The 55582-nt window shown below is 74.3% G+C and carries 54 protein-coding genes (2 of these 54 only partly in view); 33 read left to right on the forward strand and 21 right to left on the reverse strand.

Annotated elements, in window-relative coordinates:
* The 3 genes from ACI1MP_RS29445 to ACI1MP_RS29455 all read right to left on the reverse strand — a co-directional run.
* Window positions 1-1224: the 5' portion of a tyrosine-protein kinase family protein gene (locus ACI1MP_RS29445; RefSeq protein ID WP_404869853.1), read on the reverse strand. The gene continues 645 nt to the left of window position 1, outside the view; 1224 of the gene's 1869 nt are visible here — the first part of the coding sequence; it begins with the start codon at window positions 1222-1224; its stop codon lies beyond the left edge, outside the window.
* Between the two features lie 261 nt (window positions 1225-1485).
* Window positions 1486-2619 (reverse strand): glycosyltransferase family 4 protein, encoded by a 1134-nt coding sequence (locus ACI1MP_RS29450; RefSeq protein ID WP_404869854.1) that lies wholly within the window; start codon window positions 2617-2619, stop codon window positions 1486-1488.
* Window positions 2620-2714: 95 nt separating this feature from the next.
* A complete protein-coding gene (locus tag ACI1MP_RS29455) occupies window positions 2715-3302 on the reverse strand; it encodes a TetR/AcrR family transcriptional regulator (RefSeq protein WP_404869855.1) in 588 nt (195 codons plus the stop codon).
* Window positions 3303-3412: 110 nt separating this feature from the next.
* Between ACI1MP_RS29455 and ACI1MP_RS29460 the strand changes: the two genes are divergently transcribed.
* Window positions 3413-4294 (forward strand): NAD(P)H-binding protein, encoded by an 882-nt coding sequence (locus ACI1MP_RS29460; protein WP_404869856.1) that lies wholly within the window; start codon window positions 3413-3415, stop codon window positions 4292-4294.
* A 171-nt stretch (window positions 4295-4465) separates the two neighbouring features.
* The gene (locus tag ACI1MP_RS29465; protein ID WP_404869857.1) at window positions 4466-5560 is read left to right on the forward strand and encodes a glycosyltransferase; all 1095 of its coding nucleotides are present in this window, start codon (window positions 4466-4468) and stop codon (window positions 5558-5560) included.
* An 87-nt stretch (window positions 5561-5647) separates the two neighbouring features.
* Here the strand turns inward: ACI1MP_RS29465 and ACI1MP_RS29470 are convergent, their stop codons facing one another.
* Window positions 5648-6835 carry a copper resistance D family protein gene (locus ACI1MP_RS29470; protein ID WP_404869858.1) on the reverse strand — a complete coding sequence of 396 codons (1188 nt, stop codon included), beginning with the start codon at window positions 6833-6835 and terminating at the stop codon, window positions 5648-5650.
* Window positions 6836-6989: 154 nt separating this feature from the next.
* Here ACI1MP_RS29470 and ACI1MP_RS29475 point away from each other — a divergent pair, with 154 nt between their 5' ends.
* The 6 genes from ACI1MP_RS29475 (at window position 6990) to ACI1MP_RS29500 (ending at window position 12888) form a co-directional block, all read left to right on the forward strand.
* Window positions 6990-7511, forward strand: coding sequence for an SPFH domain-containing protein (locus tag ACI1MP_RS29475; protein ID WP_404869859.1), 522 nt, complete (start codon window positions 6990-6992; stop codon window positions 7509-7511).
* 145 nt (window positions 7512-7656) lie between these two features.
* A complete protein-coding gene (locus tag ACI1MP_RS29480) occupies window positions 7657-8349 on the forward strand; it encodes a hypothetical protein (protein ID WP_404869860.1) in 693 nt (230 codons plus the stop codon).
* A 227-nt stretch (window positions 8350-8576) separates the two neighbouring features.
* On the forward strand, window positions 8577-9386 hold the full coding sequence (locus tag ACI1MP_RS29485; protein WP_404869861.1) for a thiol:disulfide interchange protein DsbA/DsbL: 810 nt from the start codon (window positions 8577-8579) through the stop codon (window positions 9384-9386).
* Between the two features lie 214 nt (window positions 9387-9600).
* Window positions 9601-10500, forward strand: coding sequence for an ABC transporter permease (locus ACI1MP_RS29490; RefSeq protein ID WP_100589301.1), 900 nt, complete (start codon window positions 9601-9603; stop codon window positions 10498-10500).
* Window positions 10490-11686, forward strand: coding sequence for a polysaccharide ABC transporter ATP-binding protein (locus tag ACI1MP_RS29495; RefSeq protein WP_380341394.1), 1197 nt, complete (start codon window positions 10490-10492; stop codon window positions 11684-11686). Before ACI1MP_RS29490 ends, ACI1MP_RS29495 begins: the two co-directional genes overlap by 11 nt.
* 2 nt (window positions 11687-11688) lie before the next feature.
* Window positions 11689-12888, forward strand: a complete 1200-nt coding sequence (locus ACI1MP_RS29500; RefSeq protein ID WP_380341391.1) for a glycosyltransferase family 4 protein — start codon at window positions 11689-11691, stop codon at window positions 12886-12888.
* 43 nt (window positions 12889-12931) lie between these two features.
* On the opposite strand, the gene ACI1MP_RS29505 is transcribed toward ACI1MP_RS29500, so the two are convergent.
* From ACI1MP_RS29505 to ACI1MP_RS29515, 3 genes are all read right to left on the reverse strand, one after another.
* The gene (locus ACI1MP_RS29505; protein WP_404869862.1) at window positions 12932-13672 is read right to left on the reverse strand and encodes an SAM-dependent methyltransferase; all 741 of its coding nucleotides are present in this window, start codon (window positions 13670-13672) and stop codon (window positions 12932-12934) included.
* 7 nt (window positions 13673-13679) lie between these two features.
* A complete protein-coding gene (locus ACI1MP_RS29510) occupies window positions 13680-14861 on the reverse strand; it encodes a glycosyltransferase (RefSeq protein ID WP_404869863.1) in 1182 nt (393 codons plus the stop codon).
* A gap of 377 nt (window positions 14862-15238) precedes the next feature.
* Window positions 15239-15997: an aspartate/glutamate racemase family protein gene (locus tag ACI1MP_RS29515; protein WP_363477848.1), complete on the reverse strand. Its 759-nt coding sequence runs from the start codon at window positions 15995-15997 to the stop codon at window positions 15239-15241.
* A 290-nt stretch (window positions 15998-16287) separates the two neighbouring features.
* Between ACI1MP_RS29515 and ACI1MP_RS29520 the strand changes: the two genes are divergently transcribed.
* The 3 genes from ACI1MP_RS29520 (at window position 16288) to ACI1MP_RS29530 (ending at window position 19057) form a co-directional block, all read left to right on the forward strand.
* Window positions 16288-17094, forward strand: coding sequence for an ArsR/SmtB family transcription factor (locus tag ACI1MP_RS29520; RefSeq protein WP_380341507.1), 807 nt, complete (start codon window positions 16288-16290; stop codon window positions 17092-17094).
* A gap of 106 nt (window positions 17095-17200) precedes the next feature.
* The gene (locus ACI1MP_RS29525; RefSeq protein ID WP_380341381.1) at window positions 17201-17722 is read left to right on the forward strand and encodes a hypothetical protein; all 522 of its coding nucleotides are present in this window, start codon (window positions 17201-17203) and stop codon (window positions 17720-17722) included.
* 120 nt (window positions 17723-17842) lie between these two features.
* The gene (locus ACI1MP_RS29530) at window positions 17843-19057 is read left to right on the forward strand and encodes an MFS transporter (RefSeq protein WP_380341379.1); all 1215 of its coding nucleotides are present in this window, start codon (window positions 17843-17845) and stop codon (window positions 19055-19057) included.
* A gap of 164 nt (window positions 19058-19221) precedes the next feature.
* Here ACI1MP_RS29530 and ACI1MP_RS29535 read toward each other — a convergent pair whose 3' ends face one another.
* A complete protein-coding gene (locus tag ACI1MP_RS29535) occupies window positions 19222-20223 on the reverse strand; it encodes a polysaccharide deacetylase family protein (protein ID WP_380341377.1) in 1002 nt (333 codons plus the stop codon).
* 434 nt (window positions 20224-20657) lie between these two features.
* Here ACI1MP_RS29535 and ACI1MP_RS29540 point away from each other — a divergent pair, with 434 nt between their 5' ends.
* The 6 genes from ACI1MP_RS29540 to ACI1MP_RS29565 all read left to right on the forward strand — a co-directional run bounded on the left by ACI1MP_RS29540 (window position 20658) and on the right by ACI1MP_RS29565 (window position 25356).
* Window positions 20658-20918, forward strand: a complete 261-nt coding sequence (locus tag ACI1MP_RS29540; RefSeq protein WP_100589308.1) for a hypothetical protein — start codon at window positions 20658-20660, stop codon at window positions 20916-20918.
* 378 nt (window positions 20919-21296) lie between these two features.
* Window positions 21297-22124, forward strand: coding sequence for a polysaccharide deacetylase family protein (locus tag ACI1MP_RS29545; RefSeq protein ID WP_404869864.1), 828 nt, complete (start codon window positions 21297-21299; stop codon window positions 22122-22124).
* Window positions 22117-23310, forward strand: coding sequence for a glycosyltransferase family 4 protein (locus ACI1MP_RS29550; RefSeq protein WP_380341371.1), 1194 nt, complete (start codon window positions 22117-22119; stop codon window positions 23308-23310). Before ACI1MP_RS29545 ends, ACI1MP_RS29550 begins: the two co-directional genes overlap by 8 nt.
* A 154-nt stretch (window positions 23311-23464) precedes the next feature.
* The gene (locus ACI1MP_RS29555) at window positions 23465-24136 is read left to right on the forward strand and encodes a sugar transferase (protein WP_380341370.1); all 672 of its coding nucleotides are present in this window, start codon (window positions 23465-23467) and stop codon (window positions 24134-24136) included.
* A 107-nt stretch (window positions 24137-24243) separates the two neighbouring features.
* A complete protein-coding gene (locus tag ACI1MP_RS29560; protein ID WP_380341367.1) occupies window positions 24244-24840 on the forward strand; it encodes a NeuD/PglB/VioB family sugar acetyltransferase in 597 nt (198 codons plus the stop codon).
* Window positions 24841-24876: 36 nt separating this feature from the next.
* Window positions 24877-25356 (forward strand): NUDIX domain-containing protein, encoded by a 480-nt coding sequence (locus ACI1MP_RS29565; RefSeq protein WP_043908993.1) that lies wholly within the window; start codon window positions 24877-24879, stop codon window positions 25354-25356.
* A gap of 48 nt (window positions 25357-25404) precedes the next feature.
* Here the strand turns inward: ACI1MP_RS29565 and ACI1MP_RS29570 are convergent, their stop codons facing one another.
* Both ACI1MP_RS29570 and ACI1MP_RS29575 read right to left on the reverse strand, forming a co-directional pair.
* Window positions 25405-26334 (reverse strand): NAD-dependent epimerase/dehydratase family protein, encoded by a 930-nt coding sequence (locus tag ACI1MP_RS29570; protein ID WP_404869866.1) that lies wholly within the window; start codon window positions 26332-26334, stop codon window positions 25405-25407.
* A gap of 159 nt (window positions 26335-26493) precedes the next feature.
* A complete protein-coding gene (locus tag ACI1MP_RS29575; RefSeq protein WP_369880737.1) occupies window positions 26494-27072 on the reverse strand; it encodes a PTS-dependent dihydroxyacetone kinase phosphotransferase subunit DhaM in 579 nt (192 codons plus the stop codon).
* Window positions 27073-27285: 213 nt separating this feature from the next.
* Between ACI1MP_RS29575 and ACI1MP_RS29580 the strand changes: the two genes are divergently transcribed.
* The 4 genes from ACI1MP_RS29580 (at window position 27286) to ACI1MP_RS29595 (ending at window position 30142) form a co-directional block, all read left to right on the forward strand.
* Window positions 27286-27525 carry a DUF397 domain-containing protein gene (locus ACI1MP_RS29580; RefSeq protein WP_388000683.1) on the forward strand — a complete coding sequence of 80 codons (240 nt, stop codon included), beginning with the start codon at window positions 27286-27288 and terminating at the stop codon, window positions 27523-27525.
* 833 nt (window positions 27526-28358) lie between these two features.
* The gene (locus ACI1MP_RS29585) at window positions 28359-28853 is read left to right on the forward strand and encodes a hypothetical protein (RefSeq protein WP_043908989.1); all 495 of its coding nucleotides are present in this window, start codon (window positions 28359-28361) and stop codon (window positions 28851-28853) included.
* Window positions 28854-28858: 5 nt separating this feature from the next.
* The gene (locus tag ACI1MP_RS29590; RefSeq protein ID WP_363478054.1) at window positions 28859-28939 is read left to right on the forward strand and encodes a putative leader peptide; all 81 of its coding nucleotides are present in this window, start codon (window positions 28859-28861) and stop codon (window positions 28937-28939) included.
* Between the two features lie 57 nt (window positions 28940-28996).
* Entirely contained in the window at window positions 28997-30142 is a 1146-nt protein-coding gene (locus ACI1MP_RS29595; RefSeq protein ID WP_404869867.1) for an acyl-CoA dehydrogenase family protein, read from the forward strand.
* Between the two features lie 16 nt (window positions 30143-30158).
* On the opposite strand, the gene ACI1MP_RS29600 is transcribed toward ACI1MP_RS29595, so the two are convergent.
* Entirely contained in the window at window positions 30159-31319 is a 1161-nt protein-coding gene (locus tag ACI1MP_RS29600) for an aminoglycoside phosphotransferase family protein (protein ID WP_232734278.1), read from the reverse strand.
* 417 nt (window positions 31320-31736) lie between these two features.
* Here ACI1MP_RS29600 and ACI1MP_RS29605 point away from each other — a divergent pair, with 417 nt between their 5' ends.
* The 4 genes from ACI1MP_RS29605 to ACI1MP_RS29620 all read left to right on the forward strand — a co-directional run bounded on the left by ACI1MP_RS29605 (window position 31737) and on the right by ACI1MP_RS29620 (window position 36170).
* Window positions 31737-33206 carry a hypothetical protein gene (locus ACI1MP_RS29605; RefSeq protein WP_404869868.1) on the forward strand — a complete coding sequence of 490 codons (1470 nt, stop codon included), beginning with the start codon at window positions 31737-31739 and terminating at the stop codon, window positions 33204-33206.
* A gap of 271 nt (window positions 33207-33477) precedes the next feature.
* Window positions 33478-34905 (forward strand): hypothetical protein, encoded by a 1428-nt coding sequence (locus ACI1MP_RS29610; protein ID WP_100589318.1) that lies wholly within the window; start codon window positions 33478-33480, stop codon window positions 34903-34905.
* A 10-nt stretch (window positions 34906-34915) separates the two neighbouring features.
* Window positions 34916-35653 carry a DUF1775 domain-containing protein gene (locus ACI1MP_RS29615; protein WP_404869869.1) on the forward strand — a complete coding sequence of 246 codons (738 nt, stop codon included), beginning with the start codon at window positions 34916-34918 and terminating at the stop codon, window positions 35651-35653.
* Window positions 35654-35699: 46 nt separating this feature from the next.
* Window positions 35700-36170, forward strand: a complete 471-nt coding sequence (locus ACI1MP_RS29620; RefSeq protein ID WP_404869870.1) for a DUF1877 family protein — start codon at window positions 35700-35702, stop codon at window positions 36168-36170.
* Between the two features lie 19 nt (window positions 36171-36189).
* On the opposite strand, the gene ACI1MP_RS29625 is transcribed toward ACI1MP_RS29620, so the two are convergent.
* Window positions 36190-37386 (reverse strand): MFS transporter, encoded by a 1197-nt coding sequence (locus ACI1MP_RS29625; RefSeq protein WP_380341350.1) that lies wholly within the window; start codon window positions 37384-37386, stop codon window positions 36190-36192.
* Between the two features lie 87 nt (window positions 37387-37473).
* Between ACI1MP_RS29625 and ACI1MP_RS29630 the strand changes: the two genes are divergently transcribed.
* Window positions 37474-38454, forward strand: coding sequence for an ArsR/SmtB family transcription factor (locus tag ACI1MP_RS29630; RefSeq protein ID WP_404870849.1), 981 nt, complete (start codon window positions 37474-37476; stop codon window positions 38452-38454).
* A gap of 51 nt (window positions 38455-38505) precedes the next feature.
* Here the strand turns inward: ACI1MP_RS29630 and ACI1MP_RS29635 are convergent, their stop codons facing one another.
* Complete coding sequence (locus ACI1MP_RS29635; protein WP_380341347.1) at window positions 38506-38958, reverse strand: VOC family protein; 453 nt, start codon at window positions 38956-38958, stop codon at window positions 38506-38508.
* A 164-nt stretch (window positions 38959-39122) separates the two neighbouring features.
* Window positions 39123-39965: an undecaprenyl-diphosphate phosphatase gene (locus ACI1MP_RS29640; protein ID WP_404870850.1), complete on the reverse strand. Its 843-nt coding sequence runs from the start codon at window positions 39963-39965 to the stop codon at window positions 39123-39125.
* Between the two features lie 298 nt (window positions 39966-40263).
* Here ACI1MP_RS29640 and ACI1MP_RS29645 point away from each other — a divergent pair, with 298 nt between their 5' ends.
* The gene (locus tag ACI1MP_RS29645; protein WP_404869871.1) at window positions 40264-41499 is read left to right on the forward strand and encodes an acyl-CoA thioesterase/bile acid-CoA:amino acid N-acyltransferase family protein; all 1236 of its coding nucleotides are present in this window, start codon (window positions 40264-40266) and stop codon (window positions 41497-41499) included.
* A gap of 46 nt (window positions 41500-41545) precedes the next feature.
* Here ACI1MP_RS29645 and ACI1MP_RS29650 read toward each other — a convergent pair whose 3' ends face one another.
* A complete protein-coding gene (locus ACI1MP_RS29650) occupies window positions 41546-42181 on the reverse strand; it encodes a GNAT family N-acetyltransferase (RefSeq protein WP_404869872.1) in 636 nt (211 codons plus the stop codon).
* 151 nt (window positions 42182-42332) lie between these two features.
* Here ACI1MP_RS29650 and ACI1MP_RS29655 point away from each other — a divergent pair, with 151 nt between their 5' ends.
* Both ACI1MP_RS29655 and ACI1MP_RS29660 read left to right on the forward strand, forming a co-directional pair.
* Complete coding sequence (locus ACI1MP_RS29655) at window positions 42333-43169, forward strand: EamA family transporter (RefSeq protein WP_404869873.1); 837 nt, start codon at window positions 42333-42335, stop codon at window positions 43167-43169.
* Between the two features lie 311 nt (window positions 43170-43480).
* Window positions 43481-44182, forward strand: coding sequence for a B3/4 domain-containing protein (locus ACI1MP_RS29660; RefSeq protein WP_404870851.1), 702 nt, complete (start codon window positions 43481-43483; stop codon window positions 44180-44182).
* 7 nt (window positions 44183-44189) lie between these two features.
* On the opposite strand, the gene ACI1MP_RS29665 is transcribed toward ACI1MP_RS29660, so the two are convergent.
* The 3 genes from ACI1MP_RS29665 to ACI1MP_RS29675 all read right to left on the reverse strand — a co-directional run bounded on the left by ACI1MP_RS29665 (window position 44190) and on the right by ACI1MP_RS29675 (window position 46959).
* Window positions 44190-45227, reverse strand: a complete 1038-nt coding sequence (locus ACI1MP_RS29665) for a DNA gyrase subunit B (RefSeq protein ID WP_404869874.1) — start codon at window positions 45225-45227, stop codon at window positions 44190-44192.
* Between the two features lie 243 nt (window positions 45228-45470).
* Window positions 45471-46235: a LamB/YcsF family protein gene (locus ACI1MP_RS29670; RefSeq protein ID WP_404869876.1), complete on the reverse strand. Its 765-nt coding sequence runs from the start codon at window positions 46233-46235 to the stop codon at window positions 45471-45473.
* 262 nt (window positions 46236-46497) lie between these two features.
* Window positions 46498-46959 (reverse strand): MarR family winged helix-turn-helix transcriptional regulator, encoded by a 462-nt coding sequence (locus ACI1MP_RS29675; protein ID WP_380341336.1) that lies wholly within the window; start codon window positions 46957-46959, stop codon window positions 46498-46500.
* Window positions 46960-47030: 71 nt separating this feature from the next.
* Between ACI1MP_RS29675 and ACI1MP_RS29680 the strand changes: the two genes are divergently transcribed.
* The 4 genes from ACI1MP_RS29680 (at window position 47031) to ACI1MP_RS29695 (ending at window position 51008) form a co-directional block, all read left to right on the forward strand.
* Window positions 47031-48515 (forward strand): MFS transporter, encoded by a 1485-nt coding sequence (locus ACI1MP_RS29680; RefSeq protein WP_404869877.1) that lies wholly within the window; start codon window positions 47031-47033, stop codon window positions 48513-48515.
* Window positions 48516-48630: 115 nt separating this feature from the next.
* The gene (locus tag ACI1MP_RS29685) at window positions 48631-49698 is read left to right on the forward strand and encodes a DUF2804 domain-containing protein (protein ID WP_404869878.1); all 1068 of its coding nucleotides are present in this window, start codon (window positions 48631-48633) and stop codon (window positions 49696-49698) included.
* Window positions 49699-49758: 60 nt separating this feature from the next.
* Entirely contained in the window at window positions 49759-50538 is a 780-nt protein-coding gene (locus tag ACI1MP_RS29690; protein ID WP_380341329.1) for a maleylpyruvate isomerase family mycothiol-dependent enzyme, read from the forward strand.
* Window positions 50520-51008: a hypothetical protein gene (locus ACI1MP_RS29695; protein WP_404869879.1), complete on the forward strand. Its 489-nt coding sequence runs from the start codon at window positions 50520-50522 to the stop codon at window positions 51006-51008. Before ACI1MP_RS29690 ends, ACI1MP_RS29695 begins: the two co-directional genes overlap by 19 nt.
* 7 nt (window positions 51009-51015) lie before the next feature.
* Here the strand turns inward: ACI1MP_RS29695 and ACI1MP_RS29700 are convergent, their stop codons facing one another.
* The 3 genes in view from ACI1MP_RS29700 to ACI1MP_RS29710 are tightly spaced (each overlapping or abutting the next) and all read right to left on the reverse strand, a layout consistent with a single transcriptional unit that may run on beyond the window.
* On the reverse strand, window positions 51016-51966 hold the full coding sequence (locus ACI1MP_RS29700) for an ABC transporter ATP-binding protein (RefSeq protein WP_404869880.1): 951 nt from the start codon (window positions 51964-51966) through the stop codon (window positions 51016-51018).
* Entirely contained in the window at window positions 51963-54701 is a 2739-nt protein-coding gene (locus tag ACI1MP_RS29705; protein ID WP_404869881.1) for a hypothetical protein, read from the reverse strand. Before ACI1MP_RS29705 ends, ACI1MP_RS29700 begins: the two co-directional genes overlap by 4 nt.
* Window positions 54698-55582 carry the 3' portion of an FtsX-like permease family protein gene (locus tag ACI1MP_RS29710; protein ID WP_404869883.1) on the reverse strand. Its footprint extends 2361 nt past the window's final position, so the window shows 885 of its 3246 coding nt (coding positions 2362-3246); its start codon lies off the right edge, out of view; its stop codon occupies window positions 54698-54700. The genes ACI1MP_RS29705 and ACI1MP_RS29710 overlap by 4 nt, the downstream gene beginning before the upstream one ends.

The following is a 55582-nucleotide window of genomic DNA, read 5'->3' on the forward strand; positions in this document are numbered from 1 at the left end:
CAGGTCCACCGGGTCCGGCAGCTGCTCGCCCGACAGCAGCTCCGCCATGCCCGGGCCGTCGCCCACCCCGAGGTGGCCGCGCAGGCCCGGTTGACGGAAGTCGCAGTCCAGCACCAGCACCTGACGGCCCGTCTCGGCGAGCGTCGCCGCCAGGTTCGCCACCGTGGTGGTCCGCCCGTCGCCCGAGCGCCCCGACATCACCAGCACCACCGGCGCCGGCTCGGCGGCCCGCCGGGCCCGCCGGTCGTCCGGGTCCAGGCCGCCCTGGCCGAGCTGCGCCGACAGCGCGCGCGGCCCGGTGAGCAGCAGCGTGGAGCGCAGCGAACGGTACGCCTCGGTCGCCGGGTCCTCCGGGCGGGCCGTCACCAGCGGTTCGCGCAGCCGGCGCAGCCGCCGCGACAGCAGCGGGATCTCGCCGATCACCGGCAGGTTGAACGCCTCCTCGGCGCCGTCGCGGGTGCGCAGCCGGGTGTCCATCCGGGACAGCATCAGCGCCGCCACCACGCCCAGCGCCAGGCCCAGCACCACCGCCAGCGCGAGCCGGACGCTGCGGGTGGGCGAGGTCAGCAGGTTGCCGCCGAGCTCCTTCGCGTCGATCGAGCCCCACTGCTGGATCGCGTCGGTCTGGCTGTAGTTCTGGAGGTCGGCGATGGCGCCGAGGGTCTTGGTCAGCGCCGCCGTCGCGGTGGACAGCTGGGGCTGGAGCTTGGCCTGATCGGTCGTGTTGGCCCGGCTGAACTGCTTCTGGAGGTCGTCGAGTTGCTGCTGCTGGGTGTCGGCCTGGGCGCGCAGCCGCTTGATCGACTCGTCGGCGCTCTTCTTCGACTCCTGGCTGTAGCCGGTGATGGTGGCCTCCGACAGCGCCGCCGCCAGGTCCGCACAGGACTGCTGGGTCGGGCCGGTGGTGGTGAACACCAGCATCTGGGTGGAGGCGGCCGCGACCGTGCGGCGCGCCGACAGGCTCGCGACGTCCGTGATGTGCAGCTTCTGCGCGGCCGCCGTGGTCACCGCCGAGCCCTGCGCGTACGACAGCACCTGGTCGGCCCGGACGGTGTCCGCCGCGCCCGCGACGGGAGTGATCGCCACCTTGCACTGCCACTTGCCGTTGTCCACCGCGTCACCGGCCGGCGTCAGCACGAACCCGACGATCAGCGCGGCGACGGTGCAGCCGGCCAGCAGCCGCCAGTACCGCCGCAGAACGGTGAACAGATTTGCCGGTTCCACCGGTTGGTTCCCCTCGCCTCGTCCCGACGCCCGCGCCGACCCGCCCCACGGACGGTGTTCCACGGCTGCGGCCACGCGCAGTTGGACGGTCCCCCCAGACCACATCCCCGGTGAACGATGCTTCCCGGCCCGGACCTGCGACGCAAGCGCTTTGGCGATTCCGGTACCAAGCTGTGGACGTATTCCGGACGCCTGCACACAATCTGACGAAACGTCATCAACCGGTCCGGTTCGCTCCGTCGGCGAACCGCCCTTGGACCGTCAGGTCAGTGCGCGCTCGTAGAACTCGACCATCCGGGCGGACACCTGCTGGAGGGTGAACCTGGTCAGGAAGCGCGCCCGGGCCGCCTTCGCCCGCACCAGCGCCTCGCCGGGCCCGTCCAGCGCCCGCAGCAGTGCGGCGGCCAACTCCCGGGGCCGCTGCGGCGGTACCAGCAGCGCGTAGTCCTCCGAGCCGACCGTCTCGCGCAGCGCCGGCACGTCCGCGCACACCAGCGGCACGCCGACGCCCATCGCCTCCATCGCGGCGCTGCCCAGCCCCTCCCAGCGCGAGGGCACCGTGCACACGTCCGCCGCCGCCATCAGGTCGAACACGTCGTCCCGCGGCCCGAGGAACCGCACCCCCTCGGTCCGGGCCGCCAACTGCTCCAGCCGGGCCGTCTCCGCGCCCCGGCTGCCGGCCAGCAGCAGCACTGCGTCCGGCCGGGCCGCGTGCACCTCCGGCCAGGCGGACAGCAGCACGTCCAGGCCCTTCTGGTACTGCTGCCGGGCCGCCGCCAGCACCACCGGCACCTCGTCCTCCAGCCCGAGCGCCGCCCGCACCGCCGCTCGCCGCTGCGGGGTCGCGGTGCCGAGCAGCTGCGGGTCGCGGCCGCGCGGCACCACGTCGATCCGGCGGCGCGGCACCAGCAGACGGGCCGCCATCGCGTCCGCGACGTGGTCGGTCAGCGCGTGGAAGCGGCGCACGCCCTGCGCGGTCAGCGCGTCCACGCCCTGCGCGGCCCGCACCTTCCACGGGCTCAGGCCGCGGGCGCGCAGGTGCTCCGGCCCGTACGCGGAGTTGACCAGGCTGGAGACCACCGGCACCCGGGCGGCGAGCGCCGCCGGGCGGCCCAGCACGTCCGACTCGTACAGCGTGGTGTGCACCAGGTCCGGGCGGCGGCGGCGGAACTCGGCGCGCAGCGCCGCCAGTCGGGCCGGGCGCGAGCCGCGCAGCACCGGCACCGGCTCGGCGCCCGCCGCCCGCAGCTCCTCCTGGAACCCGCCCGGCGACTCCTTCAGGAACGCCACCTGCAGCTCCACGCCCGCGCGCACCAGCAGCGGAGCCATCGCCACCAGCCCCTGCTCCGCGCCACCGACCCGGCTCACACTGTCGATCACGTACACCACGCGCACCGCAGCCACCCCCTCGCCCGGGCCACCCCCTGACCGGGGCTCAGCATCCCAGCCCCGGAGGGCCCGCGTCCGCGAAACCCGCCAGCTGATGGGTGCTACCCGCAGGCGGGCGGGGGAGTGGTGGCGAGCATGCCGGCCAGGGCGATGTCGAGCAGCCGGTCGGCCTGCTCGCGGGTGTCGTGCTCGCGGCTCCACGCGGCGGCGTTCATCAGGGTGAACAGGTCGGCGCCGGTGGTGTCGCCGCGCAGCGCGCCGGCCTGCCCGGCCCGGTCGGTGAAGCGGTCGCAGAGCGCGGTCAGTGCGGCGCAGGACTCGCTCAACTCGACGGCTCCTGCCGAGAGTTGCTCGGTCAACCCCTGGTAGGCGGCGGCGTGCCCGACCACCGCGCGGACCCATTCGGCCAGCGCCCGGGCCGGGTCGGGGTCCTCGGCGAGCCGCTCGCCGTGTGCGAACAGTGCCCGGTTGCGCTCCTCCAGCAGGGCGGCGATCAGCGCGGCACGCGTCGGGAAGTGCCCGTACAGGGTGCCGATCGCGACGCCCGCCCGGCGGGCGATGCCCTCCAGCGAGGCGCCGGTGCCCTCCTCCCGGAACGCGGCGTCGGCCTCGGCGAGCAGCCGTTCCCGGTTGCGCAGGGCGTCCGCGCGCGGACGTCGGCGGGTGGGGCCGGTCGGTTGTGCGGGCATGGCAACTCCCTTGGTGCGCTTGCGTTCCCGATTAAGTCGAGGCATCCTCGGGTTATCGGGAAATCGAGGATGCCTCAGTTTAACGGGGCGTCCGGGGGAAGGGGCATGCCATGATCCTGGTGACCGGAGCCACCGGCTCCGTCGGACGCCACCTGGTTCGCCGACTCGCCGACCGCGGCGTCGAGTTCCGCGCACTGGTCCGCGACCGGGCCAAGGGCCGCGGGCTGGGCTGCGACCACGTGATCGGCGACTTCGACGACCCCGCCTCGCTCGCCGCCGCGTTCGAGGGCGTGGACCGCCTGTTCCTCAACGGGCCCGGCGCGCAGGCCGTGGACGGCGAGCAGCCGATGGTGCGTCAACTGAGTGCGGTGATCGACGCGGCGGCCGCCGCCGGAGTCGAACGGGTCGTCAAGATCTCGGTCTGGCACGCCTCGCCCGGCGGAGCCCTCTCCGAAGGCGCGCACTGGGAACTCGACCGCCGCCTCGCCGCCTCCGGCCTGCCCTGGACCGTCCTGCAGCCGTCCGGCTTCCTGCAGAACCTGCTCGGGCCCGGCGCCTTCACCCCCGACGGGCAACTGATCGGCCGCTACGGCGACGGCGCGATCTCGCACATCGACTGCCACGACATCGCCGCCTGCGCCGACGTCCTGCTCACCGGCCCCGCCCGCCCCGGCGAGACCTTCGTCCTCACCGGTCCCGAAGCCCTCACCGACGCCCAACTCGCCGCCCGCGTCGCCGCCGCGCTCGGTCGCCCCGTCGGCCGGGTCGCCCTCGCCCCCGGCGATCTCGCCACCGCCCTCGCCGGCCAGGGCGCCCCGATCGGCTTCGCCCGCGCCCTCGCCGACCTCTTCCGCGGCGCGGCCGCGGGCGCCCTCGCCGACGTCACCACCGCGGTCCCGGACCTGCTCGGCCGCCCGGCGCGGACGGTGGACGAGTTCCTGGCGGACAACCTGCCCGAGCTGCGCAAGTCGGCAGGCCAGCAGGGGAGTTGAGTCACGCCTGCGGGCGTCGCACCGGCGCGGGACGAGCGGCGCCGCCCGGCCGCACGGCGTGTCGCGGGACTGCCGCCGCGCCATCGGGGCACCGTGTCGACCCGTGGCCGGAGGCGGGCAGTCGGCCGAACCCGGCCCGCCGGTCCGCGGCGTCTCGGTAGGGTCGGGCGCATGGCCGAGCCGCGCGTCCTGCACGTGATCACCGACCCGCGGGCCCGAGGCGCGCAGCGCCTCGCCCGCGACCTGCACGGCGAACTGTCGCGCCGTGGGCAGACGTCCGACCTGGTGGCGCTGCATCCGCATCCGGACGCCGATCCCGCCGAGCCGGTGGCCGTGCTGGGGCCCTCGCGCCACCATCTGGACACGTTGCGGGCGCTGCGGCGGGCAGCCCAGCGGGCCGACGTGGTGGTCGCGCACGGGTCGTCCACGCTGCAGGCGTGCGCGCTCGGGCTGCTGGCCGCCCGCACCCCGTTCGTCTACGTGAACATCGGCGACCCCCGGCACTGGACGTCGACTCCCGCCCGGCGCCTGCGGGTCGGCGCGTTCCTGCACCGGGCCGCCGCCGTCGCCGCGATCTCGCCGCACGCCGTGGAGCTGCTGCGCACCCGGTTCCGGCTGCCCGCCCGCCGACTGCACGTGCTGCCCAACGCCCGTCCTGCGGAGCGCTTTTCGCCTCCGGTCGGCCCCGCCGAGAAGGCTGCCGCCCGGGAGGCCCTCGGGCTGCCCGAGGGCGGGCCGCTGATCGCCTGGATCGGTGCGCTCAGCCCGGAGAAGCGCCCCGACCTCGCCCTCGCCGCCCACACCCGCCTGCCCGAGGACGTCCACCTCGCCCTCGCCGGTGAGGGCCCGCTGCGCGAACGCCTCACGGCCGACGCCGGCCCGCGCACCCACCTGCTCGGCCCGCTCGCCGACCCCGCACCGCTCTACCGGGCCGCCGACCTGCTGCTGCTCACCAGCGACTCCGAAGGCGTCCCGGGCGTCCTGATCGAAGCCGCCCTGGCTGCTCTGCCCGCCGTCGCCACCGAGGTCGGCTGGGTCTCCGACGTCGTCCGCCACGGCGAGACCGGACTGCTCACGCCCCCTGACGACCCGTCCGCCGCCGCCGAGGCGCTCCGCACCCTCCTCGCCGCCGATCGCGCCCCCTACGGCGAGGCCGCCCGCGAGCACGCCCTCGCCCACTTCGACCTCGCCGCCGTTGCCACCCGCTGGCAGCACCTGCTGCGCGAAGTCGCCCGCGCCGGACGGCGGGTGGACGCGAGGAACTGACCGTCCGGTCGGCATGCCGGCGGGCGGTGCCCGCGACCCTCGCCCGACCGGATCTCTCCGCTCCTCGCGTGACGCGGTCGCCGAGCCTCAGCCGGCCGTGGTGGGTGCGGCGGCGCCGGGGGCGGGGCGGCGGGACAGGGCGTCGGATGCCTTCGCGGTGGCGTACAGCGAGACCGCGAGGGCGGCCACCAGCGCGGCGCCGGCGGCGAAGACGCTGCCGTCGGAGACGGCCTTCGCGCTGCCGGCCTCGGTGCGGGCGGAGCCGGTGATGAAGGGCAGGACCACCAGGACCGCGACGCCGAGGACGACCTCGCCCCAGACCACCTTCGGGAAGTGCTGCAGGGTGAGGTGCAGCAGCGAGGCGGAGTCGTCGGCGCGGCGGGCCTGCGCGATCCTCGGCATCAGCCAGAACTGGTTGAAGGCGCCGGCCGTGACCAGGCCGAGGACCAGCACGATCTTGATCAGGAGGGCGATGCCGTAGCCGGTGGTCCACAGCTGGGAGACGGCGCCGACGTGCTTCCAGGTGAGCCACAGGCCGGAGACGGTGACCGCGCCGACGCACACCATGGCGACCAGGCTGAAGCGGCGCCAGATGTCGGCCCACAGCAGGCCGGCGCCCTCGCCGAGGCGGCCGCGGGTGCCCGCGAGGGCGACCAGCAGGGCCAGGCCGCCGAGCCACACGGTGCCGGAGACGATGTGGAGCTGGTCGAACACCGGGTCGAGCCAGCGGTCGAGGTTGGCGGGCGCGGTGGCCGGGGTGCCGGCGATCAGGGTGATCGCGAGGGAGGCCGGCAGCGCCGCGAGGACGATGCGGTCGAGGTGGCGGCGCACCGCCGGGACGAACAGCGCGATCAGTGCGGCGGCGGTGGCGAGGAGCACGACGTTCTGCAGCTGGTAGAGCGTGCCCTGCGCGATCCAGGCGTCCTTGGCCGCCGGGGCGTCGAGGAAGTCAGCTATTCGGCCGGGGGCCATGGCGTCGCCGAACGGCATGCCCTTGCCGGCCCTGGCGACGCGCGCCACCAGCTGGAAGTACCCGGTCACCAGCAGGACGACGCCCGCCCAGGCCAGGTAGCCGGCCGACCGTCGGCGCAGTGCGGCGGCGTCCTCGGACGTGGTGCTCGCGGCCCTGAGGGCGGGGCGCACGGAGGTGAGGTACGTGACGGTGGTGCCGATGGTGCCGCTCAGGCCGACGAAGTAGCCGGCCTTGGTGAGGACCCGCCAGGTCGGAGGCGTGGTGTATCCGGCCGCCTCCGCGGCCAGCTGCAGGTATGTCATAAGGTGATCCTAACCTTACTAAGGGCAGCCTCTCCTAACGCGTCTCTCATGTCCGGTCGGCCGTGCTCGCCGCCGGGCCAAGTCGTTCGCAGCCACTGCTGGTTGGCCATGCGCCGCCCATACTGGGTGCAGGTCGAGAGTGGGGGAGGCAGCCATGGCGTGGCTTGTCGCGATGGGGCTCGTGGTGCTGCTGGCGGCGGCGGCGAGCGTGAAGCGGGTGGGGCAGAACGAGCGCGGACTGGTGTTCCGCACCGGCCGACTGCGGGAACGCGTGCTGCGGCCAGGGACGGTCGTGCTGGTGCCGTTCGTCGATCGGCTGGAGTGCGTCGACGTGTCCGAGACCGTTGTCGAGGTGCCGTTCACCGGCCCCGCCATGGACGGCCGACGGGCGCGCGTCGAGGCCGTGCTGACGTTCTGGGTGGTGGATCCGGTGGTGGCGGCCACCGCGGTGCAGAACCACCGGACGGCGATCTGTCAGCTCGCGCTGGTGGTGATGCGCACCGAGGCCGAGCAGCGGACGTTCGGGGAACTGACCACCGCACGCGAGGAGCTGAGGCGCGCGCTGCTGCGCGAGGTGGCGCCCGCCGCGGCCGGCTGGGGAGTCCGACTGGACCGGGTCGAGGTGCGGAGTGTCACGGCCGCCGAGCCGTCGGGACCCGAACCGAACCGGCCCTGACCGGAGTTCGGCCCCGCGGTCCGTCCCGGACGTGTAACAGCGGCGTACCGGACGGAAGGTCGAGGAACCGTCCGACAACCGGACGCGTGGTGACGCATGCCCGCCGCTCGGCGGACCGCACACCTCGCCCCCGCAGGAGCCTTCGATGAACCTCCGCAAGCCCGTCGCCCTTGCCCTGTTGGCCTGCTCCGTCCTCGCCCTGACGGCCTGTGACCCCGACAGCTCCACCAACGCCGCGCCCGCGAAGAGCACCGCCGCGAGCACCCCGGCGGCCCCGCCGGCCGCCTCCGACGGCGCGTCCGGCGGCTCCTCGTCCGCCGCCCCCGGCGGCGGCAAGCCCGCCGCCGACGTCCGGATCTGCGGCAACTCCGAGAAGGAGAGCGACGTCAAGGCCGAGCTGACCCTCGACCGGAGCGCCGAGCCGCGGATCACCGGCATCATCAAGCTCACCAACACCACGTCCACCGAGTGCGTCGTCTACGGCAAGCCCGACCTGCGCACCGACCACACCGCGCAGTTCCAGAAGCTCGTCAGCGGCGTCCTCGGCTCCGGCACCTTCGCCACCGACAAGGCCCACGGCACCGTGCTGCACCCCAACGTGCCGGTCTACCAGGCCGTCACCTGGCTCTCCGCGCCGCCCGTCGCGCCCAACGCCTCCTGCACCACCGGCTCGCTGCTGGTGCTGGTCCGCAACGAGGACGTCCTCTCCCTCCCCATGCAGGTCAAGGACGCCCGGTACTGCCCGATCAAGGAGGAGGGCTCCGCCCAGGTCCAGATCGGCGTCCCGCAGGCCTCCGAGGCCGAGGCCAAGGCCCAGCTGCGCGGCCTCGGCAAGTAGTCGAGGAACGACGTGACCGGGTTCCGGTGGGCGAGTGTGCGGGGGCGCCGCCCGCCCGCCGGGGACCCGACGACCGGGCGGCGTTCCACTGCCCGCCCGGGCGAACGCCCGGGCGAACATCCGGGCGCCAGACGTCCGTTCGAGCGGTGCTGCTCCGTTCCGGGGAACTTCGCCGACCGGCTCCGGATCGCCTGGCCCGCGCCGGGGCGGGCTGCCACGCTGCCCTCGTGAAGCCGCTGCTGAGAACCACAGTCCTGATCGCCGTCGCCGGGGGCCTGGTCGCCGCCCCGGCCGCCGCCGCCGCCGTCTCCGCCCGTCCGAGCGCGTCGCACGGCCTGACCGGGAAGCAGCTGCTGACGCCGGGTCAGTACCTCGCCGCCGCGCAGCAGCCCGGTCCCGCCAAGCAGCACGGATCGGCCCCCGACACCCGGCCGGTCGACGTCGGTTCGCAGGCCCCGGCCGCCGCACCGCAGAGCCCGCCCGCCGGTACGCAGGCCGCCGGGCCGCAGGCCACCCGCCTGCACGAGGCCGTCGAGTTCTTCTGGTACAACTGCACGCACTCCGCCGCGCTCGAAGCGCCGCTCACCCGCTGGGCCGCCCAGCACCGGTCGGACGTCACGCTGCGCCGCATCCCGGCGATCTGGGTCGGCAGCCCCGACGAGGCCGAACAGCGCGCCCACGCGCGGCTGTTCTACACCCTCGACCGGCTCGGCGAGGTGGACCGGCAGCAGGCCGCCGTGTTCCGCGCCGTCCGCGACGACGGCGTCGACCTGACCACCGAGCAGCGCGCCGCCGACTGGGCCGCCGCGCACGGCATGGACGCCGCCGAGTTCCGTGCCGCGTACCACTCCGCGGAGGTGGACCGGGCCGTGGAGCAGGCGCCCAGGCTGTTCGCCGACTACCGGGTCAACGAACTGCCCACGGTGGTCGTGGACCACGACGGCCGCACCTCGCCCACCCGGGCCGGCGGCGTCGAGAACATGCCCGCCGCGCTCGACCGGCTGGTCGCCGAGGGAAGCCCGGACCGGGCCCGCTGAGCCGTGAACTCCCTTGGTGCGCGGACCGGTTCGGCCCAGAACCGTCGACAGGCGGGTTGAGCTGGCGCAATCTTCACGGAACCCGCCCGCCGCCCCCACACTCTGTGTCATGGTGGTCGCCGGGCCCGACCGGACCGCACCGTCCGCCCGGCTCCGACACAGCCGACACAGACACCGGGCGCGGCCGCACCGCGCCCGGAGAGGGCGGGAGTCCGTGGGGGGACAGCGCGCACAGGTCATCGACGACCGCGAGGGCCAACAGGCGCCCGGCGGCGTCACGATCCCGGCCGGGCCACCGCCCGAACTGGTCTTCAAACGCCGGCTGCGCCCCGTCCAGGTGGCCCACGAGCTCTGGGCCGCACGGGAGTTGGTGCGCGCGCTGGCCGAACGCGACCTGCGCGCCCGGTACAAGCAGGCGGTGCTCGGCTTCGCCTGGGCGGTGCTCACGCCGCTCGCGCTGTGCGCCATCTTCACGCTGGTCTTCCATCGCGCCGTGAAGATCGAGACCGGCGCGGTGCCGTACACGCTGTTCGCCTATGTCGGCCTGATCGTCTGGCAGTTCTTCAGCAACACGATGAACCAGGGCGCGCTCAGCCTCGCCAACAATCTCAGCCTGCTGAACAAGGTGTACTGCCCGCGCGAGGTGTTCCCGCTGGCCACCATGCTGGTCGCCACCGTCGACATGGCGATCGGCGTCGGCGTGCTCGGCCTGATGTTCCTGGTGTTCTGGACCGCCCCCGCCGCCACCTTCCTGTGGGCGCTGCCGCTGCTGGTGATCCAGTTCGCCTTCACCTACGGCATCGCGCTGATCCTCTCGGTGGCCGTGGTGTACCTGCGCGACGTCCGCCACCTGCTGCCGATCATCACCCAGATGGGAGTGTTCGCCACCCCGGTCGCCTACCCGCTGGCCAAGATCCCGCACCGGCTGCAGGAGATCTACGTCGGCGTCAACCCGCTCGGCGCGGTCATCGAGGGCTACCGGAAGGCGCTGCTGTACGGCGAGGCCCCCGACGGGCGGATGACGCTGATCGCGGCCGCCAGTTCGCTGGTCTTCCTGGTCGGCGGCTACCTGTTCTTCAAGAAGCTGGAAACGGGGATCGCCGATGTCGCGTGACTACCCGCTGGGCACCATCCGCACCCAGCAGGTCTGGAAGCGGTTCCGCGCCGACCAGCAGCGGATGCTGCTGCGCGACCGGGTCGAACAGGCCGCCCGCCGGCTGCGCGGCGACCGCGGCGAGGACTGGCGCTGGGCGCTGCGCGACATCAACCTGCACATCGAACCGGGCGAGTCGGTCGGCCTGATCGGCTCCAACGGGTCCGGAAAGTCCACCCTGTTGAAGATGCTGACCAGGGTCATGTACCCGTACGCGGGCATCATCGACGTCCGCGGCCGGATCGGCGCGCTGATCGAGATCCGGGCCGGCATCCACCCCGACCTGACCGGCCGGGAGAACATCTACCTGTTCGGCGCGCTGCTCGGCCTCAAGCGCCGCGAGGTCGCCGGACGCTTCGACGACATCGTCGAGTTCGCCCGGCTCGGCGGTGCGATCGACCGGCAGGTCAAGTTCTACTCCTCCGGCATGCAGATGCGCCTCGGCTTCGCCGTCGCCGCCTACCTGGAGCCGCACGTCCTGCTGGTCGACGAGGTGCTCGCCGTCGGCGACGCCGTCTTCCAGCAGCGCTGCCTCGACCGGATGCGCGAAGTCGCCGAACAGGGCACCACCATCGTCTTCGTCTCGCACGACCTCCCTGCCGTCCAGTCCATCTGCCGGCGCGGCGTCTGGCTCGAACAGGGCACCGTCCGGGTCGACGCCGGCATCAAGGACGCCCTGGCCGGCTACCGCGACTCCATCGAGGCCCAGTCCGAGGCCACCGCCCGGGTCGGCGAACCGCTGACGCTGCTGAAGTACGAAGTGCGCGGCGAGGACGGCGAGGAGAACCTGCACACCGACGAACCCGTCACCGTCGAACTCACCCTCGGGGGCGACTACCGCGGCGACGCCACCCTGCACCTCGGCGTCAGCGAAGGCACCTCCAGCCCGATCTTCCAGATCAGCCACGAGATCCGCCTGACCGGCGGCGACCACCGCGTCGCCTGCGTCATCCCCCGGCTGCCGCTGCCGCGCGGCCGCTACACCCTGTGGACCGGCGTCTACTCCATCGGCAAGACCGACGGCGGCACCCTGATGAGCTGGCACTCCGCCGGCCAGTTCGACGTGTTCGGCCCGATGCTGGACACCCCGCCGCGCGCGGTCGTGCTCGCCGCGCCGGTCTTCGTACCGCACCAATGGGAGGAGTGAGCGTGCGTTCGGTCCGCGTCCTGGTCCACCTCAACAACCTTGCCCTCGGCGGCGCCCAGCTCAACGCCGTCGACATCGCCCGCACCCTGCGCGACCGCGGCCACGAACCCGTCCTGTTCGCCCAGGGGGTCGACGGCCCCGCCCCCCTCGTCGAACTCGCCGCCTCCCACGACCTCGACCTCGTCGTGGCCGGCGACCCCGACACCCCGCACGCCGTCATCCGGGCCCGCCTCGCCCGCCTCGCCGACGAACACGGCTCCCAACTCGTCCACGCCTGGGAGGTCCGGGCCGCCCGCAACGCGTACTTCGGCCCCGGCCGACAGGGCCGCCTCCCGATCGTCACCACCTTCTACGGCATCCGCATGCTCCGCGGCATGCCCCGCCACCAGCCCCTCGTCCTCGGCCTCGGCGCGCTGATGCCCGACGGGCGGGCCTTCGGGCACCGCGACCTGCGACTGATCGAACCCCCCGTCAACACCTCACTGGACGCGCCCGGCTCGGTCTCCGGCTCCGCCTTCCGCGCCGAAGTCGGCGCCGCCCCCTCCCAGTTGCTGCTCTGCATCGTCACCCGGCTGGTCTCCGGCCTGGAGAAGGACGCCGGCGTCCGACGCACCATGGCCGCCGTCCGCCTCCTCGACGACCCCGACCTCGTCCTCGCCGTCGTCGGCGGCGGCCCCAGCGAAGAGCCGCTGCGCGCCGAGGCCGCACGCCTCAACGCCGAACTCGGCCGCGAAGCCATCGTCCTCACCGGCCAACGCTCCGACCCGCGCCCCGCCTACGAAGCCGCCGACCTCGTCCTCGGCATGGGCGGCTCCGCCCTGCGCGGCCTCGCCTTCGCCAAACCCGTCATCGTCCACGGCGCGAACGGCTACACCGCCATCCACGAACCCGGCCCCCTCGTCGAGCCCCACGCCTCCCGCTGCATGTACGGCCACGGCGACGGCCCCACCGACCCCAAGGCCCTCGCCGCCCAGATCCGCACCCTCGCCGACGCACCCGACCGCCGCGCCGAACTCGGCAGCTGGGGCCGCGACTGGGTGGTCGGCCGGTTCTCACTCGACCACGTCTCCACCGCCTTCGAGGAGATCTACCGCGAACTCCTCCGCCAACCCCCGGGCCGCACCGCCTGGCTCCGCGACCTCGAACAGATGACCCGCTACGAGTACGTGAAGCCGACGGCCCGCCGGCTCCTCACCCGCTGACGGATGAAGTCGTCCACCGCAGGCTTCCCGGAACGTCGGACTGTCAGTCGCCGGGGCGGAGGAGGACGGTGACGAAGCCGAAGCCGTCGCGGTACTCGGTGAGCCATTGGTCGCGGTGGTGGGTGGCGGCGGCCAGGGCCTGGTCGCGGTCGGGGCCCGGGGGTTGGTCGAGGGCCCAGTCGGTGAGGGCTCCGGTCCAGGACCATTCGTAGGTGTCGAGTTCTTCGCGGGTGGAGGTGTGTCCGGCGATCGGCCACCAGTCGGCGGTGCGGAGGGTGGTGAGGACGCCGGCCAGGTCGGTGAGGTCGTCGCCGAAGAACTCGCGTGCGTGGTCGGGTGGTTGGCCGTCCCAGTAGGACTCGCCGAGCAGCAGGGTGCCGCCCGGGGTGAGGAGTGGGCGGACGGCTTCGAGGGTCGGCAGCAGGCCGCCGAAGGCGTAGGTCGCGCCGACCGAGAGGACGGAGTCGAAGGGCTCGTTCGTCCTGAAGTCCCGTACGTCGGTGTGGTGCAGGCCGATTCGGCGGGCCACGCCCGCGCGTTCGGCGGTTCGGCGGCCGTCCTCCAGGGCGTCCGGGTTGGCGTCCACGCCGATGGCTTGCAGGTCGGGGTACATGCTCAACGCCCTTACCAGCCACGCGGCTTCGCCGCAGCCGAGGTCGAGGACGCGACCGTCCGGGCGGCGACGGAGCTGGTGTTCCAGCAGGCGGCGCACCGACTCGTCCGACAGGGGGGCGGCCACAGGGTGGTCGCGGTGGGCGATCCGTCCGATCGTCTGGCGTTCCATCATGTAACTATGCCCGGTGGGTCGTTCGGTCGTCGATGCGTTGCGGGGGCGGATAGGTGCGGCCCTTCCAGGACGCGCCGCGGCCGCGCCAGTGCTGGACGGCGGAGTCGACCGTCATCAGCAGGTACAGCAGCGCGGTGAAGGGGAGGAGCGGGGCCTCGGTCACGGGTCTGTCGTAGTAGCGCAGCATCGGCGCGAAGGTGCCCGCCATCAGCGCCCAGGCGGCGAGGCCAGTGCCAGCGGTCCACCAGTTGCCCGTCAGCAGGCCGGTGACGGCCGCGATCGGCGGCACCAGGTAGATCAGCGTCAGACCGAGGACGGTGCCGAGCAACAGGGGTGGTGAGTAGCGGAGTTGGGCGTACGCGCTGCGGGAGACCATCCGCCACAGCGGGGACAGTCCGGGGTAGGGCCGGACGGAGTCGACGCGGTCGGCGAGGCCCAGCCAGGTGCGGCCGCCGGTGCGTTTGACGGCGCGGGCGAGTGACACGTCGTCGATCACCGCGCCGCGGATCGCCGCCACCCCGCCCGCCCGTTCGAGCGCGCGACGACGCACCAGCGAACAGCCGCCGGCCGCGGCGGCCGTCCGGGAGGAGGGACGGTTGGAGCGGCGGAACGGGTAGAGCTGGGCGAAGAAGTACACGAACGCCGGGACGATCAGCCGCTCCCAGCCGGACGCCACCCGCAGGCGGGCCATCTGGGAGACCAGGTCCAGGTTGTGCGCCTCGCCCGCCACGACCAGCTCCCGCAGGGAACCGGGCCGGTGCGCGATGTCGGCGTCCGTCAGCAGCAGCCACTCGGCGTCGCCGGCCCGCTCGACGCCGTGCCGCAACGCCCACAGCTTGCCCGTCCAGCCCTCGGGGAGGGGTGGGGGAGTGGTCACCTCCAGCTCCAGGCCCCGGGCGGCCGCGAGTTCTCTCGCCAACTCGGCAGTCCCGTCCGTGCTGTGATCGTCCACCAGGACGACCCTGGCCCGGCCCGGATACTGCTGGGCGAGCAGGGACGGGAGGGAGAGGGGCAGCACGCCGGCCTCGTCACGGGCCGGCACCACTGCCACCACGTCCGGCCACCGCGACGGCTCCGCACCCCCGCGCGGCAACCGCTGATCGGTCCGCCAGAACCCGCCGTGACACGCCGCCAGCCACACCCACACCACCAGCGCCACCACCGACACCCACCACAGCACGGTCACCCCGGCAGTCTGCCCCACGGACAGTGCGCGGACGCCGAGGCGCGACGGGCTGCCGCCCGGCGGAGGGGTGGGGTTGGGCCGGGAGGGCAAGGGCCGGGGGTGTGAGGGTGTGGCAAGGAGGGGGGGGTCGAGGGGTGGGCGGCAGCCCCGCCCGGTGCGGTGCCGGCGTCGGGGCGCGATGGGGCGGCCGTCCGGCGGAGGGGTGGGGTTGGGCCGGGAGCGTGGCGGTCGGCCGGAGGGCCGGCCGGGGAGGGCAAGGGCCGGGGGTGTGGGGCACGGCGAGGAACGGTGCGGGCTACCCAGGGGGCGAATATCGGTCTACTCGCGCTGCGACGACACCGAGGCACCACCGGTGGCCGCTGGGGCCGACGGGACGGTCAGACCCTTGCGCCGATCAGGATCTCGCCCTGGGGGTAGTTGAGGGCCGCCGTCTGGAGGGCGGCGGGGCGGCCGGAGTGGAGGACGGTGAGGGTGCCGGCGCCGGCGGTGGTGGAGGTGATGCGGCGGAGGGCCTGGGCGGCGACGGCGTCGGCGGAGCCGTGGAAGCGGGCGGGGACGGACAGCGCCGAGGCGATGCGGTCGTCGACGAGTTCGTAGTGGGTGCAGCCGAGGACGACGTCGGTGGTGGAGGCGGGGGTGCGGGCCGCGGCATAGGCGATGGCGGCGGCGATGGCGTCCTCGTCGGCGTGCTCGACGGCTTCGGCCAGGCCGGGGCAGGCGACCTCGTGGACCTCGGCGGCACCGGCGCCGAACTCGGCGATCAGGCCGCGCTGGTAGTCGCTGCCGGTGGTGGCGGGGGTGGCCCAGATGGCGACGACGCCGCCTGCCGCGGTGGCAGGCTTGATCGCGGGGACGGTGCCGATCACCGGCAGTTCGGGCTCGAACTCGGCGCGGAGCCGGGCGAGCGCGTGCACGGAGGCGGTGTTGCAGGCGACCACCAGCGCGTCGGGTTCGAGCGCGGCCGCGGCCCGGGCGCAGGCGAGGGCGTGCTCGGTGATGTCCTCGGGGGTGCGCGGTCCCCACGGCATGCCGTCGGGGTCGCAGGAGATGACCAGGTCCGCGTCCGGCCGCAGGCGGCGCAGCGCGGCGGTGGCGGCGAGCAGTCCGATTCCGGAGTCCACGAGGGCGATCTTCACGAGCAACGACTCTACCTCTTGGCCGTCGCACACCCCGGTCCGGCCGATGGGGACCACCTGCACCGCAGCCCTGGCCGAACGCGTACGAACGCCCTGCCGGGACGCCGCCGGGACGCTCGGACGGGACGCCGCCCGGACGCCGCCGGGACGTCGCCCGGACTGGCCGCGTTTCGACCGGATCGACGCGTGCGGCCGGGGTTCGCCTGGTGCCTCCGCCGCCCGCGTTGCGATAGGCAGGCAAATACCTGCATGATGGAGGGGTGAGTCCGGAACCGATCCCCACCGCCCCGATGGACGCGGTGTTCAAGGCCCTCGCCGACCCGACGCGGCGGGCGTTGCTCGACCGGCTGCGGGTGCGGGACGGGCAGACGCTGCGGGAGTTGTGCGAGGAGGTGGCGATGGCCCGGCAGTCGGTGACCCAGCACCTGGACCTGCTGGTCGCGGCGCGACTGGTCACCGTGGTCCGCCGGGGGCGGGAGCGGCTCCACTACCTCAACCCCGGGCCGATCCACGAGATCGAGCAGCGGTGGATCGCCGACTTCGACCGGCCCCGGCTGGCCGTCCTCGGCGCGATCAAACGACAGGCAGAGCAGGAGAACGCCATGAACAGCGCATCCGAGACCGGTACTGTCCCGACCTACGTGTACGCCACCTACATCCGGGCCACCCCGGAACAGGTGTGGAAGGCGCTCACCGACGCCGAGCTGACGGCCCGCTACTGGGGCCACGCCAACGTCTCCGACTGGCAGGCCGGATCCACCTGGGAGCACCGCCGCACCGACGGCTCCGGCAAGGTCGACGTCACCGGCCGGGTGCTGGTGGCCGAGCCGCCGACCCGCCTGGTGCTCACCTTCGAGGACCGGCCGGACCTGTCCGGCCTCGAAGACGAGGCCACCGTCACCTTCCTGGTCGAGCCGCACGAGGACATCGTCCGGCTGACCGTCACCCACGAGAAGCTGCGCGACCGCACCGCGCTGCAGGCGATCTCGCACGGCTGGCCGGCCGTCCTGGCCAACCTGAAGTCGCTGCTGGAGACCGGGGAGACCCTGCCGCAGGCCCCGTGGGAGATGGCCCCCACCGAGACCCGCGCCGACTGACGCACCCCACGGATCCCACGGACCCCACGCACCCGAAGCACCCGAAGCACCCCATGCACCCGACGCGGTGCCCCGAGCGCGCCGCCGCAGCAGAAGGGCACCACGGATGTACGACACCGCCGCACTCCACCGTGCGTACCAGGACGTGATCGCCGCCGCCGAGGAGGCGGCCGGTGCCGAGCCGGTCGCCGTCCCGCCCGGCGAGTGGGACGCCGAACAGGTGCTGGCCCATGTCGGGTCGGTCACGGCCGGCACCCTGGCGGCGGTGGCCGCCGTCGCGGCCGGCTCGCCCGCCACCTTCGACAACCGGATCTCCCAGGACAGCTGGACGATCGGCCGGGTGATCGACCGCACCGGCGGCGGCCGGCAGCTGCGCCGCCGGATCGCCGCGCAGGCCGAGGCGCTGTGCGCGCTCGCGGCGTCGCTCGGGACGGAGGAGCTGGACACCGCGCTGCCGACCCTGCTGCTCTCGCACGGCCGACCGGTGTTCGAGGGCCCGCTGGCGATCCTCGACCTGCTCGACGGGCTGGCCGCCACCGAACTGCCCGGCCACGCCGCCCAGATCCGGGCGACCGCCGCCCCGACTGCTGTGCCCGCCACCCGGGCCGCGTCGCCCGCCGCGTCCTGAGGCCCGGCCCCCGGCCCCCGGCCCCCGGCCTCCGGCCCCCTGCTCCGTCCGGTTGATGTGCGGCGGTGGTGCGGCCGGGTTGGGTGCGGCGGGTCCGGCGGGTGCCCACGCTTGGGCCCCATGGGAGAGCGGACGACGTCGAACGGGCCGGACGAGCGGGTGTCGGGGGCGGCGTACACCAACCTGGTGGTCGCGACGCTCGGCTTCGCGCTGACGTTCTGGGCGTGGAACCTGATCGCCCCGCTGGCGGGCGAGTTCGACAAGACGCTGCACATGTCGTCGTTCGCGCAGTCGTTCCTGGTCGCCGTCCCGGTGATCGTCGGCTCGCTGGGACGGGTCCCGGTCGGCGCACTGACCGACCGGTACGGGGCCCGGCTGATGTTCCCGCTGATCTCGGCGCTGACCATCGTCCCGGTGCTGCTGATCATCCCGGCCCGCGAGTCGTACGGGGCGCTGCTGGCGGTCGGGTTCTTCCTCGGGCTGGGCGGCACGACGTTCGCGATCGGGGTGCCGCTGGTGAACTCCTGGTTCCCGGCGCACAAGCGGGGCCTGGGCCTCGGCGTGTTCGGGATGGGCATGGGCGGCGTCGCGCTGTCCGGCTACTTCACGCCGCGGCTGTGGAAGCACGGCCACGACCTGCCGTTCCTGGTGATGGCCGGCGCGCTCGCCGGGTACACCGTGCTCGCGGCGCTGCTGCTGCGCGACCGCCCGGACCGGGCCGTGCCCACCGCCTCGCTGGCCACCCGGCTGGGGCGGGCGGGTCGGCTGCGGGTCACCTGGGAGCTGTCCGCGCTGTACGCGATCGGCTTCGGCGGCATCGTCGCGTTCGGCGTCTACCTGCCGACGTACCTGAAGACCTGGTACCACCTGTCGGCGACCGACGCGGGCACCAAGGCGGCCGGCTTCGCGCTGGTCACCGTGGTGTTCCGGCCGTTCGGCGGCTGGCTGTCGGACCGCGTCCACCCGGCCGTGGTCACCGGCTGGGCGCTCGCGCTGACCGCGCTCTTCGCCGTCGTGCAGGCCTTCGACCCCGCGCTCGACCCGGTCGGGACGATCGCCTTCCTGCTGATGGCCGCGGGCCTCGGCACTACCAGCGGCTCGGTGTTCGCGCTGGTCTCGCAGGTCACCCCGGTCGCCCAGGTCGGGTCCGTCACCGGCATCGTCGGCGCGATCGGCGGCCTCGGCGGCTTCGTCCCGCCGCTGGTCATGGGCGCCATCTACAGCGCCAAGGGCAGCTACTCGATCGGCTTCATGCTGCTGTCGGACCTCGCCCTGGCCGGCTGCGTCTACGCGGTCGGCCGGATGCGGAACATCCGGCCGGCCGCCGCCGCGTGACGGGACGCCGACCGCCGCCGTGTGACGGGACGCCGACCGCGGGCCGCGACGCCGTTCACGTCGAGCGCCCACGGGCCGCATGCGCACGGCGAGGAGGAACCGGCCGACCGTGACGGCCGGGCGGGCCGTCACGGCGCGGTGAATCGTTACGCCTCGGCGAACCGTTACGCCTGGGCGCCGAGCAGGCGCTGAACCGCCGGCTCCAGGCCCGACAGGATGGTGTCGAACCGCCGGGTCGAGGTGGTGGAATCCACCTGCAGGCGGCTGATCCGCAGCGGGTGGGCGGGCAGTCGGGGGCCCAGGCGGTGGTCGGAGAGGAAACCCAGCCGGTAGCCGAGCTGGCGCAGCACCGTGTCCGCCCGCTCGTCGAACCCGCCGTCGGGGTAGGCGAACGCCGACGGGGCCTCGCCGAGCCAGCGGGTCAGCGCCAGGTGCGCGCCCGCGATCTCCGCCTGCACCGTCGCCGCGTCGCAGCGCCGGAGCGACGGGTGCCCCAGCGTGTGGTTGCCCACCGTGACGTCGGCCTCGCGCAGCGCCCGCAGGTCCTCCGGGCGCAGCTGTTCCTGGGCCGGCGGGCGGCGCGACGCGGAGACCCGCAGCTCGGCGAGGCTGCGGCGGCGGTCCGGGTCCGGCAGCGCCTTGAGCAGTGCCAGCACCCGCACCGGGTCGCCGCCGGTGGGCAGCAGCCGGGCCCGGCCGCCGTGCCGGGCGAGGAACGCCGCCTCGTGCCACCAGAAAGGCTGCTCGGTGCCGATCACCTCGGCGATCACGAACGCGGCCGCCGGGATCCGGCGCGCCACCAGCTCCGGCAGCGCGTGCCGCAGCACGGTGCGGTCCGGGTCGTCGAAGGTCACCAGGACCGAGCGCGGCGGCAGCGGGCGACCCTCGGCCAGGGAACGCTCCACGTCCTGCACCGACACCGGGGTGGCCAGGCGTCGGAGCCGGTCGAGCTGGGCGCCGAACGAGCGTGGATCGGTGATGCCGTGATAGGCGAGCACGGCCAGCCGCTGCGCGGCCCGGGCCCGGAACAGCGGCTGGGCCGGGCTGAACCGGAGCCAGCTGCTGCGGTCCCGGGGCTGCCCCGACGCGAGGGCGGGCGCGGCGGCGGGCACGGCGGCAGGTTGGGGCGGGGCGCAGACGGCGGCGGCGGTGGTGGCGTACGACACGGTTCCCCCCTCGGTCGCCGGCATGCGGCGTGGCGGTCCCGTCGGCAGGCGGAGCCCGGCCTCCGACCCCGGGAACGGCGGCTCCGCTCCCGAGTGATCTAGCCCGCGGCGGGTACTCCCAATCCCGCTCGTCGGACGGCTCCTGGATCGCTCAATGTAGTGGAGACCATCGACATGGCGGGATGGTTGTACGGCGGACGGCGAGATTTCGCGGGGACCTCCGAACGGCCGTCCGGAATCGTCCGAACGGTGATCAGGCACGGTCCGGACACCGGTCGGGAAGGTCGGCCGGAGCACGGCGACGGACAGCCCGCAGGGCGGTCCGGGGCACGGTTCGCGCGGCGGCCCGGGCGGTGCCGGAGCGCATCGCAGCGCCGTCGACCAGTGCCGAAGGTCCGTGGCCCGCCCCCGGGGGCCGGGTTACCGTGGAGGGCATGGCAGACACCCCGAGTGACCGCACCGCTACGCGCTGGTCCACCGTGTTCGGCGGCTGCGCACTGCGCCGCCACCAGTTGCTGCTGTCCCTGGTCGGCGTGGGCTGCGTGGTGCTCGGCATCCTGGTCGCGGTGCTGGTCCCGGAGAGCGACGGCCCCGCGTGGGTGATGGCGGTGGCGGGCTGCCTGGCCACCGGAGTGCTGCTGCTCGCCCGGGTCGGCCTGGCGCTGCTGCGCCCCGGCCGCGGCACCGCATCCTGAAACTCCGCGCGGAGCGGCTGCCGTTCCCGGAGGGGCTGCCGTTCCCGGAGCCGCGGCGGTTCCCGGAGGGGCTGCCGTTCCCGGAGGGGCTGCGGTTCCCGGAGGGGCTGCGGTTCCCGGAGGGGCTGCGGTTCCCGGAGGGGCGCGAATCGACCGGACGGGCCGAAAACGTCCAGCAAACGGACAGCGCCGGTCGGATCGGCTGATTTTCGGCCTACCTGCGCACTTCTTTCACGTTTCCCCGGCAGTGAAAGCACACTTCCCCCTACTGTGAAACGCATCGCCCGCGCAGGCCGCGGGCCGGGGGAGTCATCAGGGTCGGGCGCGGGGGCGCCGCGGCCGCATTTTCCGGTGCGGGGGCACCGCGAGGGGGACGTCATGGCGAGCACCGCCGTCGCCGCCGCAGGCATCAGGGCGAAGGTCAAACAGCAGCTGGCCCGCGCGGCCGGCCGGGTACCCGGCGAGGGCGCCACCGTCCTCATCTACCACCGGATCGGCGGCGGCACCGCCGACGAGCTCGACCTCGCCACCGCCGACTTCACCGCCCAGGCCGACCTGCTCGCCGAGCTCCCGCCCGGCCGGGTGGTCTCCCTGGACACCGCCGCCGACCGGCTCGACGCCGGCCTGCGCACCCCCAGCACCGTCCTCACCTTCGACGACGGCTTCGCCGACACCTACGACACCGCCTGGCCGATCCTCAGGGAACGCGGCCTGCCGTTCACCGTCTACCTGGCCAGCGGCATGGTCGGCGGCCCGATGCGCTGGGAGGGCTCCACCGCCAAAGGCGCCCCCGCCACCGGGCTGAGCTGGGAGCAGCTGCGCGAGATGGCCGCGACCGGCCTGTGCACCGTCGCCAACCACACCCGCAGCCACGCCCGCCCCATGCTGCTCACCACCACCGAACTGGACGCCTGCGGCGACGACGTCGAGGAGCACCTCGGCACCCGCCCGCGCCACTTCGCGTACACCTGGGGCACGCCCGTCCCGCACATGGAGACCGCGCTGCGCGCCCGGTTCCGCACCAGCGCCACCGGCCGGGTCGGCCGCAACCTGCCCGGCGGCGACCCGGTCCGCCTGCACCGGGTGCCGGTCCGCCGCACCGACCCGATCGACTTCTTCCGCGCCAAGCTGTACGGCCGGCTGATCCCCGAACGCGCCTACGCCCGGATCGTCGCCACCGCAAAGGCGGTGGGCGCCCGTGCCTGAGTGGCCCTCACTTCCGCTGCGGCTGCGCGGCGAGGACGGGCGGCCGCTGCGGGTCGCGCACCTCACCACCGTCGACATGTCGCTGCACCTGCTGCTGTCCACCGAACTGACCGTCGACGTCGAACACGGCCTGACGACGTACGGGCTCAGCGCCCCCGGCCCCTACCGGCAGCGGATCGAGCACCTCGGCGTCCACCACCGGCCGCTGCCCTCGCTCACCCGGGCCTGGCAGCCCGCCGCCGACCTCGCCGCCGCCCGCGAACTGCTCTCCGTGCTGCGCGAGATCCGGCCCGACGTGCTGCACACCCACAACCCGAAGACCGGCGTCCTCGGCCGCGTCCTCGGCCGGCTCGCCCGGGTGCCGGTCGTCGTCAACACCTGCCACGGGCTCTGGGCGCAGGCCCACGACCCGCTCGCCAAGCGGCTGCTGGTGCGCGGTGCCGAAGCGTTCGCCGCCCGGTTCTCGCACGCCGAGCTGTACCAGAACGCCGAGGACCACCGCACTCTCGCCCGCTGGGGCGTCCCCGCCCGGCGCGCCCGGGTCGTCGGCAACGGCGTCGACCTCGACCGCTTCCCCGCCCCCGGCCCCGCCCGGGACGCGCTGCGCACCGCGGTGCGCGACCGACTGGGCGTCCGGGACGACGAGCTGCTGGTCGGCGGGGTCGGCCGGCGGGTCGCGGAGAAGGGCATCCGCGAATACGCCGAAGCCGCCCGGGCGCTGGCCGGCAAAGCCCGCTTCGTGTGGATCGGACCGGACGACCCCGACAAGCCCGACGCGCTGCGCGCCGCCGAGGCCGGACTCGAATTCCTCGGCAGCCGCGACGACATGCCCGCCGTGTACGCCGCGCTCGACGTCTTCGTCCTGCCCTCCTACCGGGAAGGCTTCTCCCGCTCCGGCATGGAGGCCGCCGCCAGCGGTCTGCCCATGGTGCTCAGCGACATCCGCGGCTGCCGCGAGATCGGCACCCACGACCAGCACCTGCTGCTCGCCCCCGCCGCCGACGCCGCCGCCCTGACCGGCGCACTCGACCGGCTCCTCACCGAGCCGGCCCTGCGGAACCGCCTGGGCACGGCCGCCCGCCGCCGCGCCCTCGAACAGTTCGACCAGCGCACCGTCGCCCGGATCTCCCTGGAGACCTACGCCGCCGTCGCCCGCAGACGCGGCCTGCCCTGGACCACCGACTGACCGGCGCCACCCGCACCGCAGCACACCAGCACCGCCGCACCACAGCACTGGCACCGCGGCTCCACCGTCATGCGCGCCAGCAGCCCGGCGTGCCCGCAACCCGCCCCGACCGGGGCCCACCACACCACCACGCACCAACCCAGTTGGGGGAGAAATGAAGCGAGGGGGGGACCTCGCGGTCGCCGCACTGGCCGGGATCATCGCCGTCCCGCTCGGCCTGGTGATCGCCCTCCTGATCCGCGCCACCATGGGCGGACCGGTGATCTTCCGGCAGACCCGCTCCGGCCGCCACGGCCAGGAGTTCCGCATCCTCAAGTTCCGCACCATGCGCGACAAACGTCACGAGGACGAGCCCGACGCCCCGCGGATCACCCGCCTCGGCGCCCTGCTGCGCCGCACCAGCCTCGACGAACTCCCGCAGCTGTGGAACGTCGCCCGCGGCGACATGGCCGTCATCGGCCCGCGTCCCACACTGCCCGAACAGGTCGTCCACTACTCGCCCCGGCAGCGGGGCCGGCTCGCGCTGCGCCCCGGCCTCACCGGCTGGGCGCAGATCCGCGGCCGCAACTCCATCAGTTGGCCCGAACGCATCGAACTCGACCTCTGGTACATCGAGCACCGCACCCTGCTGCTCGACCTGCGCATCCTCCTCGGCACCGCCCGGATGCTGCTGCGCCCCACCGGCATCACCGCCGCCGGCGGCGTCAACCCCGGCTTCCCCGTTCCCGCCGAGGCGCCCGCGGCGACGCCCGCTGCGCGGGTCGTGCTGCCGCGCCAGGCGACGGCGGCCGCGCCCCGGCTGGCCCGGGAGGAGCTGCCTCGCTGACGAAACGATTCGGCCCGGCAGGACTTCGATCGGGCATGCCTTCGACCGGGCGGCCGTAGGGTCCGGAACCGACGGTGCGTCAGGGCGGGAAGAGGGAGCGGGACGGGATGCTGTGGATCGCGGGAGCCGGCGGAGTCGGCCGGGAAGCACTGGACGTGGCGATCGCGGCGGGCGTGCCGGTCGCCGGATTCCTGGACGACCGGCCGGCGGGCGAGCGGGTACGCGGGCTCCCCGTCCGCAAGCCCGGTGAACTCCCGTTCGGTGCGCCGTACTTGATCGGCATCGCGGACCCGGCGGTACGGGCCCGGCTGGCCGAGCTGCTGGACGCGGCAGGCGGCCGGCCCGCCACGCTGGTGCACCCGCGGGCGATCGTCGCGCCGGAGACCGAACTGGCCGCCGGCTGCCTGGTGATGGGCGGCGCGCACGTCTCCAGCAGCGTCACTCTCGGGCCGCACAGCCAGGTCCACTACAACGCCACCGTCGGCCACGACACCCGCTTCGGCGCCCGCGTCACCGTCTACCCCGGCGCGAACGTCTCCGGCGCCGTGCTGCTGCACGACGACGCCACCGTCGGCTCGGGCGCCGTCGTGCTCCAGGGCCGCACCGTCGGCCCCGCCGCCTTCGTCGGCGCCGGCGCCGTCGTCACCCGCGACGTCGCGGAGCGCACCACCGTCATCGGCTGCCCGGCCCGCCCCATGTCCTGACCGGCCGCGCGGCGGGCAGGGCATAGGCTCGGGGCCATGGGAATTCCTGTGTTTCTGGCCGAGCTGCGCGAACTCGTGGGGCAGCGGGCGCTGTGGCTGTCCGCCGTGACAGTGGTCGTGGTCGACGACGACGGGCAGGTGCTGCTCGGGCGGCGGGCCGACAACGGGGCCTGGGCGCTGATCGGCGGCATCATCGACCCGGGCGAGCAACCCGCGGACGCGGCGGTGCGGGAGTGCCTGGAGGAGACCGGCGTGACGGTGGAGCCGCAGGCGCTGATCTCGGTCACCGTCTCACCGGTGGTCGACTACCCCAACGGGGACCGCTGCCAGTACCTCGAACTGACCTTCCGCTGCCGCCCGTTGGCCGGCGAGGCATGCGTGAACGACGACGAGTCGCTGGAAGTCGCCTGGTTCCGCCCGGACGCCCTGCCCGCACTCGACGCGTCCGCACAGGAACGGATCGAACTGGCGCTGGCCGGAAACAGCACCGCGTACTTCGCCCCGGCCGGCGCGTAGCGGAGCTCCCGGGGCGCGCGACGGCGTGCCCCGGAACCCCGGTTCGCCTCAGAGCGTCCGGAACCAGGCCGCGGTGCGCCGCAGGCCCTCCGGCAGCGGGACCGGCCGGACGTCGGGGAACAGCTCACGCAGCCGGGAGTTGTCGGCCTGGGAGTCGCGCACGTCCCCCGGCCGCGGGTCGACGTGCTCGGCGGCGACCGGCTCGCCCAGCGCCTCGCCCAGCAGGGAGATCAGCTCCAGCAGGGTGGTCCGGGTGCCGAACGCCAGGTTCACCGGCTCGGCGCTGACCACCCGGCGCAGCACCGCCTCGGCGAGCACCTGCGCGACCGTGCCGACATACGTGAAGTCGCGGCTCTGCAGCCCGTCCCCGTGCACCGTCACCGGCCGGCCGGCCAGCGCCGCCGCCAGGAACGCCGGGACGACGGCCGCGTACGCGTGGCCGGCGGGCTGTAGCGGGCCGAAGACGTTGAAGAACCGCAGCGGGAGCACGCCCAGGCCGTAGCAGTGGTGGTACGCCCCGAGGTACGCCTCGGTGGCGAGCTTGGAGACCGCGTACGGGCTCATCGGCGCGGTGCGCATCGACTCGCGCTTGGGCAGCTCGCGATTGGCGCCGTACACCGAGGACGAGGACGCCGCCGCCACGTACAGCCCGCCGGCCCGGCGGGCCGCCTCCAGCACCTCCAGCGTGCCGGTGGCGTTCGCGTGGTGGCTGGCCAGCGGCGCGGCCACCGAGCGCGGCACCGAGGGCAGCGCCGCCAGGTGCACCACCGCGTCCGCCCCGGCGAACGCGGCGTCCAACAGTGCCGGATCGAGGATCGTGCCCTCGAACAGCGTGGCGTCCACACCCGCCAGGTTGGCCTTGCTGCCGGTGGACAGGTCGTCCACCACCCGGACCTCCGACACCTCCGAACGGGCCGTCAACTCCCGGGCCAGATTGGCCCCGATGAACCCGGCCCCGCCGGTGATCACCACTCGCATCGCCGTACACCACCCCTCCGCCGGGCCCGGGGATCCCCCCACCGGGCCGATGCGCCCGACTCTAGCGGCGCACCCTCGCCCACCGGGCCGAAAACCGCTCAGTCGCACCCAAACCGTCCCATCGGCCACATCCCGCACGACGACCGGTGGAGGCGCCCCTCAGCGCTTCGTCCGACGCCCGGTCTCCTCCGCCGCGTCCAGCACCGCCGCCAGGTCGCCGCCGGCCGTCGCGGTCGCCACCGCCGCCACCGAGCCCTCCACGAACGGCGCGTCCGCGAACCGCACCGGGAACGGCAGGCCGTGCTCGTCGGCGTCGGTCAGCAGCGCCAGCACCGTCTCCACCGCGCCCTCCAGGTCGCACAGCACCACCACCCCGTGGCCCTGGTCGACCCGGCGGGCCGCCGTCGCCACCAGCACCGCGCTGGTGCCCAGGCCGTCCGCGATCGAGCCGCCGGTCGCCACCACCGGCGCCGGGTCGTCCGACTCCGCCACCGCCAGGGCCAGCGCCCGCACCGCGTCCGCCACCTCGTGGCTGTGCGAGACCAGCACCACCCCCACCCGGCCGTGCCCGGCGGGCCGCGACGGCCGGGGCACCGTGGGCGTCGGGGCGGTCAGCGTGCCGGTGGCGGCGCCCACCGGCGGGGCGGACGGCGCGGTGGTGATCGGGATGACGTCGGCGCGGCTGCCGTCCCGCTGGTCCATCGGCTGCTCCCCGGTGCGTGGCTGACTGCTCGTCACCCATCCCTACCTCGAACGGACCTCGGCAGCCCGCCTTTAGCACAGGTGTCGGCCGGACACGGCCGGATCGGACCATCTCCACCACCCGCGGGGCAGACCTGGCGCTGTCCGTGAGGCCGGGCGCCCGTGCTGGCTAGGCTGGCCGCTCGACACAGATGCTCGACGCGGACGACACGGCCGACGCGGATGACGGGCAGCGGAGGGAGCAGCACCATGGCGGCACAGGCGGCGGACCGGCGCAAGATCGAGCTGGACGTGAGCGGAGCCGAATGGCGGTCCGCGGGCGACGACCCGAACGGCGTGCAGATCGCCTTCGTCGACGGATACATCGCGATGCGCAACGGCGCGGAGCCGGACGGGCCGGCGCTGATCTTCACCCCCGCCGAATGGCGGGCCTTCGTGCTCGGCGCGCGGGACGGCGAGTTCGACCCGAACCGGCGGCCGGAGGCCTGAAAGCGGCGCCCCGGGGCCGAACTCGGCAGGAATGCGGCCCCCGGTGTCGAATTCGGCCGGACGCGGGCGGATTTCGGTCGTTTCGCAGGTGACCGGTACGCCCGGACTGCCCTGATCCGCACCCGTCGAAACCGCTCGCAAAGGTGACGAGCGGGCATACTCCCAGGTTACAAAAGAGTTCTGATGGGCCGAAACTTGTTGACTGTCCGACAAGCCTGCCAGAGAGTAAGAGCAGGCAGACGCCGTGCCGACCGCCCCCACGCGGTCTGGCACGGCGCCCGCTTGTGCTGCCCGTCACCGGCGCCGATGACGGGCCCTCCCACCCTTGACCGCACAGAGTGCGGCTGCCGTCGCGACGGGAGCGGGCCCGACCGGGAAGAGCTACTCCCCGAACAGGCCGAGACCCGGATTCCGCACGCCCCCACGCGGCGGTGATCCGGGCAAGGTCCGCGAACGCGACGGCAGAAGGGCCCCGCGGACCTGGCTCGGTGTTCCATATGGCTTTGTGTGCCGCTTCGACAGGGCCGTTCGCCGCTCACGACCGCCGCGGCGTCCGCAGGCTCCCGCAAGGGCGAAGTCCCATTGAATCAGCAAATGGTGCTTGTGAGTTCACACAACCTGAGTTCACACGGCCGTGTGCGCAGTGAGGGAACGCGCGCAGGGCACGCTGCGACAAGCCGCACCCTGTGGATCTCGCCCGGAGCGGCCGTCGTGCTGAACCGAACGTAGCCCGGACGGTTGCTCAGAGTCAACATTGGTCCCTGAGCGTAGATCCCGGCCTGATCGCGGACCCACTCACCGGCCCCGGCCCACCGGGCACGTACGATGGGCCCATGTCATTTCTCCGCCGTCGCTCCGGACAGCCCGCCGGCCCGGACTTCGACGTCCTGGCCATGGATCCGGGCGACTGGCCCGGCCTGTTCGGGGCCATGATCATGGCCGCTCCGGACGGCTCCTGCCAAGGCATTTTCCTGCGCTACGACCTGCTCGGCGGCCGCGGCCCGGCCATGCTGATCGGCAACGTCCCGCAGGGGTCGCCCGCCCGCGACAGCGAGGACGGCGTGCCCTTCGAGGTCCGCCAGCTGCTCGCCGCCCTGGAGAACGACGAGCCGGTGGAATTCGTCTCCGCCGAGGACTTCCCGGTCATGCTCGGCGACGACCTGCTGATCGTCCGGAAGGTCAAGGTCAGCGAAGGGCGCCTGTACTGCTCCCAGTTCGGGCGCAGCGACGACGTCCAGGTCACCATCGCCTCCTGGGACCGACCGATTTCGGACGACCTCTACCAACTCCTGAAGCCGCTTCCGGCGGAGATGTTCCAGCAGGACTAGGCGCGATGCCCCGGCCACTGCTGCTCACCCGCCGCCTGCACGTGGACCTCCGGCGCACCGCCGGCGCGACCTGTCCGGCGTCCTGACCCACCCCGGAGTCCAGGACCGCCCGACCGACCACGCCAGCCCGGAGGAACGCCGCCATGCCCCGCACCCCCGCGCACAGCCCCGCCGTCACCGCACCCGTCGTCGAGCGGGACCCCCACGAGTCGGCCACCGCGCTCGACCGGGCCCTCGACCGGCTGCCCCGGGTGGTCGACCTGCTCGCCGCCCGCGCCGCCGAACACGACCGCGACGGCACCTTCCCGTACCAGGGCGTCGAAACCGTCCACGAAGCCGGACTGCTCACCCTGACGGTCGGCCAGCGCTACGGCGGGCCCGGCGCCGGACTCGCCGACACCGTACGGGTGTTGAGCCGGCTCGGCCGCGGCGACGCCTCCGTCGCGCTGCTCACCGCCCACACCCTGCTGCACCACGCCGAACAGGCCCGCACCGCGCCCTGGCCGGCCGCGCTCTACCGGCGGCTGCTCACCGAATCCCGCCGCGGCCCCGCGCTGGTCGGCACCCTGCGGGCCGGAACCGGCCGGCCGCCCGCCGTCACCGCCCACTGGCACGGCGACGCCTGGCAGCTCACCGGCCGCGCCGCGCACTGTGCCGGCGCCGAGGCCCTCGCCTGGCTCGCCGTCGAAGCCCGCACCGAGGAGCAGCAGCCCCGTACCGGGCTGTTCCTGGTCCGCGCCGACAGCGTCGGGCTGGAGATCGACCCCGCCGCGGATCAGCTCGGCCTGCGCGCCGCCGCCGGACACGACGTCCTGCTGGACGGCGCCCGGGTCGGCACCGACGCCGCCCTGCTGTCCCGCACCCCGGTGGCGGCGGCCCACCCGCTGACCGCCGCCTGGCGTCAACTCGCCCTCACCGCCGTCCTGCTGGGCACCGCCCGGGCCGCCCTCGACTGGTCCGCCGGCCGCCTGCGCGGCACCGCCGCGCACTGCCGCCCGGTCGGCGAACTCGACGCCCGGCTCACCGGCGCCGAGGAACTCGTGCACGGCCTCGCCGCCCGCACCGACGCCGACCCGGCCGCCGCCGAACGGGCCCCCACCGTCCAGCTGTTGGCGGCCCGCACTGCCGCCGACACCGTCCAGCAGGCGCTCACCCTCACCGGCAGCGCCGGCCTCGACCGCCGCCACCCGCTGGAGCGCCACCTGCGCGACACCCTCAGCCTGCGCACCCAGCTGCCCGCCGAGGACGCCGTCCTGGACGCCCTCGGCCGAGCCCTGCTGGGCAGTTGACGATCCGCCGGGCGGATCAGCGGGTGCCGACCGCCGCGCGGACCGCGCGGCGGGCCAGCGACGCGTCGTCGTACAGCCGACGGATCATGATCCGCTGCTCCTCGCCCGCCCCCGGGAGGTCGTGGATGCGCAGCTCCCGCATCAGCACCAGCGTCAGGTTGACCAGGAACGCGTCCCGGGCCAGCGTGCCGCCGGACTGGGCGAGTTGGCTGATCTGCCGACGCGCCGCGGTGTCGCCCGACAGCACGCTCCACAGCACCGCCAGGTCGTAGCCCGGCAGGTACCAGCCGGCCTGCTCCCAGTCGAGCAGCACCGGGCCGGACGGCGCCAGCAGCATGTTGCCCAGCAGCGCGTCGCCGTGGCACAGCTGCCGCGGCACCGCGGCCAGGCCGTGCAGCAGGGCGCGCAGGTCGCCCGCGTCCCGGTCGGTGAGCAGGCCCAGCGAGTGGAAGCGGGCGATCTCCGTCTGGTAGTCCAGCGGCTGGTCGAACACGTCCGTCGGCGGGCGCCACAGGTTCAGCGTGCGCACCGCGCCGAGCACCGCCCGCACCTCGCCCGGGGTCGGCGCGTTCGCCGGGTGCCGCTCGCGGGCCGCCGGACGGCCCGGGACCCGCTCCAGCACCAGCACGCAGCGGTCGTGGTCCGCCGCCACCAGCCGCGGCATCCGCACCGGCGGACGGTGCCGCACGAACGCCCGGTACACCGCCACCTCGTGGTGGAACCGGTCCACCAACTGCGCCGCCTGCGGACCGCGAAGCGCCGCCGGCGCCAGGCACTTGGCCACCACCGGGGCCCGGCCGATGGTGCCCGCGACCAGGACGTGCCGACTGCCCTCCCGCAGCACCTGCCGGGGGAGGAACGCCGGACATATCCGCGCGACGTTGGCGAGCACCGCACGCACCGCAGGGGTCTGCAGCGCGGCCGGATCCACCCGGTCCACGAACGCCTCCGCGCCCCGCCCGGGCACCGGACGGCCGAACCGGCCCGCCTGCTCCGGCATCGGGCGGGTCACCAGGGTGGTGCGCCCGCGCGGGTCGCGCAGCTCCACGGCGCGCTGCGCGGGACGGCCCGCGCCTGCGGTCGGGGGGCGCAGACCGGAGCGTTGAGGGCGCGCGACCGCGCCGTCCACCCCGATCGGGGCGGTCGGGCGAGTACCGGTACTGGCTGTGGAGTACATGGGCGGGTGAGGGTCCTTCCTTGACCGGCGGCAAAGCTTCACGAGGCCCGGGCGGGCTGGGACCGGGCCGTCGGGCGGGGCGCGGGCACCGGGCGCGGAGCAGGCCCGCCGAACCGTCCGCACCCTGGGGAAATGCGTCCGATCCGACCGTCCGTGCCGTGCCCGGAGCCCCCGCGCCACCCGGTCGCGCCACCCCCTGAACCAGTCAATCGGGAACGGCTCCTGACGGGCCGTCGGGTCGACATCCGGGCCGGTCGGGGGCCGTTCCGACGCGAAGTCGGGGTGGCGCATTCCTACCTGACACCCGATCGGCACTGGCACACCACATAGCGCACCCTGGCGAACCCTGGCGAATGGTCGCTTGGCATGTGACAGAACGATTAGGGTCGGGCTCAGCCGATGAACCTGGGGGCTCATTTGAGCAGGGGGCCGAACAGCAGGTTGGCCGACCATTTCGCACTGACCGGCTGGTCGAAGGGCGAATTGGCACGGCTGGTCAACCGGCGGGGTGCGGCACTGGGCGAGCAGCAGCTGTCCACCGACACCTCCCGGGTCCGGCGCTGGATCGAGCAGGGAGAGATCCCGCGCGACCCGGTGCCGAGGGTGCTGGCGGCCGTGTTCACCGAGCGGCTCGGCCGTGTCGTCACCACCGAGGACCTAGGTCTCGAACGGCACCGACCCGCCAGGTCCGCCAACACGGCAGCGCCGCCGACGGAGCCCGGGGCACCGGATCGGACGGCCGCGGTCCTCGCCGAGTTCACGGGAATGGACCTCATGCTGAACAGACGCGGACTGGTCGGCGCCTCCGCAGCCCTCGCAGCGGGCGCGGTCATCGCCGACAACCTGCACGACTGGCTCACCGGCGGCACCACCGCCGCCGCCCGCCCCGGTCCCCGCCGCCTCCCGGCCACGGGCGTGGTGGCCGACGTCAACGAACCCGGCCCGGTCGGCAACGAGGAGGTCGCCGCCCTCGAACGCTCGGTCGAGGTGTTCCGGGCCTGGGACGCCTCCCGCGGCGGCGGCCTCCAGCGCAAGGCCGTGGTCGGCCAACTCAACGAGGTCGGCGGGCTGCTCGCGCACCGCCACCCCGTCGCCCTGGAACGCCGGCTCTGGACGGTCGCCGCCAACCTCGCCGTGCTGGCCGGCTGGATGTCCCACGACGTCGGCCTCGAACCCACCGCCCAGCGCTACTTCGTGATCGCCGCGCAGGCCGCCAGGGAGGCCGGCGACCGCCCCCGGGCCGCCGAGGCGGTCTCCCGCGCCGCCCGCCAGATGCTCCACCTGGGCCGCGCCGACGACGCCCTCGAACTCATGCAGCTGGCCCGGGCCGGCACCCGCCCCGCCGACGGCGCACTGCCCCGCACCCGCGCCATGCTGTGCACCGTCGAAGCCTGGGCGCAGGCCTCGCTCGGCCGCTCCGACGCCACCCACCGGGCCCTGGGCGAGGCCGAGCACCTGTTCGTCCAGGACGCCGACGGGCCCACTCCCAGCTGGATGCAGCTGTTCGACGAGGCCGAACTGCACGGCATGCAGGCCTTGGTCCACCGCACCCTCGCCGAACACGACGCCGCCGCCGTCCCGTTGGCCGTTCACCACGCCCGGCAGGCCATTCGGCTGCGGCAGAAGAGCGGCCGGGAACGCTCCGCCCTGCTCGACCGGATCACCCTCGCCTCCGTGCACTGGATCGCCGACGAGCCGGACGCGGCCGTGGCGCAGGCCGACCGGGTCCTCGACGGGATCGACCAGACCTCCTCCAGGCGCACCTGGGACCGGCTGCGCGCGATGGACCGGCTCTCCGCCCGCCACCAGGACCGCCCGGCCGTCGCCGAGCTTCGCGAACGGATCCGCGCCGCACTGCCCGCGCCCCGCGAGCCCCGGCCGATCTGAGCCACGCCGGGCCGCTCCCGGCGGCGGGCCCGTGCGGCGCCGGGTCGAGCGTCCGGAACCGGTCGATCCGGTACGGACGGATCCGGTTCCGCGCGGGCGGAGCCGCTCCCCGCGGGCCCGTACCTGCGGAAATCCGTTGCCCTGTGTGCGGATCGGCCCCCCAGGCGGTAACCTTCGGTGATTCCGGCGCCCGGGCGCCTGAGCTGTGCCAACCGACCCCGGCGACGGAAATCCCGTTGCCTTGACGACCGCCGCAACGGATGCTGACCTCATGTTCGAGCCAGTGATAGCGCCCAGCGCCAGCCTCCTCGGCCTCCTCCAGAGAGGCCGCGGAGACGGGCAGCTGCATGCGTTGGCCGCAGACCGCGACGAGGCGATCGCCGCCGTCGAGAGCTGCGTGACCAACGACCCTCGCGCCGACTGGCAGGTCGAGAACCGCTCCCTGTACTACGCCCGGCTCTACATGGAGTTGGAGGCCCCCCTCACCGGCCTCGAACTCCACCTCACCTCCCCCGAGGACGCCACCGACACCGACGAGGCCCGCACCGGCCTCGCCCTGGCCGTACTCGGCCACCTCGCCGGCTACGGCCGCCGCGACGCCCTCGACCTGCTGCGCGCCTACACCACCACCGGGACCAACTGGGCCTGGGCCCTCGACGAGCTCGCCCTGCGCGACTCCGACGAGGCCCTGCTCGCCCTCGCCCCGGCCGTCCTGCGCCGCTTCCCGGCCGACCCGGAGGGCGACGCCGAACTGCGCGAAGCCATCCGCGCCGCGTACGAGCCGCGGGTGTGGCGGCTGTGGGCCGTCCACCACCCACGGGTCGCCACCGCGAGCGAGCAGTCGCCGTTCGACCTGTGGCAGCGACAGCTCAACCGCCAAGGCGTCACGCCCGGTTGGTCCACGGCCGACGTGCTCGCCTGGGCCGATCAGGGCGAGGGCCGCGAGCCCGGCGCGCTCGCCAGGCGCGCCGCCGCGGCCGCCCGCTGCCTGACCGCCGTGGTCCGACCCGAGGACGCGCCGCTGCTGCACGAGGCCGCCGCCGGCGGCCCGGCCGGCGCCCGCTGCACCGCGCTGCGGTACCTGGTCGAGCAGCGCGACCCGGCCGCCGCCGAGCACATCGAGGCCGCCGCCGCCGACCTGGACCACCGGATCGTCGCCACCGCGCTGGAACTGCTCGGCCGGATGCGAGGTCCCGAGGCGCTCACGCACGCCCGCCGCTGGGCCGACCCGGCGACCGGCAGTGCCGACAGCGCCCTCGGCCAAGCCGCCGTCCGCCTCCTCGCCGACGCGGGCGAAGCCTGCGACGCCCCGCTGGTGGTCGCCGCACTCCATCAATGGATCTCCCTGAACGGCGTCACCGGCACCGGCCTCGGCAGCCTCGTCGACGGCATCGGCCGACTGCGCGCCCACGCCGCGGTGCCCGCCCTGCGGCACGTCTACGGCGAAGCGGTCTCCTCGGAACTGCGCGGCCGGGCCGCTCAGGCCCTGGCCGTCACCGACCCGTACTTCGGGGAGGGGCCCGCGGTCGAGTGCCTGTGGGACTGCGAGGAGTCCACCCGGGAGCTCGCCGCCACCCATGTCATCACCACGGGCGACGCCCGCGTTCTCGAACGCCTGCGCCGACTGGCCGCCGACCCGGCCGAAGAAGCCGAGGTCCACGCCGCCGTTCGGGGCCGCTTGACGGCCCGCGACCGGTAGAGTCACGCCCATGCAGCGACCGCGAGCGCCTCGCCACGCCCTGACCGCCCTCCTCAGCCTGGGGGTGGTCCTCGGGGCGGCCGGCCCCGCCGCCGCGCACGTCGAGGTCAACTCCTCGACCGCGCAGGCGCTCGCCGTCGATGCCACTGTCACCTTCTCCGCCGAGGGCGAGTCCTCCACGGCGGGCATCACGGACGTCAAGGTCACGCTGCCCGCCGGGCTCGCCCCCGCCGACGTCACGCCCGACAAGACCCCCGACGGCTGGGCCTTCACCCCCACCGCCGACGGCTGGACGGTCGCCGGCCCGGCCCTCGCGCCCGGCGCGGCCGCCGAGTACAGCGTGAAGGTCCGTCAACTTCCGTCCACCACTTCGGTGGTGTTCAAGACCCTGGTCGACTACTCCGACGGTCGCACCGACCGGTGGATCGAGACCCCGCAGGGCGACGCCAAGCCGGAACACCCCGCGCCCGTCCTCGCGCTGCGCCCGGCCGCGGCCGGCGCCACCGCGCTGCCTGCCGCCGCGGCGCCCTCGGCCCCGGCCCCCGCCGCCTCGGTCTCCGCCACCCTCACCGCCAGCGCCCCGCCGTCGCCCACGCCGTCCGGCAGCACCGAGAAGGCCGACGACGACAACGGCGAGAGCACCACGACGATCGTCCTCGGCGGCCTGATCGCCGTCGCAGTGATCGGCACGCTGGTCGCCCTGCTGGTGCGCCGCCGCTCAGGGCGCTCCGGCCGCTCCCCCCGCTAGGCCGTCCCAGCCGCTGCTGTCGCAGACGGCTGCCAGGATGCCGCGCATGAGCACCCTCGGCAGTCAGCTCCGGCTCTCCGCCGCCGACCTCGCCCGCGCCGTCGAAAAGCCGGGCTGGGTCGAGGAGTTCAGGGACGAGCAGGCGGAGCGGGAAGAGCTGCGCGCGCCCTCCGCGCGGTGCCTCCACGAGACCGGGCCGGCCCGGGACGAGCCGGCCGTGCTGCTGGGCCGCTTCGACCTTCCCGCCGACCTCGTCCACGGCGACCGGCCGCTCCCCGGCGCGGAGGGCCGGGGCTACGGCCCGCCCCGCCTCCTCACGCCCGAGCAGGTCGCGGCTGTCGAACGCCGGTTGGCCGACCTCCCGTTCGACGTCCTGGCCGCCGACCTCGACCCGGCCGCACTCGGGGACGACGACCCGCACGCGCTCGACCGCCTCGCCGCCGAGTACGCCGCCCTGCGCACGTTCCTCGCCCGGACCGCCTGCTACCGCCACGGCCTGCTGGTCCGGCATGCGTGATGCTCCGGCCGGCGAGGTGTCAGGCCACGGCCGGTCGGCCGTGCGGGAGGGTGCGGACGGACGGGGCGAGGAGCGGGAGCAGCGTCAGGGCGGCCTGGGCGAGGGCGGTGGTGGCGGCGACGGTGTGCGGGCCGTAGTGGGCGGCGAGCGGGCCGCAGGCCAACTGGCCCAGGGGGATGGCGAGGTAGGAGAAGACGTCGGCGTGGGAGGCGACCCGGGAGAGCACGTCGGCCGGCAGGTGTTCCTGGAGCGAGGTGTCCCAGGCGGTGGAGGCGAGCGCACTGCCGAGGCCGGCGACGAGGGCGGCGGCGACCAGCCACGGGACGGTGGCGTGCAGGCCGAGGGCGAGCAGGGGCAACGGGAGTGCCAGGCCCGCGAGTTGACCGGCGGCGAGCAGGCGGGGCAGGGCCAGCCGGTAGAGCACGGCGCCGGCCAGCAGCAGGCCGGCGCCCCGGGCGCCGAGCAGGGTGCCCCAGAGGGCGGGGCCGGAGAGCTGGGGGCCGAGGATCTGCCAGGGCCCGGTGAGCAGCAGGTTGGTCGCGCAGTACGACCAGGTCGTCCACCAGATCCACCGGGTGCGCCGGAACGCCGTCCAGCCTTCGCGCAACTCCGGTAGCAGGGCGGCGCGTTGGCTGCGGATCCGGCCGGCGGGCAGCCGGGCCAGGCAGAGTGCCGCCGGCAGGTAGCTGAGCGCGTCGACGGCCACCGCCCAACCGGCGCCCGCGCTCGCCACCAGCAGTCCGGCCAGGGCCGGGCCGAACACCTTGCTGCCGTTCGCGGCGATGCCCAACAGGGCGTTGGCGGGGCGCAGTTGCTCGCGGGGGACGAGCTCGGGCAGGACGCCGACCAGGGCGGGCGAGGTGAAGGCCGTGAGCAGGCCGTTGAGGAACTCCAGGGCGGCGATCGGGCCGAGTGCGTAGTGGCCGGTCAGCAGCAGGGCCGCGACCGCGCCCTGGGTGAGGCCGGCCCCGAGGTGGGTGGTGAGCAGGACGGTGCGGCGCGGCAGGCGGTCGGCGATCGCGCCGCCCAGCAGCAGGAACGCCAGCATGGGGAGCGTCCGCAGGGCGAGCACGACGCCCAGGTCGGCGGCCCGGCCGGAGCCGTCGAGCACCGCGAACGCCAGCGCCACCGGCGCCATCGCGCTGCCGAACAGCGAGATCGCGCGGCCGGTGAAGAACCGGCGGAAACCGGAGTGGTGAAGGAGTGGTGGAAGCATCCGCAGAGTGTGCGAGGGTGCGCCGCCGGGGCTCTATCGTTTCGCCGTTCACCGAAACCTGGAGGAGGGGCGGACTTCGTCGTGGTGATGCTGAGACTGGACTCGCTGGCGCTGTCGCGCTCCCGGTTCGCCCTGTCGCCGTTCGCCGAGACGCTCGCGACGATCGTCCAACTCGCCCGGCCCGCAGCCGATTCGTGGCATCCGCAGTGGCACGCCCGGCACCGGGTGGCGTTCCTCGACCGGCTGCGGACGGACCCGTACGCGCGGGGGCTGGTCGGACTGATCTCGGCCACCAAGTACCTGCCGGACCATCTGGTGGTGCCGCCGGGCGGGGGGATGGAGACCACCCTGGAGTCCGAACTCGCCGAGGTGGCGCGGGTGCCGGACGAGGCGGTGCGGGAGAGTCTGCGGCTGTCGGTGGCGCACAGCTGGGAGGACCGGCGGCAACTGGACTGGTTCACCGGACGTGACCACGGGGCGCGGGCCGCCGAGCTGTTCCGCGAGGTCTGGGACACCCACGTCGCCGCCGACTGGCCGGCCCGCCGGGCCGTCCTGCAGCGCGACGTCACCCACCGGGCCGGGCTGTTGGCCGCGCACGGCTGGCCGCGGGCCCTGCACCTGATGAACCGCCGCAGCGCGTGGGTCGGCGCGGACGCCATCCGGTTCAGCGACCAGCCCGGCCCGGACCGGATGGTCGGCGCGGACGGAATGCTGTTCGTCCCGATCAGCGCCCGCCGCAGCTCCTGGCTGTGCCACGCGCCCGGCCGGCCGCACGCACTGGTCTACCCGGCCCGCGGGACGGGCGTCGCAAGCCCCGCGTCCGGCGGCGACCGGGCCCTCGCCCGGCTGGTCGGCGCGGGTCGCGCGGTGATCCTCCGCCATCTCGACGTCCCCGCCACCACCAGCGAACTCGCCGCCCTGATGGGCCAGTCGGTGGGCACGGTCGGCGGCCACCTGGCCGTCCTGCGCGACACCGGCCTGGTCGACCGCACCCGGCTCGGCCGCCGCGTCCTCTACCACCGCACCCCGCTCGGCGACCACCTCGCCGACGGCGCGCCCGAGCTGTGACGCACCCTCGGCCCGCCTTGGCGGTCCGCCCACTGATGGTGTGACGGCCGGTCAGGCGACGCAGAACTCGTTGCCCTCCGGGTCGAGCATCACCCACCAGTGGCCGATCGGACCCTGGTCGTGCTCCTTGACACGGGTGGCGCCGAGGGACTCCAGCCGGTCCACGGTGGCGTCGAGCCGGCCGTCGGAGTGGATGTCGAGGTGCAGCCGGTTCTTGCCGGCCTTGGGCTCGGGCACGTCCTGGAACAGGATGCGACGGCCCTTGCCGATGCCGCTCAGCGGGTCGTAGGGGTCCTCGGGGTGGCGGACGGCCGCGTACCCGCGGAACTCCTTGCGCCCGTCCGGGTGTTCGAGAACGGCGGCGGCGGGGAGGCGGCCGGCGGCGAGCAGCGAGTCGATCAGCGCGGTGGGGTCCTCGACCTCGTACTCGAGGGCGGCGGCCCAGAACTCGGCGATGGTGGAGGCGTTGGCGCTGTCCACGACCAGTTTCCAAGCGAGTGTCATGGCATGGCATCTAATCGCACATTTGATCGATTCACAATCGATGCCGGTGGGGTCGGCGTGTCGTGTCGGAACGGCTCCGGGGGCGTGAAGCAGGGCGCGGGCGGCACGAAGAAGGGCGGGCCGTCCGGAGGTTCCGGGGCCCGCCCTTTCCAGGGTGGCAGCGGTCAGTGCACCGCGCCCGCGTCCGGGGCGAGGACGCCGGCGGTGACCAGGCCGATGATGGTGGCGCCGAGCAGGACGCGGTAGATCACGAACGGCATGAAGCTGTTGTTCGAGATGTACTTCAGGAACCAGGCGATGGCCGCGTAGCCGACCGCGAAGGCGATCAAGGTGGCCAGGACGGTCGGACCCCAGGCCGGGGCCGGGCCCTCGCCGATCTTGAAGAGTTCGAGGGCGCCGGAGGCGAGCACCGCCGGGATGGCCAGCAGGAACGAGTAGCGGGCGGCCGCTTCGCGGCTGTAGCCGAGGAACAGGCCGGCGCTGATGGTGCCGCCGGAGCGGGAGACGCCCGGGATCAGCGCCAGCGACTGGGCCGCGCCGTAGATCAGGGCGTGCGGGAAGGTCAGCGAGCTGATCGGGCGGGCATTGCGGACGGCGCGCGAGCGGTCGGCGACGGCGAGGATCAGGCCGAACACGATCAGCGTGGTGCCGATCAGGCGCAGATCGCGCAGGGTGGTCTCGATGGTGTCCTGGAACAGCTTGCCGATGATGCCGATCGGCAGCGTGCCGACGATCACGTACCAGCCGAGCTTCGCGTTCCGGTCGCTCCGCCACTCCGCCTTGAACAGCGACAGCGTCCAGGCCTTGATGATCGCGCCGATGTCGCGGCGGAAGTAGATCAGCACCGCGGACTCGGTGCCCAGCTGCGTCACCGCCGTGAACGCCGCGCCCGGGTCGTCCCAGCCGGCGAGGGCGGAGAACACCCGCAGGTGCGCGCTGGAGGAGACCGGCAGGAACTCGGTCAGGCCCTGTACCAGGCCGAGCACGGCCCCGTGGAACCAGTCGATCACCGGACTACCCCCGCGGATATCGCTCGATGGTTCAGCATGGCGTCAGTCCTGTTCGCTCGTGGGGTGGTCCGGCGGCGGCTCGGGGGCTCGGTCCGGCGTGGCCGCATGATAGGGGCTCCAGGTGTCGCGGAGTTCGCAACCGGGCATATGTGAATATTTCCATGCGTTTCGGGCGGCGAATTGCGCAGGATCGTTCGGGCGTCCAACCTCCGCGCCCGGAGCGGAAGTTCGGGACCGGCGCGGTTGATCGCGGCTCCCGCCGGGGGCAGAATGCTCCGCGACACAGGGGGATGGAATGGTCTGGACAACCCGCCGCGCGCTGGGCTCCGCCGCCTTGGCCGCGCTGCTGCTCACCGGCTCGGCCGGCTGCACGTCGGGATCGGGTCGGCACCACCTGGTGATCACCGCCGACGAGAAGGACACGCTGGTCGACCGGCCCGTGCACCTGGTGCTGGCCGGTCTGCGGCAGGGCCAGGAGGTGACCGTCACGGCCGAGGCCGAGGACCTCCTCGGCATCGGCTGGAAGTCCACGGGTGTCTACCGCGCGGACCACAACGGCACGGTCAGCCTCGACCGGGACGCGCCGATCAGCGGCTCCTACCGCCAGGCCGACGGGATGGGCCTGTTCTGGTCGATGCTCCCGACCAACGGCAGCGTCAACACGGTGTTCAGCCCCCCGTCGCCCGTCACCGCCCCCGACTTCCCGGTCCGGATCACCGCCACCGCCGACGGCCTGGCCGCCGCCGAGCACACCGTGACCCGCCGGTGGACGGTCGACGGCGTCACCCACGCCGAGCTGAACCTCGACACCGACCACGTGCGCGGCACCCTCTTCCTGCCGCCCGCCGGGACGCCCGCCAAGACCCCGGTCCTGCTGTTCGGCGGCTCCGAGGGCGGCAACTCGGGCGTCGACGCCGCCGCGCTGCTCGCCTCGCACGGTCACCCCGCGCTGTCCATCGCCTACTTCGGGCTGTCCGGACTGTCGCCCACCCTGCAGAACGTCCCCGTCGAGTACACGGTCGGTGCGGCCCGGCTGCTCGCCGAGCGGACGGGCGCCACCGGCATCGCCATCGACGGAAACTCGCGCGGCAGCGAGCTCGCCCTGCTGGTCGCCGCCCAACTTCCCGATCTGGTGCGGCGGGTGGTGGTGTTCGCGCCGTCCGCCGAGATCAACGGCGGCCTGCCGGACGGGACGGCCTGGACCGAGAACGGCGCGCCCGTCCCGACCGGGCCGATCGCGCTGGACCGGATCCCCGCGTCCATCCTGGCCGTCGCCGGGGAGAACGACCGGCTCTGGCCCGCGCCGCGCTGGGCCCGGCAGATCGGCACCCCCACCGCCGCCGCGCCGAACCGGCAGGCCCTGCTCTACCCCGGTGCCGGACACGCGGTCGCCGGCCTCCCGTACCTGCCCGCCGGGAGCACCGCCACCCCGCTCATCGGCGCCCCGCTCGACCTGGGCGGCGACGCCGCGGCGAACGAGGCCGCGCACCTGGATGCCTGGCCGAAGTTCCTGTCGTTCCTGGACAGTTGACGGAAGTTGACGGAAGTTGACGGGCAGTTGACGTTTCGACGGCCCGTCAGCCGACGTCCCGGGCCGCCCACTCGGCGCGGGTCAGCTCGTACACCACGTCGCCGTGCTCGCTGCCCGGGATCGGGTCCGGCCAGTCCTCGAAGAACGTCCGGACGTGGCGCAGTCCGGCCCGCTCCAGCACCCGGCGGGACGCGGAGTTCACCGCCATGGTGGTGCCCACCACCCGCTCCGCCCCCAATTCGTCGAACGCCGCACCCACCAGAGCGACGGCCGCCTCACTCGCGTACCCCCGCCCCCAGGCGGCGGGCAGCAGCCGGTACCCGACCTCCAGCCCGCCGGCCGGACCGGTCTCCAACCCCACCGAGTGCGCCGGACGCAGCGCGGCCCAGCCGAGGAACGGCTCCTCATCGGTGGTCAGCGCCCAGCAGCCGAGCCCGGCCGGCAGCCGCTCGTACTCGCGCAGCAGCGCCGGGAGCACCTCGTCGGCGACCTGCGCCGGGGGCATCGGGCGGCCGTCCTCCAGGTGTCGCATCACCTGCGGGTCGCCGCACAGCGCGGTGACGGCCGGGAGGTCGGCGGGGGAGAGGCGGCGCAGGGTGAGCCGGGCGGTGCGCAGCCTGATGTCCGTGGGGTTGGCGGGGTTCGCAGGGTTGGCGGGGTTCGTCGGGTTCGTTGGGTTCATAGGGGTGAGCAGAGCAGTCGGGCGCGGGGTGCGGCAAGCGCTTTCTGGTTGCCTGCGGCGGGGCGGAACAGTTCGAGCGATCAGTGTGTTGGTCTGCTTCGTACAGTCTGATGTACCGTTCCGGTGTTCCGCTCCACGGTTGGGAAATGCCATGATCGCTCTGCTGCTGGCCCTCGGCAGTTCGCTCGCCTACGGCTGCGCCGACTTCCTCGGCGGCCTCGGCTCGCGCCGGGCGCACGTGCTGCGCACCGTGCTGATCGCCGCCCCCGCCAGCCTGCTGGTCGAGCTGGCGATGTGGCCGTTGCTCGGCGCGACGTTCGACGCGGCGGCGATCGGCTGGGGCGCGGCCTCCGGCGCGGCCTCGGCGGCGGCCTTCGCGCTGCTGTACCGCACGTTGGCGATCGGCCCGATGAACGTGCTGTCCCCGGTGACCGCCCTGGTGTCGGCGGTACTCCCGGTCGCCGTCGGCCTGCTGCAGGGTGAACACCTCGGCGCCGCCGGGCTGCTGGGCCTGCCCCTGGCCCTGGCGGCCGTGGTGCTGGTCAGCGCGGGCACGGCGGACGGCCGGGCCCGGGTCTCCCGGACCGCGTTGCTGCTCGCATTCGGGGCGGGCGCCGCGATCGCCGTCCAGCTGGTCTGCCTCCACCAGGCCCCCACCGGCAGTGGCATCGCCCCACTGATCGTCGGACGGACCGTCACCTCCGCACTCACCCTGACCGCCGCCGCGATCTGGCGCCGCCGGCTCGGTCCCGAACGCCCCGCGTACCGCTTGGCGGCAGCAGCCGGAGTGCTCGACTCGACCGCCAGCGTCCTCTTCCTCCTGGCCGCCCGCACCGGCGACCTCACCGCCGTGGCCGTCATCACCGCCCTCTACCCGGCCGGTACCGTCCTCCTCGCCCGCGCCGTCCTCGCCGAACGCATCCACCGCACCCAACTCGCCGGCCTCGGCACCGCCGCCCTCGCGGTCGGCCTGCTGGCGTTGGTGTGAACGGGCGCGCGATTTCGGGGCTCCGGTGCGGAGCTCAGCCGGCCGGCTGCGGCCGGGACCGGCGTGCCGCGAGTCGGAGGGTGGGGGCCGAGGCTGCGTTCGGAGTGGCCCTCCATTGCTTGAGCGCAGCTCGGCCCGGGAGGTACTGGGGGCGGCCGCGTCGCACTGCCGAGCTGTGGTCCAGATGTTGCTGCGGTCGTCAGGCTGTCCTCGTCGCCCCGCACTCCACTCACCTGTCCGAATCGGGCGTGGCGCATCGCGTTCGGATGTCCGCGTTCTGTCCGCATCTCTCTGAACGGAGCACCGTCCGGATGACGTCTGTGTACCTGCACCCGGCTGTCGCCGAGGCCTTTCCCGACACTCGGATTGCCCTCGTCACCGCCCGGGGCATTCGGGGGACCGAGCCGTGGCCCGGGACCGTTGCCGTGATCGAGCGGTTGGAGCGGGAACTTGCCGAGGGCGTCTGGCGGCCGGCGGACGAGGGTGATTCGCGGATCGGGGTGTGGCACGCCGCGTATCGGGCCTTCGGCGCCAATCCGCGGCGGGTTCGGCCGAGTGTGGATGCGCTGGGGCGGCGGCTGGCGAAGCAGGGGGTGCTGCCGCGGATCAACTCGGCGGTGGACTCGTACAACGCGGTGTCCGTCCGGCACGGGCTGCCTGCCGGGGCGTTCGATCTGGCGGCGGTGGACGGGGAGGTGGTGATCGGGTTCGCCGATGGCGGTGAGGGGTTCACGCCGCTCGGGGAGCCGGAGGTGGTGGAGCGGCCGAAGGCGGGTGAGGTGATCTACCGCGATGCGGCGGGCGTTCTCACTCGGCACTGGAACCATCGGGACGCGCACCGTACCCGGGTCACCGAGCATTCGGTGGAAGCGTTGTTCCTGCTGGAGACGCTGCAGCCGGACGAGGGACAGTTGGCGTGCGCCGCAGGAGAGTTGGCCGAGCTGCTGGCGCCGCACAGTGCGGGGGTGGAGGTGCGGTACCTCGACCCGGGGCAGGCCCGGGTCGAGGTCTGAGGCGGTGTCAGTGGGCGGTCGGCGCGGCCGCCCGCTCCGGGTGTTCGTCCCGCCAGGTCTCCAGCGCCTGCTGGACGGCTTCCGCGACGCAGGCCCGGACCGGAGTGTTGCCGAGGATGTCGCGGCGGCAGCCCTCGTAGCTCGGTTCGTCCAGCTTCACCGAGACGACCGCCGTCAGCCGGGCATCGGGGCCGAGTACGGCGGCCACGCCGTCGCGGAAGCCCTCCAGGTGGGTGCCGCCGTCGACGCGGCGGGAGTTGGCGAACGTCGCGATCTGCGGTTCGCCGTCGCCGGCCGGGGCGAGGGCGATCGCCATCGACCCGCCCATCCGGTCGTCCTCGCGTTCGACGACGATCGCCTCGGCCGGGTCGGCGCCGAGGCGGGCGAGGAACTCCCGGACGCCGTCGGGGGAGTGGAAGCGCTCGGTGTGCGGGACGTCCCCGCGTGCGTCGGTCAGGGTCAGGTCCAAGGTGCGGTTCAGTGCGGCGAGTTCGCGGAAACGCTCGGTCAGGGTGGAGCGGTCGAACGTCACCGTCTCGAAGATCTCCGGGTCGGGCCGGAAGGTGATGGTCGTGCCGGTGCCGGTGCCGGTGCCGGTGCCGTCCGCCGGGCCGGTCGGGTGCGGTGGAGCGACCGGCCTGCCGCGGGAGTACTCCTGGCGGTTCGTCACTCCGCCGTGCCGTTCTTCGGCGACCAGTCGGTCGGAGAGCGCGTTGACCACGACGAGGCCGAGGTCGAACCAGCTGACGACGTGACGACCGCCCCGGCGCGGGCCGGCCACGTGCAGGACCGTCAACTGCTCGTCGAGGGGCCGCCGGTAGACGCCGTCGTGGGTGACCCGCACGCTCCCGTCGGCCAGCAGGGCGACCTCCACCCGGCCGGCGTGCCCGAGCAGCACCTCGTCCATGGCCGACTCAGCCACCTCGTACAGCAGGTTGTGCAGGCCCCGCTCGCCGGCTGAGCCGATGTACATCCCGGGCCGTTTCCGGACCGCCTCCAGGCCCTCCAGCACCACGATCGAGCTGGCGTCGTACGTATCCGTCACAGTGTCCCCTCCGATGTGCTCGGGCAGTGCCCCAACCCTAGGGGAAATTGGAGAAAACACCAGGTCAGAGGCGGTTTGGCGAGGGCGTGCAGGACGTGCCGCGGGGGGTTTCGGAGGAGGCCCGCCGCCACGGTCACGGGTGGGGGCGCGAGGGGCGTGCGGGTGTCGCGGAGGGTGCGGGAGGGGCATTTCCGGGCGGCCGCGGGGCCACGAATTCGAGAAACTTTCGGCGGCGACGGCCCGTCAGGTGAAGGCCTCCACCCGGACGCCCGCGGAGGCCAGCGCGCCCCGGACCCGCCAGGCGAGTTGGGCCGCGCCGGGGGTGTCGCCGTGGACGCAGAGCGAGCGGGCCTGGACGGCGATGGGCTCGCCGCCGAGGGCCGCGACGGTGCCGTCGCGGGCGATGCCGACCGCGCGGGCGATGACCGCCTCGGGGTCGTGGACGACGGCTTCCGGGTCGCGGCGCGGGACGAGGGTGCTGGCCCAGGTGTAGGCGCGGTCGGCGAACGCCTCGGTGACGACCGGGAGCCCCACGCCCTCGGCGACGGCCAGCAGTCGGGAGCCGGGCAGGCCGAGCAGCGGCAGCGGGCCGTCGCAGATCGCGCCGGACCGCAGGACGCCCGAGACCACCGCCTCCGCCTGCTCGTTGTCGTGCACGACCCGGTTGTAGAGGGCGCCGTGCGGCTTGACGTAGGAGACCCGGGAGCCGGCGGCGCGGGCGAACACCTGGAGGGCGCCGATCTGGTAGGCGATCTCGTCGGCGAGCTCCTCCGGCGGGACGTCCATCGCGCGGCGGCCGAACCCGGCGAGGTCGCGGTAGGAGACCTGGGCGCCGATCCGCACGCCGCGCTCGGCGGCCAGCGCGCACACCCGGCGCATGGTGGACGGGTCACCGGCGTGGAAGCCGCAGGCGACGTTGGCGCTGGTGACCACCGAGAGCAGGGCTTCGTCGTCGGTGAGGCTCCAGCGGCCGAAGCCCTCGCCGAGATCCGCATTGAGATCAATCACCGCTTCGGCCACCACGCCTCGCCCGCCCTTTCCCGCGCGGTCCGACCCGGGGCCCCGGGCGCCCGCTCCTGGGGCGATCGTAGGGCCTGATCGTTTCGCCGGGGACGGGTGCCGGGCTCCGGGTGACAGGTTTTACCCGGCAGTTCCCAGGCCGAGGCGCACCGGCCACCCGCTCGGGTGCAACGCGGTCGGGGGAGCGTCCGGCGGCGCGAATTGACGCCGGGTCGGGGGCCGGGAGGAAGGAAGGGAGCGGGACGGGTCGTCAGCCGCGCGGCCAGGGGCGGCCCTGGATCTTCTCGATGTCGCGGTTGAAGCGTTCGAGTATCCCGGCGAACCCGGCGAGGTCCTCGGCCGTCCACTCGTCGACCACCCTGGCCAGTCCCTGGATCGACCAGTCGCGGTCGTGGTGGAGGCGGCGCAGGCCTTCCTCGGTGATGCGCAGCTTGCGGGCCACCCCGCCGTCCGGGTCGGGGATCCGGTCGACCAGGCCGGCCCGCAGCATGGCGGCGGTCTGCCGGTTGACGGTGGAGGTGTCCAGCCCGAACGCCTCGGCGAGCTGGCCGATGGTGAGCGGGCCCTCGGTCTCGATCCGGCTGAGCAGCGTGTACGCGCTGCGGTCGAGGCTGTCGGGACTGCCGGAGGTGCGGGCGGTGGCCAGCACCTGGTGGCGGCTGAGCAGCATCATTTCCCGCTCGATCAGGGCGAGTTCCTTGGCGTGCCGCATGCTCCTCCGTCCCGTGCGTCACTTTTCGGCAGCATATCCCGCAAGCGGTAAATATGTATGGTACACATTATATGCATCATGCATATCGTAGTCAGAGAGAAGAGAAGAACCCCATGAGTCAGGCACGCACCGGCCCTGTCGTCGGAGTGCTCGCCGGCGCGGGCATCGTGGTCTCGCTGATGCAGACCCTGGTCGTCCCGCTGATCCCCCAACTGCCGCAGCTGCTCCACACCACCGCCGCCAACGCGTCCTGGGCGATCACCGCCACGCTGCTGGCCGGCGCCGTCGCCACCCCGGTGCTCGGCCGACTCGGCGACATGTACGGCAAGCGCAGGGTGCTGCTGATCAGCCTCGCCCTGCTGGTCGTCGGCTCGGTGGTCTGCGGCCTCAGCAGCTCGCTCGCGCCGATGGTGGTCGGCCGTGCCCTGCAGGGCGTCGGCGCCGGCGTCATCCCGCTCGGCATCAGCATCATGCGCGACGAACTGCCGCCGCAGAAGCTCGGCTCCTCGATGGCGCTGATGAGTTCCTCGCTCGGCATCGGCGGCGCGTTCGGCCTGCCGCTGTCCGCCGTCATCGCGGAGAACGCCAGCTGGCACGCCCTGTTCTGGATCTCCGCCGCACTCGGCGCGCTGATCGCCGGCGCCGTCGTCGCGTTCGTCCCCGAATCGCCCGTGCGCTCCGGCGGACGCTTCGACGTGGTCGGCGCCATCGGCCTCACCATCGGCCTGGTCGCCCTGCTGCTCGCCATCTCCAAGGGCGGCGACTGGGGCTGGGCGTCCGGCTCCACCCTCGGCATGTTCGCCGTCGCGGCGGTCGTCCTCCCCGTCTGGGGCTGGTGGGAGCTGCGCACCGAGCAGCCGCTGGTCGACCTGCGCACCAGCGCCCGCCGCCAGGTGCTGATGACCAACCTGGCCTCCGTGGTGATCGGCTTCGCGATGTACGCGATGAGCCTGGTCTCCCCGCAGCTGCTCCAGCTGCCCACCAGCACCGGCTACGGCCTCGGGCAGTCGATGGTTCAGGCCGGCCTGTGGATGGCCCCCGCGGGCCTGGTGATGATGCTGCTCTCGCCGATCTCCGCCAAGCTGTCCCGGGCCAAGGGCCCCAAGGTCTCGCTGCTGGTCGGCGCCGTCATCATCACCGCGGGCTACCTCGCCGCGCTCGCCCTGATGGGCCACGCCTGGGGCGTCCTGGTGTTCTCCTGCCTGATCAGCGGCGGCATCGCGTTCGCCTACGCGGCGATGCCCGCACTGATCATGGGCGCCGTGCCGGCCTCCGAGACCGCCGCCGCCAACGGTCTGAACGCCCTGATGCGGTCCATCGGCACCTCCACCTCCTCCGCCGTCATCGGCGTGGTGCTGGCGCACATGACCATCGACTTCCACGGCCGCGCACTGCCGTCGGAGGGCGGTTTCCGCACGGCCTTCGTGATCGGCGCCGGCGCGGCCGTCCTGGCCGGCCTGGTCACCCTCGCCATCCCGGGCATCCGCAAGGTCGCTGCGCTGAAGGCCGTCCCGGCCGAGGCGGCGGCCGTGGCGGAGGGGGCTGCGGCGAAGTAGCCCCGCAGGGCGGGAAAATCGGGGGCGCGGGGACTGCACGACGAGCGCCGACCTGCGCCCCTGTTTTCGCGCCCACCGGCTCCCGTCCCCGGTTTCTCGGCAGTAGGGTGCGCGGATGGCGACCCATGAGCGTGAGATCACCGAAGCCGTCGACCTGTGCGGTCCGGACGGGCGGCTCAATCCTGCGGCGGTCGGGTGGTCCCGCACCCCGTTGCACCGGGCCAATCTGCGGGGGTGGGGGCGGACCAAGCGGTTCGAGTACTGGTGTGTCACCACGCCCACGCACCTGGTCGCGCTGACCGTCAGCGACCTCGACTTCCTGACGCTCGACGCCGTCCACTTCCTCGCCTGGGACGACCACGGCGTGCTGGAGGACCACGAACGCACCGCGCTCGCTCCCGGGCTGCCGCTGCGCCCCACCGCGATGCCGGAGGGCATCGCCGGCTCCGGCGGCCGGTACGGCGCGGACCTCGCCGTCGGGCCCGAGCGGCCCGGTCGTCGTCAGGTCCGGGTGGCGATCCGTCAGGAGAAGGACGGCGGGACCCGGTTGTCGGCCCGCGCGCTCACTGCGGACCTGCGGCCGCTCGAAGTGGACCTGCTGGTGGCGTTGCCGGAGGGCCACGAGACGATGTCGGTGGTCGTCCCCTGGGACGGAAAGCGCTTTCAGTACACCTCCAAGCACACGGCCCGCCCCGCCACCGGCACCGTCCGGCTCGGCGGTCGCACGTACGCGTTCGACGAGGACGCCTGGGGCGTGCTCGACCACGGCCGGGGCCGCTGGCCGCGTTCGCTCGGCTGGAACTGGGGCGCCGCGTCCGGCCGGACCGACGGGCACGTGGTCGGCCTCCAGTTCGGCGGACAGTGGACGGTCGGGACGGGCTCCACCGAGAACGCGCTCTGCGTGGACGGTCGGCTGAGCAAGATCGGCGACGAACTCGACTGGCAGTACGACCCGGCCGCCCCGCTCGCCCCCTGGCGGATCACCACGCCCGGCAGCGACCAGGTCGAGCTGACCTTCACCCCGTTCCACGACCGCCGGGTCCGCACCGAGGCCGGGCTGCTCGCCAACCGCACCGACCAGTGCTTCGGCCACTACCGCGGCAGCATCCGCACCGACGACGGCCTGCGGATCGCGGTGGACGGCCTGCTGGGCTGGGCCGAGGACGTCCGGATGCGCTGGTGACGGCGGGGCGCCCGGAAAATCGGTGTCCGCATCGTGGGCGCCGGTGATAGACATCCGCGCGTGGAAAAGAATCTTGATTTCGCCGGTCCCGCCCACGACGAGCTGCTGCGACTGATCGACGAGCGCTCGACGGCCTTCCGCGCCGCGATCGCCGCCGCGCCCGGCCTCGACGTGCCGGTGCCGTCCTGCCCGGGGTGGACGCTGCGCGACCTCGCCCAGCACATCGGCGAGGGCCGCCGGGCCTGGGCGGCGACGGTCGCCGCCGGGCCGACGGCCACCGGGAAGCTGGCGCCGCTCGGCGGGGCGACCGCGCCCGAGGAGCGCGAGGCGCTGCTCGGCTGGCTCGCCGAGTCGACGGAGCTGCTGCTGGCCGAGCTCCGCGAGGCGGGCCCGGACCGGGTCTGCTGGGGCTGGTGGGGCAAGTCGCAGACCCCGCTGACCAGCCGCGGTGTGGCCCGCCGCCAGGTGCACGAGATCTCCGTGCACACCTGGGACGCGCAGCTCGCCGCGGGCGTGTCCGAGCCGCTGCCCGCCGAGCTCGCGGTCGACTGCGTGGAGGAGTTCCTCTCCAGCATGTGCACCACCACGGAGGCGTGGCCGCACGAGCCCGCCACCGCCGACTACCACGCCGCCGAGGGCCGCTCCTGGCGCAACGACCTCTCCGCCGCCGGCGCGACCCTGGTCCCCGTCCCCGCGGACGCCGCGCCCACCGCCGCCGCCCACGGCTCGGCGAGCGACCTGGCGCTCATGTTCTACGGCCGCTTCCCGCTGGACGACCTGAAGCTCGACGGCGACCGCCGGCTCTTCGACCACCTGATCGAGTGGGACCCGGAGCGCTGACCCACCCCGCCGACCCGCCCGGGGGCCCGAACACCCCCGCTCCGCCGCCCAGTTGCCCCACCCACGGCCCGGGCCTCGACCCGGCCGGGCTGGTCGGCCGCCGGCTGATCGGGCTGGTGGCGTCCTGGTTCACGCCGCCCGGCGGCGAGCGCGAGCCCGAACCGGTGGACGTCCGGCTGCTCGACGACCGGGGCGGCCGCACTCGGATCACCATCGGCAGCGACTGGTGCCTGACCGTCGAGGACGAGACGCCGCACGGGGATCTCGACCTGGGGGAGTGGGGCCGCATCGAGGTCCGCCCAGACCGCGCCGGGACGCCGTTCGCCCGTCACCTCGGCGAGCCCGTCCTCGCCGCGCGCGAGGAGCATCACCCGCTCACCGGCCGTACCGCCCTCGAACTCGCCTTTCCCTCCGGCACCGTCCGCTGCGACGGCCGGTCCGGCGACCTGCGGGTCAGGGCCCTCGGTTGATGATCCGTCAGTCGGTGTCGTCCGGGCGGATGGCGATGTGGTCGGTGGCGAGGTCGGCGGCCACGCGGTGTTCCATGCCGAGGGCGGCGAGGAACTTGGCGGGGAGTTGGACGCGGCCGGTGCGGTCGAGCATGACGTACTCGCGTTCGCTGACGGTCTCCTGGCCGTGCTCGTCGGTGACGGTGCGGCGGAGCACCTCGCTGCTGGTGCGGCCGTCGCGGATGGCCACGGTGCGGCGGACCTCGCCGGCCACCATGGGGTCGTGGGTGACGACGACGACGGTGGTGCCCAGTTCGCGGTTGACGGTGCGGAAGGCCTCGAAGATGCCGACGGCGGTCTCCGAGTCGAGTTCACCGGTGGGTTCGTCGGCGAGCAGCACCGCCGGGTCGTTGGCCAGGGCCACCGCGATCGCGACGCGCTGCTGCTGGCCGCCGGAGAGCTCGGCGGGGCGGCGGTGCCCCAACTCGGCGATGTCCAGGGCCTCCAGCAGTTCGGTGACGCGGCCGCGCTGCTGCTTGGCGGCGCGGTGGCCGGAGCGCAGCTGCATCGGCAGGGCGACGTTCTGGGCGGCCGTCAGGAACGGGAGCAGGTTGCGGGCGGTCTGCTGCCAGATGAAGCCGACCACCTCGCGCCGGTAGCGGAGGCGGTCCTTGGGCGTCATGGCGAGCAGGTCGCAGCCGGCCACGGTGGCGCTGCCCGCGGTGGGGGTGTCGAGGCCGGCGAGGACGTTCAGCAGGGTGGACTTGCCGCTGCCGGACGCGCCGACCAGGGCCACCAGGTCGCCCTGGTCGACCGTCAGGTCGAGCCCCTGGAGGGCCTGGACCTCGATGCCGTCGCTGCTGAAGATCCGCACCAGCCGCTCGCAGCTGATCGCCAGGTCGGAGCGGACGGCCCTGGGCGCGGAGGCGGCCAGCGCCCTGGCGCGGAGCTCGTCCAGGCTCGGGGGCGGAGTGCTCATCGGTTGTCTCCCGCTCGTAGCTCGGTGGTGATCTGCCGACGGGCGGTGACGGCGGTCTCGGCCAGCACCGCGAGGGCGGCCAACAGCGCCAGCCCGAGGGCCTGTTGGAGGATCGGTGACGCGGTGAGCCGCAGTCCGGTGGTGGTCGCGGCGCCGACCAGGGGGCCGAGGTCGATGGCCGGGCCGAGCAGCAGCACGCCGCAGACCGCGGTGAGCGCCCCGCCGAGTGCGGCGACCAGGGTCTGCGGCAGGGCCTCGGCGAGGATCAGCGCCAGGCCCTGCCGGGGCCGCAGGCCCATGGTGCGCAGCCGGGCCAGGGTCGCGGCCCGTTCGGGGCCGGCCCGGAGCAGCGTCAGCAGGACGGAGAGCAGCGCGAACAGGGCGGTGGCGCCGACCGCGACCCAGAACATCCGCTCGGCGGAGGCCTGCAGCGGGTCGTTGCCGAGTGCGGCGGCCTCGCCGGTGACGGTCCGCGCCACGTGGCCCGGCTTGGTGTCGGTGGCCGCCGGCCCGAGGTACTGCTGGGTGAGCGCGTGCAGTCGGGCGTCGTCGACGGGCCCGACGGCCAGCCACTTGGCGGGGCCGCCGAAACGGGGCAGCAGGTCGGTGGCCGGGCCGAGCGGCAGCAGCACGTTGACGCCGACCGCACCGTTCAGGGCGGGGGTGCCGTCGACGAAGCCTGCGGTGTGGATCGGGACGGCTTCGCCGGCGCCCAGCCGGAGGGTGAAGTCGCCCTCCGGCAGGTCGCTGCTGACCAGGGCGGGCAGCGGCTGTCCGGGGGCGCCGCCGGCGAGCAGCGCCGGGTCGAACCGGCCCCGCCCGGCGGCCTCGGCGATCTTGGCGTACGCGACCGGGTCGGCCACCACGACGTTGACCCGGATCGACCGGCCGACGCTGACCGCCATGGCGACGTCGTCCATGATCCAGATCGGTGCCGCGGTCTGTACGCCGGGCAGCCGGCCGGCGGCGGTGACGAAGGCGTCCGGCAGCGTGCTGCCCAGCGGGGCGGCGACCTGGGCGTCGGCGCCGATGTTGTACCGGGCGACGGCGGTGCGCCGGTCGGCCACCGAGCTCAGCACGGTGGCGCCGATCGCGCCGCAGGTCACGGCGAGGACCAGGGCGAGCAGCGGCAGCACCGAGGGGCGCGAGCGCGGGCCGCCGCTGCCGCGGGCGGCGCGGGCCAGGCCGAGGAAGCCGATCGCGCCGGGCCGCCGCGCGGCCCAGCGGGCCAGCAGTCCGATCAGGGCGGGCTGGAGCCGGGCCAGCAGCAGTGCGCCGGTCAGCGCGAGCAGCAGCGGCGCGGCGACCAGCAGCGGGTCCACGCCTTCGCCGGCCGGGGCCACGCCGCGCCGGGCGACCTGGGTGACGGCGGCGACGGTGGTGGCCAGGACGGCGAGCTCGCCCATCAGGCGGCGGCGTCCGGACCGGGCCCGGTCGGCCCGTTCGCGCAGCAGCACGGCCGCCCGGACCGGGAACGCCAGCAGGGCGAGCAGGGTGACCGAGGCGGCCGCGACGGCGGCGGGCAGCCAGCGCGGGGTGGGCAGCAGGGTGAAGGCGAGCAGCGCGCCCAGCGCGGCGGGCGGCAGCACCGTCAACGCGCTTTCGCCGAGCAGCCGTCGGAAGATGCCGCGGATCCCGGCGCCGCGGGCCAGCAGCAGCCGCAGTTCGGCCGTGCGGCGTTCGGTGCCGAGCGCAGCCGCGAGGCAGAGCACCACGGTGGCGACTCCGGCGGCGCCGGCGGGGCCGAGTTCGGCGAGCGAGTCGATGGCGCCCTGCCGCTGCCGGGCGTGGTCGATCAGGGTGCGCAGCTGGGAGGTGATCCGGACGTTGTTCCGGCCGAGGGCGGTGGTCATCCGGACGGCGACCGGCCCGGTCATGACCGAGGCGAGGTCGTAGGAGGTCTGCTTGAGCCGGTCGGCCCGCAGCGTGTCCACCCGCACCGGCAGCCGCCAGTAGTCCTCGGCGCCGTGGCCCCAGGTGGCCACCTGCTCGGTGGCCTCGGGGCCGGCCAGCGCGACGGCGTACCAGTACTGCTCCGGGGGGTCGCCGGGGCCGCTGCTGGGGGTGAGGTTCAGGCAGGCCTTGAGCGCGCAGCCGATCTCGGCCCAGAACGGGTCCGCCGGGTCGTCGACGGTGTACAGGCCGACCACCCGGACCTGCTGGGCCGGGGGCGGGCCGGTGCGGTCCAGCACCGACCTGCCGCCGGCGTACACCGTGCCGAGCCGCAGCCCGAGGGTCTCGGCGGTGGCCTCCGACACGGCGATCGGCGTCGGCTCGCCCTCCGCGGCGGCGCCCGGCCACTGACCGGACGTCAACCGGAGGTGGTCGTTCGCCCCGTGCTGGTACTGCACGGCGATCTCGGGCGGGACGCCGTCGGGGCGGGTCAGCGACGGGTCGCCCAGCGAACGCGGCTGGGTGCCGCGGCGTCCGTAGACCGGGCCGCTCGGGTCGAGCGGGAGCAGCGGGCCGACGGTCTCGGTGAGTTGGCCCGCGGTGACGTCGAGCCGGTACGCCCCGTCGGCGGCCCGGGGAATGGCGGAGGTGACCTGCAGGCCGTTGGCGGCCGGGCCCGCGGTGCGCAGGTAGCTGCGCAGCGCGTCGTCCGCGCCGCGGTCCTGGGCCCGGGGCAGTGCGGCGGACAGGAAGACCACGGTCAGCGCCAGGGCGGCGGTGAGCAGGGCCGCCAGCGGTGCGGTGCGCAGCCGGGTGCGGACCCAGGGGGCCGGGGTGCTCATTTGTCCTCCACGAACCGGAGCCGGGCGGCCACGTCCCGGCGGCGGCCGCCGACCAGGAAGGCGGACAGCAGCGGCAGGGCGGCGGTCCCGACCGCCAGGGCCAGCAGCTGGCCGAGCGGCAGCCCGACCAGCACCTCGGGAACCGGCGGGCGGGCCGCCGGGGTGAGCACCACCAGCGGCACCACCAGGTGGACCAGGACGGCGCCGAGCAGCAGTCCGACGCCGGTGCCGATGCCGACCAGCACGACCTGTTCGGCGGTGGCGGTGCGGCGCAGCAGCCGCCGGGGCGTGCCGAGGGCGAGCAGCACGGCCGACTCGCCGGCCCGTTCGGCGGCCGAGGCGGCCGCGGCGGCGGCGAAGCCGATGGTGGCGAGGACGGCGGCGGCCACCGCCAGGGCGGCCAGCGCGCTCTGCGGGGCGGCGCTCAGCGGGTCGCCGGAGCGGGCGGCGGCGTCCTCCTCGCGGAGCGTCAGCTGCTGGGCGGTCGGTCCGGCGCGCAGGGCGGCGGCGGCCTCGGCGGGGGTGCGGTCGTCGGGGCCGGTGGCGGGCAGCCACCATTCGGAGACCTGCGGGACGTCGGCGCCCCGGTCGGTCAGCCACCGGTGGGCGCTGGCCAGGTCGAGCATCAGCGCGGTGTCGCCGTACACGGGCAGTTCCTCGACCTGGCCGGTGATCCGCACCGGCATGCCGCTGTTGCCGAGCTGGACCTTGATCAGGTCGCCGACCTCGGCGCCGGCGGCCGTCAGGTAGCCGCGGGTGGCCAGACCCTTGACCTCCGCGCCGGACACGGTGTCGCCGGGCGGGAGCAGCAGGGCGCGCCGGCCGTCGCGCCGGTCGAAGCTCTTGGACTCGTCCGGGGTGTAGGAGACGGTCGGCAGCCC

The sequence above is a fragment of the Kitasatospora griseola genome (assembly GCF_044999035.1).
GTDB lineage: Bacteria > Actinomycetota > Actinomycetes > Streptomycetales > Streptomycetaceae > Kitasatospora > Kitasatospora griseola.

Bases quoted from the DNA above. Each gene is read 5' to 3' on its own strand.
- ACI1MP_RS29455 (WP_404869855.1), bottom strand. From the start codon at position 3,302: ATGCCCGCACAACCGACCGGCCCCACCCGCCGACGTCCGCGCGCGGAC.
- ACI1MP_RS29460 (WP_404869856.1), top strand. From the start codon at position 3,413: ATGATCCTGGTGACCGGAGCCACCGGCTCCGTCGGACGCCACCTGGTT.
- ACI1MP_RS29465 (WP_404869857.1), top strand. From the start codon at position 4,466: ATGGCCGAGCCGCGCGTCCTGCACGTGATCACCGACCCGCGGGCCCGA.
- ACI1MP_RS29470 (WP_404869858.1), bottom strand. From the start codon at position 6,835: ATGACATACCTGCAGCTGGCCGCGGAGGCGGCCGGATACACCACGCCT.
- ACI1MP_RS29475 (WP_404869859.1), top strand. From the start codon at position 6,990: ATGGCGTGGCTTGTCGCGATGGGGCTCGTGGTGCTGCTGGCGGCGGCG.
- ACI1MP_RS29480 (WP_404869860.1), top strand. From the start codon at position 7,657: ATGAACCTCCGCAAGCCCGTCGCCCTTGCCCTGTTGGCCTGCTCCGTC.
- ACI1MP_RS29495 (WP_380341394.1), top strand. From the start codon at position 10,490: ATGTCGCGTGACTACCCGCTGGGCACCATCCGCACCCAGCAGGTCTGG.
- ACI1MP_RS29505 (WP_404869862.1), bottom strand. From the start codon at position 13,672: ATGGAACGCCAGACGATCGGACGGATCGCCCACCGCGACCACCCTGTG.
- ACI1MP_RS29520 (WP_380341507.1), top strand. From the start codon at position 16,288: ATGGACGCGGTGTTCAAGGCCCTCGCCGACCCGACGCGGCGGGCGTTG.
- ACI1MP_RS29525 (WP_380341381.1), top strand. From the start codon at position 17,201: ATGTACGACACCGCCGCACTCCACCGTGCGTACCAGGACGTGATCGCC.
- ACI1MP_RS29530 (WP_380341379.1), top strand. From the start codon at position 17,843: ATGGGAGAGCGGACGACGTCGAACGGGCCGGACGAGCGGGTGTCGGGG.
- ACI1MP_RS29540 (WP_100589308.1), top strand. From the start codon at position 20,658: ATGGCAGACACCCCGAGTGACCGCACCGCTACGCGCTGGTCCACCGTG.
- ACI1MP_RS29545 (WP_404869864.1), top strand. From the start codon at position 21,297: ATGGCGAGCACCGCCGTCGCCGCCGCAGGCATCAGGGCGAAGGTCAAA.
- ACI1MP_RS29555 (WP_380341370.1), top strand. From the start codon at position 23,465: ATGAAGCGAGGGGGGGACCTCGCGGTCGCCGCACTGGCCGGGATCATC.
- ACI1MP_RS29560 (WP_380341367.1), top strand. From the start codon at position 24,244: ATGCTGTGGATCGCGGGAGCCGGCGGAGTCGGCCGGGAAGCACTGGAC.
- ACI1MP_RS29565 (WP_043908993.1), top strand. From the start codon at position 24,877: ATGGGAATTCCTGTGTTTCTGGCCGAGCTGCGCGAACTCGTGGGGCAG.
- ACI1MP_RS29570 (WP_404869866.1), bottom strand. From the start codon at position 26,334: ATGCGAGTGGTGATCACCGGCGGGGCCGGGTTCATCGGGGCCAATCTG.
- ACI1MP_RS29580 (WP_388000683.1), top strand. From the start codon at position 27,286: ATGGCGGCACAGGCGGCGGACCGGCGCAAGATCGAGCTGGACGTGAGC.
- ACI1MP_RS29585 (WP_043908989.1), top strand. From the start codon at position 28,359: ATGTCATTTCTCCGCCGTCGCTCCGGACAGCCCGCCGGCCCGGACTTC.
- ACI1MP_RS29590 (WP_363478054.1), top strand. From the start codon at position 28,859: ATGCCCCGGCCACTGCTGCTCACCCGCCGCCTGCACGTGGACCTCCGG.
- ACI1MP_RS29595 (WP_404869867.1), top strand. From the start codon at position 28,997: ATGCCCCGCACCCCCGCGCACAGCCCCGCCGTCACCGCACCCGTCGTC.
- ACI1MP_RS29600 (WP_232734278.1), bottom strand. From the start codon at position 31,319: ATGTACTCCACAGCCAGTACCGGTACTCGCCCGACCGCCCCGATCGGG.
- ACI1MP_RS29610 (WP_100589318.1), top strand. From the start codon at position 33,478: ATGTTCGAGCCAGTGATAGCGCCCAGCGCCAGCCTCCTCGGCCTCCTC.
- ACI1MP_RS29615 (WP_404869869.1), top strand. From the start codon at position 34,916: ATGCAGCGACCGCGAGCGCCTCGCCACGCCCTGACCGCCCTCCTCAGC.
- ACI1MP_RS29620 (WP_404869870.1), top strand. From the start codon at position 35,700: ATGAGCACCCTCGGCAGTCAGCTCCGGCTCTCCGCCGCCGACCTCGCC.
- ACI1MP_RS29625 (WP_380341350.1), bottom strand. From the start codon at position 37,386: ATGCTTCCACCACTCCTTCACCACTCCGGTTTCCGCCGGTTCTTCACC.
- ACI1MP_RS29630 (WP_404870849.1), top strand. From the start codon at position 37,474: ATGCTGAGACTGGACTCGCTGGCGCTGTCGCGCTCCCGGTTCGCCCTG.
- ACI1MP_RS29635 (WP_380341347.1), bottom strand. From the start codon at position 38,958: ATGACACTCGCTTGGAAACTGGTCGTGGACAGCGCCAACGCCTCCACC.
- ACI1MP_RS29645 (WP_404869871.1), top strand. From the start codon at position 40,264: ATGGTCTGGACAACCCGCCGCGCGCTGGGCTCCGCCGCCTTGGCCGCG.
- ACI1MP_RS29650 (WP_404869872.1), bottom strand. From the start codon at position 42,181: ATGAACCCAACGAACCCGACGAACCCCGCCAACCCTGCGAACCCCGCC.
- ACI1MP_RS29655 (WP_404869873.1), top strand. From the start codon at position 42,333: ATGATCGCTCTGCTGCTGGCCCTCGGCAGTTCGCTCGCCTACGGCTGC.
- ACI1MP_RS29660 (WP_404870851.1), top strand. From the start codon at position 43,481: ATGACGTCTGTGTACCTGCACCCGGCTGTCGCCGAGGCCTTTCCCGAC.
- ACI1MP_RS29675 (WP_380341336.1), bottom strand. From the start codon at position 46,959: ATGCGGCACGCCAAGGAACTCGCCCTGATCGAGCGGGAAATGATGCTG.
- ACI1MP_RS29680 (WP_404869877.1), top strand. From the start codon at position 47,031: ATGCATCATGCATATCGTAGTCAGAGAGAAGAGAAGAACCCCATGAGT.
- ACI1MP_RS29685 (WP_404869878.1), top strand. From the start codon at position 48,631: ATGGCGACCCATGAGCGTGAGATCACCGAAGCCGTCGACCTGTGCGGT.
- ACI1MP_RS29700 (WP_404869880.1), bottom strand. From the start codon at position 51,966: ATGAGCACTCCGCCCCCGAGCCTGGACGAGCTCCGCGCCAGGGCGCTG.
- ACI1MP_RS29705 (WP_404869881.1), bottom strand. From the start codon at position 54,701: ATGAGCACCCCGGCCCCCTGGGTCCGCACCCGGCTGCGCACCGCACCG.